Genomic DNA, 55,035 nt, shown 5'->3' on the forward strand with positions numbered 1-55,035 from the left:
CCGGTCGTCGCGTTGCCCGGGAGCTGACAGCGCTGATCGAGCGTCGTGGAAAGCCCGGCGTCATCGTCAGCGACAACGGCACCGAGTTCACCTCGAACGCGATCCTGGAATGGGCAGAGAAGATGCAGGTGAAGTGGCACTATATCGCGCCGGGAAAGCCCATGCAGAACGGCAATTGCGAGGCGTTCAACGGAAGGATGCGTGACGAGTTGCTGAACGAGACCCTGTTCTTCGGCATCGACCATGCACGGGAGGCCGTGGCCCGCTGGACCCACATCTACAACACCGAGCGGCCCCATTCGGCCCTCGGCTATCAGGCACCGACGGTCTTCGCCGCCCAACTCACCGCAATGGGCGAACAGCTTCGCGCAAATGAACCGCTGCGCAGATCGCCCATTGCTCCGTCGGCGCAACCGCGCCAAATTCAACCGCCGACTCTGGTCTCAGCTGGATGAGCATCGGGGGTCACAGCACTGTCGGTACTTCTTCCTGATGCGTTCGCGGTGGTGGGTCTCCATCGCGAAGATCAGGTCAGCGCTGGCAACAAGCTCTTTGGTCAGCGGACGCGGGGAATCCGGGTCCGTGCCCGCCGACAGGACCTCGATGCCGGGGTAATCCCGGAACACGTCCTCGGCGGTCGGGCTTCGCAGCTTGTTGGCGGTGCAGACGAACAGGACTTTCATCCTCACAGATTAGCAGAACCGGTTGAGGTGGGAGTGCCGATAATCAGGGTGCAAGCAAACGGCGCGTCTGGTCATCCAGACGCCGGTCTGTGGCCGGAATGATGCCGGTCTCGATCTCGGCGAAGGGCTTTCTCGACCGGGCGGCGACGAACGGGAAGCCCGGGTGGTCGCGCCGTCCTGAGACGCCCATCATCGAGCCGCTGAGGCGGGTCACGGGGAGCGGCCCGCCCAACTGGTCGAACCAGCTGTTGACGACGAAGAGCTTCACGCGCTCGGCGTTCATGCCGAGCGCGAACAGGACGATATTTGCGGCGGTGAACAGGACCGCGCCCTCGTCAATCTCGTGGATGCGCGCGCCGTGGAATTCCTCGTCGATATAGTCCTGTTCCTCGCGAAAGCGGGTGAAGCCGTCCCGGGTAGTGAACAGGAGCCGGGAGACGAGCACCCTGTCGCGCCGGTCCGGGGTGGTCCAGGCGGGCCTGTACAGCTCGAAGGCCCCGTCGAGCTTGCGCAGGTCCTTGGCGAACGGCTGCGCGAGCCGCGCACCGTGTTCGGCAGCATAGGCGAGCAGGCCCGGCGGGAAGTGCCCGCCGGGGCGATAGAGGTCCGTGGGGAACGCGGACGAGCGCTCCAGGAATTCGTAGACGATCCGCTTCTTGTGAGGCTGGGCGTTGGTCACGCGCGGCAGGCCTTCGTCCTGCCAGCGGACCAGCGTGGACTCCGCGACGATGGTGCGCCGCTCCTTGTGCTTGCGGCCCCGGCGCGCGCGCTCGATGGCGTGGGATCGTTCGTCGCCGTTGATCGCCCCTGCCAGACGCTCCAGTGCGCCCTTCTCGCGGGCGAGCCTGCTCAGCGCTTCAAGAAGCCTGCCGTTGTGCGCGTCGGTTTCCTCCCACGGCATGATGAGCGCTCTGCAAATCTCCGCACCGGGTACGAGATTTGCACGAAATCTGCGGATCAAGAAGTTCCATCTCGTTGCTTTTTCGCGCTGCCGCCGCTCCCGAAATCATCCGCAGGGGCCGCACCGGGCGGTCCGCTGCAGCGGGAGCCGCGCAATGAACAGGGTGCAGAACAATCCAAGGAACGGTGCCCCCCTCGGCAGTCTGCTGCTGGGGGTCTCGTTCTATGCGCTGGCCGCGTACATCCCGGAGCTGACGGGAACGCAGCCGGGCCCTCAGGATCAGGCCTATCTGGACTTCTTCAAGGTCCTGGGTGGCCTTGCGATGCTCGGCGGGGTCGCAGGCTACTACAAGGCATGGCGGCAGGCGCAGAAACGCAAGGAGGCCGAGCAGACTTCCGGAACGTTCGGCGAGTCGCGGTTCGCAACGCTGGAAGACTGCGCGGCAGCGGGACTGCTGGACCCGCAGGGGCTCTATGTCGGGCTCAAGGACGGGCAGCCCCTCTTCTACAATGGCAAGTCCCATCTCCTGACCTGCGCCCCGGCGCGGCAGGGCAAGGGGACCGGGTTCGTGATCCCGAACCTGCTGCACTATCCGGGCTCGGTCGTGGTCACCGATCCGAAGGGCGAGCTGGCCGCCGTCACGGCGGCGCATCGCCGGACGCGCCTCGGACACAAGGTGGTGGTGCTCAATCCCTGGGGCCTGCACGGCCTGCCCCAGGACCGGATCAATCCGCTGGAGAGCGTGATCGCGTTAGCTAACGATCCGCGGCTGCAGAGGGGGCTCTCGGACGAGGTGAAGGCGATTGTCCTCCAGCTCCTGCCCGAGCCGGAGGACACCAAAAACCGGTTCTTCCGGGAGGGCGCGCGAACGATCCTGCGCGCGGTGATGCTGCATCTGGCGCTGCATGCGCCGAAGCGCTGCAGCCTGCCGGAGATGTGGCGGCTGATCGCCGGACCGAAAAGGCTGGAGCGCGCCATCGGTGAGATGCGGCGCTCGGAAGCGCTCGGCGGGGTTCTCGCCGATCTCGGCGACGATCTCGCGGAGCAGATGGATGACAATCCCGAACTGTTCGGAGACTTTCGGACCGGGGCGATACAGGCGCTCGGCATCTACGAGCCGGGCGGATACCTCGCCGATGCGGTCAGCGAGTCGGATGTGTCTTTGGCCGATCTGAAGGGCGGCAGGGTCAGCATCTATCTCGCCTTTCCGCAGGACCGGATCGCAACGCACGGCGCGGTGCTGGGGCTGATCGTCAGCCAGGCGATCAAGGCGGTCGCCCGGTCAGAAGCCAAGGGCAAGGTTCTCTTCCTGCTGGATGAGTTTGCCAACATGGGCAAGCTCGCGGGACTGGCGGAAAGCCTGACGGCCCTGCCCGGTCTCGGCGTGCGGGTCTGGATGTTCGTCCAGGAGCTGGCCGACATAACACGGGTCTACGGACCCAACACTGCGAAGACGGTGCTCTCGCAGGCGGAGGCGATGCAGTTCTTCGGTGTCGGCTCGACCGAGCTGTCGCAGATGCTCTCGAAGGCGCTGGGACAGCGGACCGTCAAGACCCGGAGCTTCAATCTGGGGCGCTTCAGGGACGACGAGATCAGCGAAAGCCTGTCCGAGTCGGGGCAACCGCTGATGCGGCCCGAGGACATCCTGCTGATGGAGAAGCACCAGCAGCTGCTGATGATCGGCGGAATGAGACCGGTTTTGGCGCAGCGGCTTCCGTTCTGGTTCTTCGCGCCCTGGGCGCGGTGGGCCGCGCCTAACCCGGTCGAGGGGGAACACCCGCAGGTCGAACCGGTGGTGAGCTTCGAATACCGCAACAAGGAGGATGGCCATGAGTGAGTTCGAGATCAGGGTGGTCGGCGCGCCGCCGCCGCAGAACCCGGTCGGCCCTGTCCGCCGCGTCGTCCGGAAGATCGGAAAAGCGGCGCAGGCGGTGCTGATGCGCCCGCGCATCGTGATCTGTGCGGGGCTAGCAGGCTTCGTGATGGTCGCGGGGACGCCTCACGTCGGCTGGGACTACGAGTGCCGCCATCCGAAGCGGCACGGGGAGCCGTGCCGGTCCTACTTCTCCTGTGACTACTACGGCGTCCAGGGACGGCGGATTGTCTTCCCAGAGTACGGGGAAACCTGCGGGCTGGTGAAGATGCTGCCGCTCGACTGGCAGGAGATCGCGGGAGGACTTGAGAGATGACCGGATTTCAGCGGCGCGGGACACGAGTTTTGAAGGACGGGCGGACGGCGTTCGTCCGGCTTCAGGTGGACCGGCGGCTCTACGAGTTCGCGAAAGCCTGGGCCGCGTTCCATGCGGAAGCCGATCCAGCCGGGACGGCTGAGGAACACCTCGAAGGTTATCTGGAAGCGACGCTCCGGGAGCACATGGTGAAAACCGGCTGGTCTCCTCCAGCGGAGATCAAAGCCCTGTTTCCAGCAGGGTTACTACCCGGAAACCCCCAGAATTCCTTGGATGACGGGATTCCGTTCTAGGACGAAAAGTTGCAACCGCACAACATGCAGTGGCATAATATAAGTAGTGCCCCGCCATGTTGTCCGTCAGTAAGGAGACGGGCCATGAATGACCAGCCCCCAACCCTCGGTGGCTCTCTTGTCGCCTCGTTCGACACTGCAGCAAAACCGATCATCACCGTCGATGTTCAGAAGTATCAGGCTTATCTCGATGATCCTGAGCTGAGCGACGCGCAGAAAGAAGAGTTCCTGCAGGCGCTCTGGTCCATCGTGGTGGCGTTCGTCGAACTCGGGTTCGGCGTCCACCCGCTGCAAGAAGTCTGTGGGCAAAATGACGATGAGGTCTTTACGAGCGCAAAAGAGGCGTTCGATCAGGTAGAATCGGACCCATCGGATAAACTCGAAAGGTGATGATCCAGCCGCCAGCGCGGCTCGGAGGTAACAATGAATCGATACGAAGAACAGCAAGGGGAAATCAGCAAGGCCGTCATCTACTGCCGCATGTCCAGCACGAAGCAGACGGTGCGCGGCGACGGCCTTGGCTCCCAGGAAACCCGCTGCCGGGAGTTCGCGAAGTACCGGGGCTATGAGGTCGTCGAGGTTTTCCGCGACGACAGCTCGGGGAGCCTGACGACGCGGCCCGGCATGCAGGCGATGCTCGCCTTCCTCAAGGCGCGGCGCAAAGAGCCTCATGCTGTCATCATTGATGACATCAGCCGCCTCGCGCGCGGCCTGATGGCGCATTTCGAGCTGCGGATGAAGATCGGCAATGCAGGCGGCGTGCTAGTCAGCCCGTCAATCGAGTTCGGGGAAAGCTCAGACTCGCAGCTGGTCGAGAACCTGCTGGCCTCCGTCTCGCAGCACCAGCGCCAGAAGAACGGTGAGCAGACGATCAACCGCATGCGGGCGCGGATGCAGAACGGCTACTGGGTCTTTCAGGCCCCGGTCGGCTACCGCTACGAGCGCGCGGGCGGCGGACAGGGCAAGGTCCTGGTCCGGGACGAACCCAACGCCTCGATCCTGCAGGAAGCGCTGGAAGGCTATGCCTCCGGGCGCTTCGCAGCGCAGGTGGAGGTCAAGCGCTTCCTTGAGCGCCAGCCGAGCTTCCCCAAGGATTTGCCGAACGGCGAGATTCGCAACCAGCGCATTTTCGATCTGCTGACGCGGGTGATCTATGCGGGGTACGCCCAACTGGGGCGTCAGCCTGCGCAAGGGGCACCACGAGGCGCTGATCAGCTTCGAGACCTTCGAGAAGATTCAGGCCCGGCTGAAAAGCACCGCCAAGGCTCCGGCGCGCAAGGATATCAGCGCGGACTTTCCGCTGCGCGGCTTCATCCTGTGCAATGATTGCGGCAAGCCGCTGAGCGCCTGCTGGTCGCAGGGCAAAAGCCAGAAGTACCCCTACTACCTCTGCCCGACCAAGGGCTGCGCAAGCTATCGCAAGTCGATTGCGCGCGACAGGCTGGAAGGCGAGTTTGAGGAGCTTCTGCAACACCTGCAGCCGTCCGACAATCTGTTCGGGCTGGTGAAGGCGATGTTCAGGGACGCATGGGATATGCGCCTCGCACAGGCTGCGGCATCAGCCAAGACCCTGCGGGCTGGCATCGTCCAGCTCGACAAGCAGATCGAATCCCTGCTCGACCGCATCGTCGAATCTGGGAATGCGAGCGTGATCTCGGCCTACGAAAGGCGGATCGCGAAGCTGGAGCGGGAGAAGGTTCTTGCCAACGAAAGGCTGGCCTCAAACGGCAAGCCGAGACTGACCCTGGAGGAGTCGCTCGAACACGCCCTCCGGTTCCTCTCAAGCCCTTGGAATCTCTGGAACAACTCTGATCTGGTGGCCCGCAAAACGGTCCTCAGACTGGCATTCCTTGAGCCTCTGGCTTACTGCCGAAATCAGGTACTTCGAACACCTAATTTAGCCTTCCCATTCAAGGCTTTAGGTGAGTTCTGCGGTGGAAAATGTGAGATGGCGCACCCGACAGGATTCGAACCTGTGACCTCTGCCTTCGGAGGGCAGCACTCTATCCAGCTGAGCTACGGGTGCCTGCGGCGTCTATAGCGGCCGGACGGGGGGCGTGCAAGCGGCAAGGAACCGGATCGGGGGCGCGGGGTTGGCCCGGCGGCGCGGTCGGTGGCGGCGGCGCCCGCACCGGCAGGGATGAGGGACATGCAGCTACTGCTCGAACGCGGAGTGACGGGCGTGCTGGCGCTGGCGACGGCGCTGGCGCTGGTGCCGCTGCCGCATGGCGCGCTGCGGGTGCTGGATTTCCCGCGGCTGCAGATCATCGTGCTGGCGGCGCTGACCGGAGTCTGGGCCGCGACGCTCTACGACATTCCGGCGCTGGTGGTGCTGGCGGCGGTCGGTCTGGTGCAGGCGGGGCATGTGGCCCTGTTCACACCGCTCTGGCGGCGGCAGTCGCAGGCGCCGCGGCATCCCGATCCGGCGCGGCAGGTCAGCCTGCTGGCCGCGAACGTGAAGCTGTCGAACCGGGCCTTCGACCGCTGCATCGCGATGGTCCGGCGCGAGGCGCCCGACCTGTTCATGGCGATCGAGATCGACGCGGACTGGCTCGCGGCGCTGGACGATGCGCTGGCGGCGGACTGGCCGCACCGGGTCGCCCACCCGCTCGACAACGGCTATGGCATCGCGCTGTTCTCGCGCCTGCCCTTCGAGGAGGCGGAGGTGCGGGAACGGCTGGTCCGCGACGTGCCCTCGATCCGGGCGGTGCTGCGGCTGGACGGCGCGGGCGAGGACGGGCGGTTCCGCCTGCATGTCGTCCATCCCGAACCGCCGATCCCGCAGCAGGACAGCAAGGGCCGCGATGCCGAACTGGGGCTGGTCGGGCTGGAGGTGGCCGAAGACCCCCTGCCCTCGCTGGTGGCGGGCGATCTGAACGACGTGGCCTGGTCGCATACCACGCGGCGGTTCCAGCGGCTGTCAGGCCTGCAGGACCCGCGGGTCGGGCGCGGCTTCTACAACACCTTCGACGCGCGCTACCGGCTGTTGCGCTGGCCGCTGGACCACCTGTTCCACGATCCGCGCTTTCGCCTGGTCGAGATGCGGCGGCTGGAGGATATCGGCTCCGACCATTTCCCGATGCTGTTCCGCCTGCAGCTGGAACCCCTGCCCCGGGGCGAGGAACCCGCCCCGCCCGAACCCGGCGAACGGGCCGAGGTGCGCGAGATGGCGGCCGAGGAACGGGCGCAGGACCGCGACCCGATCGGCGGGGACTGGGAGAAGGGCGTCACCGGGTCCTGAGCGACCCGGCCGGCCTCAGCCGAAGCGGGACCTCAGCCGAAGAGGTCGTGGCACAGTTCCAGCGCCTCCACCAGCGCGTCCACCTCGGCCCGGGTGTTGTAGAGGCCAAAGCTCGCCCGGCAGGTCGCCGTCACCCCCAGATGCGCCAGCAGCGGCATGGCGCAATGCGTACCGGCCCGCACCGCCACGCCCTTCTGGTCGAGCACGGTCGAGATGTCATGCGCATGGGCCGCGCCGTCCAGCGTGAAGGAGAAGATCGCCCCCTTGCCGGGCGCATGGCCCTGCACGTTCAGCCAGTTCAGGCCCCGGAACCGTTCGATGGCATAGTCGCGCAGGCCCGCCTCATGCGCGGCCACCCGGTCCATGCCGAGGTTCATCAGCCAGTCGAGCGCCACGCCCATGCCGATCTGCTGGACGATGCCGGGGGTGCCCGCCTCGAACTTCATCGGCGGATCGGCATAGCTGACGGTGTCGCGGGTCACCTCGCGGATCATGTCGCCGCCGCCGAGGAAGGGCCGCATCTCGACCATGCGGTCGCGGCGGATGTAGATCGCGCCCGATCCGCTCGGCCCATACAGCTTGTGGCCGGTGATCGCGTAGAAATCGCAGCCGATGGCCTGCAGGTCCACCGGTCCGTGCACCGCCGCCTGCGACCCGTCCACCAGCACCGGCACGCCCCGCGCCCGGGCGGCGGCGCAGATCGCGGCCACGTCCACCCGCGTGCCCAGCACGTTCGACATGTGGGTGACGGCGATCAGCCGCGTGCGCGGGCCGATGGCGTCGATCACCTTCTGCGGATCCAGGCTGCCGTCCGGCTCCACCTCGACCCATTTCAGCACCGCGCCCTGCCGTTCGCGCAGGAAATGCCAGGGCACGATATTGGCGTGATGCTCCATGACCGACAGCACGATCTCGTCGCCGGGCTGGAAGCGCGGGGCCGCCCAGCCATAGGAGATAAGGTTGATGGCCTCGGTCGTGCCGGTGGTGAAGACGATCTCGTCTTCCGAGGGCGCGTTCAGGAAGCGCGCGACCTTGCCGCGCACCGCCTCGTATTTCTCGGTGGCGATGGTGGACAGCGTGTGCAGGCCCCGGTGCACATTGGCATATTCCAGCGAATAAGCCTCGGTCATCGCGTCGATCACCGCACGTGGCTTCTGCGCCGAGGCGCCGTTGTCGAGATAGACGAGCGGCCGCCCGTTCACCTGCCGCGACAGGATCGGGAATTCGGCACGGATCGCGTCGACATCGTAGGACATTGGCTAGACTCCCATGTCGGCCGGCGTCAGCCCCACCGCCCCGGCCAGGATCAACAGCAGGAAGCCGGCGACGAAGAAACCGCCGAGCAGCGCGAGAAAGACCTTCGGCGCGCTCTGGAATCCGTGCAGTTCGGCGGTGAACTGGGTCAGCAGCCAGAAGAACAGCACGATCCCGGCAAAGCCGATCAGGAAGGAGGAGAAGGGGAAGAGCAGCGTCACCAGGATCTGCACCGCCTGCAGGATCACCAGCACGAATTCCGCCCATGTCACCAGCAGCAGCGCATCGGGAAACCCGCCCTGCCCGCCCGCCATCGCGCCGATGCGGGCGATCCCGGCGGCGAGGATCAGGATCGTTGCCCCCTGCACCGCCGCCGCCGCCAGCGGGCTGACCAGCGCGCCGCCGAATTCGCCCTCGGTCGGCACCGCCAGCGCCATCAGCGCGATCTGGGTCATCAGCACCGACAGCGCCACCGTGGCGGCCATGGCCAGCCAGCGCGCCTCCATCGGCAGGTCGAGGGCGATCAGCCGCCGGGCCGTGGGCCGCGGATCGCTGACCGAGTCGCGGGCCAGCGACAACAGCGAGCCCAGGTCGAGACGCATCATTTCCTCTCGAATTCCGCCGCCCAGAGGCCGGCCCCCCAGATCATCAGGAACGCGGCTAGCACCGCCAGCCCGACCACGGTCTGCGCCGGTCCCGGCCCGATGAAGCCCGCGACCAGCCCCTGCAGCAACATCGCCGGGCTGACCGCCAGCAGCGCCCAGAACAGCGCCATCCGCGCGCCGAAGAAGCTGCCCCGCCCGCCGGCGGCCCGCGCCGCCAGATGCGCCACCGCAGCGAGCGCATAGAAGAACAAGGGCGCGAGGAAGACAATGGCCAGCAGCGCGCCCGATAGTCGCGCCTCGAACGGCACCTCGGGCGCGAAGAAGGCCTCGCGCGACAGCCTTGGCCATTGCGCGACGAAGATCACGCCCATGGCCAGCATCAGGTAGCCGAGCGCGCGATCCTCGCGCACCCCCGCCGCCAGATGCCGGCGCATGACGGCGCGCGGGCGCCGCCAGCTGGCCAGGATATCGGTGGTGACGGGCATCAGCCGTGACGCGCCAGCCAGGCTTCCAGCCGGCGGGTGATCTCGCCCGCCAGCTCCTCGTCCTCGATCTCGGCGATGGCGTCGCCGAGGAAGGACAGGGTCAGCAGCACCTGCGCCTCGGCCAGCGGCACCCCGCGCGAGCGCAGGTAGAACAGCGCCGTCTCGTCGATCGCGCCCGAGGTGGACCCGTGCGAGCATTTCACGTCATCGGCATAGATTTCCAGTTCCGGCTTGGACAGGAACTGGCTGTCCTCGTCCAGCAGCAGCGACTGGCTGATCTGATAGCCGTCGGTCTTCTGCGCCACCTGCTTCACGAGGATCTTGCCCTGGAAGACGCCGACCGCGCCGTTCTTCAGCACCTTCTTGAACACCTGACGGCTTTCGCAGCCGGGCGCCGCATGGGTGATGAAGACGGTGTCGTCGTGATGCCCGGGAACCGTCGCCCCGTCCAGCACCGTGGCCCCGGCCAGATGCGCCGACCCGCCCGCGCCCGCCAGCTCGACCACGTATTCGTTGCGCGTCAGCCGGCCGTTCGCGGTCAGGGTGAAGGACTTGAACAGCGCCCCCGCACCGACCCGGGCGAAGACATGGGTGTTCATCCGCCGGTCGGGGTCGCGCCCCTGGGTGCGGATATGGTGGAAGCGGGCGCCATCGGCGACCTCGACCTCCATCACCGTGTTCAGCCGCGCGGCGGCGGGACCGTTTTCCAGCACCGTCAGTTCCGCGCCTTCCTCCAGCCGGATCAGGTGGTGCAGCATCGCATCGGCCTGCCCGTCGCGGTGGATATAGACCAGCGAGACCGGCTTGGCCGCCTTGCCCGTCACCCGGATCAGCAGCCCGTCCTGCGCGACCGCGGTGTTCAGCGCAGCGAAGGGACGCGCCACCGGCACCTGCCCCGCCGCCTCGAGCCGGCCAAAGGCGGGCGCGGCCCAGCCATGCGCCGGGTGGATGTCGGCCGCGGCGACCTCGGCCAGCCGCGCGATCTCGATCCCGGCCATGTCCAGCGGGTCGGATTGCGCCGCGTCGAAGACGCCGTCGACGAAGACCAGCCGCAGCCGGTCGATGCTGCCGAAGATCGGCACGTCGACCGCGGGCCAAGGCTCCACCGCCGCCGGTCCCGCGGCGTTCAGGTCAGCCGGATCGGTGTAGCGCCAGTATTCGTCGCGCCGGTGCGGCAGCCCCATCGCCCGCAGCCGGTCCAGTGCCGCGCCGCGCGCCGCCGCGAAGGCCCCGCCCTGCGGCAGGTCCAGCGCCGCGAGCCGCGCCGCCGTCGCCTCGGCCCGATGGGCGGCGAACCGGTCGGCCTGCGCCCTGCTCTGCGCCATCACGCCACCTCCGACAGGATGCCGGCATAGCCGTTCTTCTCGACCTCCAGCGCCAGTTCCGGGCCGCCGGTCTTGACGATGCGGCCATCGGCCATGATGTGCACCACGTCCGGCTTGATATGGTCCAGCAGCCGCTGGTAGTGCGTGATCACGAGAAAGCCGCGATCCGGCGAGCGCAGCGCGTTCACCCCGTCCGCCACCAGCCGCATCGCATCGACGTCCAGCCCCGAATCCGTCTCGTCGAGGATGCACATCGTCGGTTCCAGCATCGCCATCTGCAGGATCTCGTTGCGCTTCTTCTCGCCACCCGAAAAGCCCACGTTCACCGGACGCTTCAGCATCTCGGCGTCGATGTTCAGGGTCCGGGCCTTTTCGCGCACCAGTTTCAGGAATTCGGCGCTGCCGATCTCTTCCTCGCCGCGCGCCTTGCGCTGCGCGTTCACAGCGGTGCGCAGGAAGGTCATGTTGCCGACGCCGGGGATTTCCACCGGATACTGGAAGGCCAGGAACAGGCCGGCCGCCGCGCGCTCCTCGGGCTCCATCTCCAGCAGTTCGGCACCGTCGAGCGTCGCCGAGCCCTCCGTCACCTCATAGCCGTCGCGGCCCGACAGCACATAGGACAGCGTCGACTTGCCCGACCCGTTCGGCCCCATGATCGCGTGCACCTTGCCGGCTTCGACCGTCAGGTCGACGCCTTTCAGGATCACCTTGTCGTCTTCCTCGAGCTTCACGTGCAGGTTCTGGATTTCCAGCATCTCGTCCTCTTTCGCATCTTCGGCCCGCCGCAGGCATCGCCGCCGCGGGCATCGTCCTCGGGTCCGGTCGCGCGGCCCTGGGGGCCGCCGCCGGTCAACTCGTCATCGCCGCATCGGCGGGCTGGCCCTGCCCCGGCTCCGCCGCATCGGCGCGGAACCGGGCGGGCAGCGCATCGACATAGGCGGCAGGCAGGTCCGGCACCGCCGCCCCGCGCGCCACCAGCGCATCGAGGCAGTGCAGCGTCAGGCTGTGGCTGTCCCAGACCGCGGACGCCAGCAGCGCCAGCATCGCCACCTGCCGGTCCGACCAGTCGCCCATGCCCGCCGGGTCGCGGATATAGACCACGTCGCCGTCCACCGCCTGATCCTGCACCCGCCGCTTGCGCAGCCGCGCCATCTGCGAATTGGGCAGCGCCCGCATCTTCACCGGCAGGAGGCGGTGCAGGGTAAAGCCCTGATCCCGCAGCTCGGCATCGGTGGCCGCCAGCATCGGTTCGCCGTCGTAAAGCCGGTAGTAGCGCTGCTCGACGATCACCGCGACCGCCTGCGCCAGAACCTGCCGCCCGCCGCGGAATACGCCCAGCTCCCCGCCCTGGATGTCGATCTTCAGCAGGTCGATCCGGCCCAGCCCCTCGGCCGCGTCCAGCGCCACCGTCTGCATCGGCACCCGCGCCTTTACCGCCGACCAGCCGGGCACGCCCAGATAGGCCATGCCGGGGCGGTGCGGCTCGAAGACAGAGGTCAAGCCCGACGAGCGGTAGATGCGCAGGTCCACCGGCCCGCCTTCGCCCACGGCATGCGGCAGGTAGGTTTCCAGCGGCCCCTTGCTGCGGTCGAGTTCGGCAAAGGCATCCGGCTGCGGCTCGAACCCCACGACCTCGCAGCCGCCCATGGCCAGCAGCCCGGCATAGGGCGGCTCGTTGATCGGGTTCGCGCCGACATCGGCCACGCGCGGCAGGCCGAGGCCCGCCAGCCGGTCGAGCAGCAGCCGCACCGCGCCCGCCGCCTCCATCAGCCGACGCTCCCCTCGAGGCTGATCGCGACCAGTTGCTGCGCCTCCATGGCGAATTCCATCGGCAGCGCCTGCAGAACCTCGCGGCAGAAGCCGTTGACGACCAGCGCCACCGCCTCTTCCTCGTCCATGCCGCGCTGGCGGCAGTAGAACAGCTGGTCGTCATCGACCTTCGAGGTGGTGGCCTCGTGCTCCACCCGGCTCGAGGTGTTCTTGACCTCGATATAGGGAACGGTATGCGCGCCACATTTGTCGCCGATCAGCAGGCTGTCACATTGCGTGTAGTTGCGGCTGTCGGTGGCCTTCGGGTGCATGCTGACCAGCCCGCGATAGGTGTTCTGCGCCTGACCGGCCGAGATACCCTTCGACACGATCCGGCTGCGGGTGTTCTTGCCCAGATGGACCATCTTGGTGCCGGTATCGGCCTGCTGGAAGTTGTTGGCAATGGCGATGGAATAGAACTCGCCCTGGCTCTCGTCGCCGCGCAGGATGCAGGACGGGTATTTCCAGGTGATGGCCGAGCCGGTTTCCACCTGCGTCCACATCACCTTGGCCCGCGCCTCGCGGCAGTCGGCACGCTTGGTGACGAAGTTGTAGATGCCGCCGCGGCCTTCCTCGTCGCCCGGATACCAGTTCTGGACGGTCGAGTATTTCACCTCGGCATCCTCCAGCACCACGATCTCCACCACCGCCGCGTGCAGCTGGTGGGTATCGCGCTTGGGCGCGGTGCAGCCTTCGAGATAGCTCACATAGCTGCCCTTGTCGGCGATGATCAGCGTGCGCTCGAACTGGCCGGTGTTTTCCGCATTGATGCGGAAATAGGTGGACAGCTCCATCGGGCAGCGCACCCCCGGCGGGATGTAGACGAAGCTGCCGTCCGAGAAGACCGCCGAATTCAGCGTGGCGAAGAAGTTGTCCGACTGCGGCACGACCGAACCGAGGTATTTCTTCACCAGGTCGGGATGTTCGCGGATCGCTTCCGAGATCGAGCAGAAGATCACCCCGGCCTTGGCCAGTTCGGCCTTGAACGTGGTTCCGACCGAGACGCTGTCGAAGACCGCGTCCACCGCCACGCGCCGACCTTCGGTTTCCGCCGCCGCCATGTCGCGCCCGGGCGAGGGCGCCGCGCCCTCCACCCCGGCGAGGATCATCTGCTCCTTCAGCGGGATGCCCAGCTTCTGGTAGGTTTCCAGCAGCTTCGGGTCCACCTCGTCGAGGCTTTTCGGCTTCACCGCCATGCTCTTCGGCTTGGCGTAGTAATATTGGTCCTGATAGTCGATCTCGGGGTAATGCAGCATCGCCCAGCGGGGCTCTTCCATGCCCTGCCAGCGGCGGAACGCCTCCAGCCGCCAGTCGGTCATCCAGCCCGGCTCGCCGTTCTTTTCCGAGATCAGGCGCACGATGTCCTCGGACAGGCCCTTGGGGGCATAGTCCATCTCGATCTCGGTTTCCCAGCCGTACTTGTAGCTGCCCATGTTGCGCACGGTCTCGATCGTTTCGCGATCGACGCCCTCGCGCACCTCCAGTTCAGCTTCTGTCGTGGGTGCCATGATCTTTCCGTCCATCATTTCATTGCCTTCCGGCCAGTTCTTCATGCCCGGCACGCGCCCCGTGCCGCGCCCTTGCCCGGCCCCAGGCTGCCGCAAAGCGTTCCACTTCGGCACGCCCGATGCCCGGACCGATCGAAACCCGGATCGCACTGGCCGCGGCCAGCGGATCGAAGCCCATGGCGGCCAGCGTCCGCGACGGACGCACCTTGCCGCTGGAACAGGCGGACCCGGCCGAAACCGCGAAACCCGCAAGGTCCATCTGCATCACCTGCGTCTCGCCCTTCCAGCCGGGCGCGATCAGGGTCACGGTGTTCGGCAGCCGAGGCGCGGTCCTTGCCGCAAATGTAACATCCGGGGCGCAGGCTTCCAGCGCCTTTTCTAGAATATTTCTAACTTCCGCAACCTCGTCCCACAGGCCGGCGGCAAGATCGCGCTGCGCCGCCTCGGCCGCCGCCGCGAAGCCCGCGATGCCGATCAGGTTTTCCGTTCCGGCGCGGCGGCCCATCTCCTGCCCGCCGCCGCGGATCTGCGCCGCGATCTCCGTCCCCGGCCGCAGCACCAGCGCCCCCACGCCCTTGGGCCCGCCCAGCTTGTGCGCCGAAACGAAACCGGCCGCGATCCCCGACCAGTCGAAGGCGAAGGGGATCTTGCCGAAGCCCTGCGTCAGGTCGCTGACCGCCAGCCCCTCGGGCAGGTCCTGAACCGCGCCTGTCTCGCTGTTGGCCAGTTGCAGCGTGCTGCGGCCCGGGTCCGCCACCGTCACCCGCCCGTCGGCATCCACGGGCAGCACCGGGTCGGTCCAGGCCAGCACCGCCTCGTGCTCGACCTCTGCCGATAGCAGGTCGCGCCCCGCGCAGGCCAGCGCCGCGGCCTCGGTCGCGCCAGAGGTGAAGACGATATCGGCAGCCTCGGCCCCGAGTGCCGTGGCGATCTGCCCGCGCGCGCGTTCGACCAGCGCCTTCGCCGCCCGCCCCTCGGCATGAACCGACGAGGGGTTGCCGACCAGATCGCAGGCCGCGGCCATTGCCGCCCGCGCCTCGGGGCGCAGCGGTGCGGTCGCGTTCCAGTCGAGATAGACCCTGTCGGTCACGACCGTCGTCACTCCTTCGGGCAGGCGCCCCTATTCGTCCACCACGCGGAACAGCGTCGGCACGGCCGGACAGGGCTTCAGCCCGTTGCCCACCACATCCGACAGCCGGGTCTGGTGCAGGAACACATAGACATTGGCCGACAGGCTTTCCCACAGCCGGTTGGTCATCGACTGCGCCCGGCTGCCCGACAGCCCGCCCGAGGCGCCGGCGCCCGAATGCATCGCGCTGACCGTCTCCTCGACCGCCTCCAGCACCTCGGACACGCGGATCTCTTCGGTCGGGCGCGCCAGACGATAGCCGCCGCCCGGGCCGCGCACCGATTCAACCAGCCCCGCCCGCCGCAGCTTGACGAACAACTGTTCCAGATAGGGCAGCGAAATGTCCTGCCGGCGCGAGATTTCGGACAGCGTCGTCAGCATGCCCGGCCGAGCCGTCGCCAGATCGACCAGCGCGACCATCGCATAGCGCCCCTTCGTCGAAAGCTTCATCACCACCTCCCTCGACCGGCCCGCCTGCCGGCCTCACCCGCATCACCGGCCCGCCACGGGCGTCCGGTCCGTCCTGTCCATACCCCGCCGGCCCGCGCGAGCCAAAGACATTGACGCCGCATGGAAGGCCGCTTAACTCCTGACCGACCGCGGCCTGGCTCTGCCGGACCGTATCTTAGAATTCTTCTAGAGTATCCGAGTCATTCGGTCAAGTATTGACCGGATACGAGGACCAGGCGAGGCCCGATGCCCGAAGTGATATTCCCCGGCCCCGAGGGCCGTCTGGAAGGCCGCTATCATCCCCAGAAGGACCGTGACGCCCCCATCGCCATCGTGCTGCATCCGCATCCGCAGTTCGGCGGCACGATGAACAACCGCGTCGTCTATAACCTGCACTACGCCTTCCACAAGCTGGGCTTCACCGTGCTGCGCTTCAACTTCCGCGGCGTCGGGCGCAGCCAGGGCGAATACGACCAGGGCATCGGCGAACTGTCCGATGCGGCCTCGGCGCTGGACTACCTGCAGGCGATGAACCCCAATTCCAAGCATTGCTGGGTCGCGGGCTTCTCTTTCGGCGCCTGGATCGGGATGCAGCTGCTGATGCGGCGGCCGGAAATCACCGGCTTCATCTCGGTCGCGCCGCCCGCGAACATGTATGACTTCTCGTTCCTCGCCCCCTGCCCCTCCTCCGGGCTGATCATCAACGGCACCGCCGACCGGGTCGCGCCGCCGAAGGACACGGCGTCGCTGGTGGGCAAGCTGCGCGAGCAGAAGGGCATCACCATCACCCATTCGCAGGTCGAGGGCGCGGACCACTTCTTCAAGGACGAGGAAGCGCATATGAAGCCGATGATCGACACGGTCACCGACTATGTCCGCCGCCGTCTGGGCGAAGGCACGAGGTAGCGGATGGCGCTGATCGACGATCTGGCGGACAAGCTGGCGCAGGATGTGCTCGCGGCGCAGCCGGAACTCGACGACGACCGCTTCTACGAAAAGGTCGCCCGCTCGATCGGCGCGCTGTCGCCCACGATGCAGGAGGCATTCATGACCTCGATCCGGCTGCGCCTGGCCGAACTGCGCGGCCGCGCCTTCCTCGAGGCGAGCCTCAAGGCCCGGCGCGAGGGCGGATCGGGTCCCGAGGCCCCGAAGGAACGCCAGGAGCTGGGGGGGCATTGACCCGGCCCGCCCCGACCCCGGGGGCAGGTGCCTCCGATGTCTTTGCCGGCGCCGACGCCGCCCCGGGCGACCGCCTCGCCGCCCAGATGGCCTTCCTGATCGAGGCCGACCGGCTGAAGACGGTGCTGCGCGCCTCGACGCTGGCCGACGGATCGCGGCGCGAGAATTCGGGCGAACATTCCTGGCATCTGGCGCTGTATGCGATGGTTCTTGCCGATCAGGCCGCGCCCGGCGTCGATATCGGCCGGGTGATCCGGATGCTGATCCTGCACGATCTGGTCGAGATCGATGTGGGCGACGTGCCGATCCATTCCGGCGACGGCACCGCCCATGCCAGCGCCGCGGTGCAGGCGGCCGAGGCGGCGGCGGCGGCCCGGATCTTCGGACTTTTGCCCCCGGACCAGGGGGCCGAACTGCTGGCGCTGTGGCAGGAATTCGAGGCGGCCGAGACCCCCGACGCCATTTTCGCCAAGGCGCTCGACCGGGTGCAGCCGGTGATGCAGAACCTCGCCTCGGGCGGCGGCACCTGGGTAACCTATGGCGTCACCTCCGAACAGCTCGACAGCCGGGTGGGCACCCGGGTGGCGCGCGGCGCGCCCGCCCTGTGGGACTGGGTCCGCGCCCGGACCCGGGCCTTTTTCGACGACCGGCCGGAGCGGTGACCGCGCATTCCGGCGAAATCGGTATGCAATAGCACACCGCCTTTCCCGATGCCGGGAAATCCGTTAAGGACCGTCCAAACCCCGAGTCACGCAACCGGAGAGGCACATGACCAAGATCAAGGTGGACAACCCCGTCGTCGAGATGGACGGCGACGAGATGACCCGGATCATCTGGGACTTCATCAAGAAGAAGCTGATCCTGCCCTATCTGGACATCGACCTGCTCTACTACGATCTCGGCATCGAGGAGCGTGACCGCACCGAGGACCAGATCACCATCGACGCCGCCCTGAAGACCAGGGAAGTCGGCGTCGCGGTCAAATGCGCCACCATCACCCCCGACGAGGCGCGGGTCGAGGAATTCGGCCTGAAGTCGATGTGGAAGTCGCCGAACGGCACCATCCGCAACATCCTGGGCGGCGTGATCTTCCGCCAGCCGATCATCTGCAAGAACGTGCCGCGCCTGGTGCCGGGCTGGACCAAGCCGATCGTCGTCGGCCGCCATGCCTTCGGCGACCAGTATCGCGCCACCGACTTCCGCTTCCCCGGCAAGGGCAAGCTGACGCTGAAATTCGTGGGCGACGACGGCGAGGTGATCGAGCGCGAGGTGTTCCAGTCGCCGGGCTCCGGCGTGGTCATGGGCATGTACAACCTCGACGAGTCGATCATCGACTTCGCCCGCGCGTCGATGAACTATTCGCTGAACCTCGGCTGGCCGCTGTACCTGTCGACCAAGAACACCATCCTCAAGGCCTATGACGGCCGGTTCAAGGACCTGTTCCAGAAGGTCTATGACGAGGAGTTCGCCGACAAGTTCAAGGCCGCCGGCATCACCTACGAACACCGGCTGATCGACGACATGGTGGCCTCGGCGCTGAAATGGTCGGGCGGCTATGTCTGGGCCTGCAAGAACTATGACGGCGACGTGCAGTCGGACACGGTGGCGCAGGGCTTCGGCTCGCTGGGTCTGATGACCTCGGTGCTGATGACGCCCGACGGAAAGACGGTCGAGGCCGAGGCGGCGCATGGCACCGTGACCCGCCACTATCGCCAGCATCAGGCCGGCAAGGAGACCTCGACCAACTCCATCGCTTCGATCTACGCCTGGACGGGCGGGCTGAAGCACCGCGCGACGCTCGACGGCAACGACCAGCTGATGCGCTTTGCGCAGACGCTGGAGCAGGTGACGGTGCAGGCCGTGGAAGACGGGTTCATGACCAAGGATCTGGCGCTGCTGGTCGGGCCGGACCAGAAATGGCTGACCACGATGGGTTACCTGGAAAAGGTCGACGACTACCTGAACAAGGCGCTGGCGGGCTGATCGCCCCCGGCGGAAATTGGGGCGGGGCCGGCAGCGATGCCGGCCCCGCCGCGTTTCGGGCCGCTTCAGTTGCTGGACGAGAAGCTGCCCTGCACCGCCTGCCCCGCGACCGTCAGCCCGCCGCCCGAGATCGTGGCGCAGCGCGCGCCGGTGGTGCGGATGCGCAGGCTTTCGATGGACATGTCGGCGGCCAGCCGGGCGGAATGGACATAGCCCACCAGCGCCCGCTGCCGGTCGATCACCGGCAGCCCGTCGAGCACCGAGGTATTGCCCTCGGCCGCGCAGAAATACGGCCCCCGCACCGGGGCGGGCAGCGTCGCCCGCTGCGCCGCGGGCGTGATGGCCGCCGCCGGCGGCACGGCGCCCGATACGGCACCGGGCAGGCCTGCTGCCGTCGGGGCGGTCGCGGGGCAGCCCGCGCCCACGCAGGCGGTGGTGGCGCCGTTCGGGCCGAGCACGGTCGCCCCGGCCCCCAGCCCGCCGAGGCCGGCACTGGCCGATGCGGCGGAGCCGGCACCCACGCTGGCCGAGGCGCCCGCCTTCTGGCCGAGCCCGACATCGACATCGGCGATGCTGCCCTTCCCGCCCACCGTCGCGTCGGCATCGACCGGGCCGAGGCCCACATCGACATCGGCGACCGAGTCGCCCCCGACCGAGACATCGACATCCAGGCCGCCGCCCTTGCCATCGCCGAGGCTCAGGGCGGCGGCGGGCAACGGCAGGGCCAGAAGGGCGGCGATCGACAGCAGGGCGAGCGGGCGCGATACCGGCCCGCGGGACTGGCGCAGGGAATGCGTCATGATTTCCTCCGTCACGTTGCGCCGGCGGCAGATGCGTCCTCGCGCAGCCCGCCGGGGCGTCACGTCCCTCGACGGGAATGGTGCGCCCGGAATCCGGCCCGCATTCTGCAGGATCAGCCGCGCCGGAGCGACGATCCGGCGTTCCGCGACGCAGTGTTGCGCAGGGGGGCGGGATCGAGGTCATAGACCATCTGCACGAAGCCGTTGCGCCAGCGCCGGACCCGGACGAGTCGCGCGCCGATCTCGCCCGGACCATGGCCGAACAGCGCGACCCCCTGCCCCAGCAACACCGGAACCTGGGTCAGCACCAGCCGGTCGACCAGCCGCTCGGCCAGGAACCGGCGCAGCGTCCCCTCGCCGTCGAGGCAGACCCGGTCGATGCCCCAGCCGGTCAGGTCCGCGAGTACTGCCTGCGGCGGGTCGTCGGTGATCCTCACCTGCCCCACCAGATCCGGCGGGACGGTTCCGGCGCCCGGCTGCGGCGTCATCACCACGACGGGCACCGGATAGGGCCAGCGCGGAAGCCGCCGCGCGCGGGCATAGGTGGCCGCCCCCATCACCACCGCGCCCATGGTCCGCATGAAGGCGGCGAGCCCGAAATCCTCGCCCTCCGGCACCGTCTGGCCAAGCAGCCAGCCGGTATCGCCATCGGGGCGGGCGATGAAACCGTCGAGGCTGTGGGCGGCGAAAGCCTCGACGCGCGGCAGGGAACGGGGGGGCATGGCGGGCTCCGCTTTGGTCAGGACGACAGGTGCGGGGCGCCGGCACAACCGCCGCCCCGCCGGATCGGGCCCCCGCCCGGGCTACCGACCCGCCCTCAGAACTGCGACCTCAGCCTTGGCAGCTGCTGCCCCGGCGGGGGCGCCGCTTTTGGCGGCAGCCCGACGTCGCGGCGCAGATGGTCGCTCAGCCGGTCGGCTGCGGTCGGCGCGGGGCGCCGGCGCAGGGGGCCGGTCAGCAGCCGCCCTGCCGCAACCGCCAGCACGCGCCACGCGCCATGTGCGGCGATGGTCGCGTCGATGGAGGGAATCCGAGTCTTTGCATGTTCCATTCTGTACATCCGGCGCGTGTCTGACACGCGGTCCGGCCTCTGTTTCGGGATTGGAAAATGGACTCGTCACCGGGCGGGACGGCACGGGCCAGGGGCGCCGCACGGGTCACGTCGGGTCAGAAGGTCCGGTTCTGCGGTAAGGCGGGGCGCAGGCCCCGCGGGCGCCTCAGGCCCGACGTCGCCAGTCTGCGTCGACGGACGCGAGGGGCGACAGACGGCGGTCGGCGAGTCCGGCCATGGCGGCGGTATACGAATGGGTCATATGGCCGCCTCCTCTCTCATGGGTTGACCGGGTGCGGCGATCTTCCCCAGTTCGCCGAGTCGGTCCAGCGCGAAAGCGGCGTTCTGTCGCAGTTGGGCGGAAAGCTGCGACAGAACGGCAACAGGTGCCGCTGGCGGCAGGGGCGCCGCCCACGCTGCAGCGCAGAAACCCGCTGGACGGAATCGGGGGCGGATGCGATAATACGTCATGGCTGCTGACCTTAATCCCCCGCTGCCCGGTGCCGCCCCTGCCACCCCGCGCTATACGCTGGTCGAGGATCTGCAGGGGCTGTTCATCAGCACGGTGCAATGCGCGCTGGCCATCCACCTGCTGCGGACCGCGGGCCTGTCCACGGGCGGCACCGCGGGGCTGGCGCTGCTGATCGGCTATGCCACGGGCTGGAGCTTCGGCTGGGTCTTCTTCCTGGTCAACCTGCCCTTCTATGCCATCGCCTGGATGCGCAAGGGCCGCGGTTTCGCGGTGAAGAGTTTCGTCTCCGTCGCGGCGGTGTCGGCGCTGGCCGATGCGATGCCGCCCTGGGTCACGATTGCGGCGATCCATCCGGCAGCGGCGGCGGTGCTGTTCGGCGTGGTGGCGGGCGCGGGCCTGCTGGGCCTGTTCCGCCACGCCTCGTCGCTGGGCGGCGTGTCGATCGTCGCGGTGATCGTGCAGGACCGCTGGGGCATCCGCGCGGGCTGGGTGCAGCTGGGTTATGACGCCTGCCTGTTCCTCGTCTCCTTCGCGGTTCTGGCGCCGGCACAGGTGGGCTGGTCGCTGCTTGGCGCGGTCATGCTGAACCTCGTGATCGCGATGAACCACCGCCGCGACTGGTATGTCGCGGCCTGATCCTGTCGCTTCCAGACTGTCCGGCCCCGCAAAAGCCGCTATACCGGGGCCCAGACTCCAGCCGGTGCGACCGATGTCCAAGACCTATGTCTACCTGTTCCTCGCCGTCCTCTTCGAAACCTTCGGCACCTCCTGCCTGCAGGCCAGCCAGCAGCTGACCCGGTTCTGGCCCTCCGTCGGGATCTTCGTGGGATTCGGCGCGGCCTTCTGGTTCTTCATGCAGGTGCTGAAGGTGGTGCCGCTCGGCGTGACCTATGCGCTGTGGTCGGGCATCGGGATCGTCCTGATCTCGCTGTCGGGCTACTTCGTCTTCGGGCAGAAGCTGGACGCCTGGGCCGTCCTCGGCATCGGCCTGATCATCGCCGGGATCGTGGTCATCAACCTGCTGTCGCAGACCTCGGTGCACTAGCGCCGCCGCGGCGCCGCAATCCTGCTGGCCTTTCCCGGCGGTTTCGCTTAGACGCGGCACCGCAGCATCCCGGGAACGCCTCATGGACCTTCGCAACATCGCGATCATCGCCCACGTCGACCACGGCAAGACCACGCTCGTCGACGAGCTTCTGAAACAGTCGGGCGCCTTCCGCGAAAACCAGGCCGTGGCAGAGCGCGCGATGGACTCGAACGATATCGAGCGCGAACGGGGCATCACCATCCTGGCCAAGGCGACCTCGGTCGAATGGAACGGCACCCGGATCAACATCGTCGACACCCCCGGCCACGCCGATTTCGGCGGCGAGGTGGAACGCATCCTCAGCATGGTGGACGGCGTCTGCCTGCTGGTCGATGCCGCCGAAGGCCCGATGCCGCAGACGAAATTCGTGACCTCCAAGGCGCTGGCGCTCGGGCTGAAGCCCATCGTGGTGCTGAACAAGGTCGACAAGCCCGATGCCGAACCGGAACGCGCGCTGAACGAGGTCTTCGACCTCTTCGCCAATCTCGGCGCCTCGGACGACCAGCTCGACTTTCCGCATGTCTATGCCTCGGGCCGCAACGGCTGGGCCGATGACAGCCTCGAGGGCCCGCGCAAGGACCTGTCGGCGCTGTTCGAGCTGATCCTGCGCCATGTCGAGCCGCCGAAGCAGGTGGCCCGGCAGGACGAACCCTTCCGCATGCTGGCGACCACGCTGGGGGCGGACCCGTTCATCGGCCGCATCCTGACCGGCCGCGTCGAATCCGGCACGCTGAAGGTCGGCGAGACGCTGAAGGCGCTCAGCCGCAGCGGCGAGCGGATCGAGCAGTTCCGCGTGTCGAAGATCCTCGCCTTCCGGGGACTCGCGCAGTCGCCCATCGACGAGGCGGTGGCGGGCGACATCGTTTCGCTGGCCGGCATGACCAAGGCCACGGTGGCCGATACGCTGTGCGCGCTGGATGTGGAAACCGCCCTGCCCGCCCAGCCCATCGACCCGCCGACGATCAGCGTGACCTTCGGCATCAACGACAGCCCGCTGGCGGGCCGCGACGGTAGCAAGGTGCAGTCGCGGGTCATCCGCGAACGGCTGATGAAAGAGGCGGAATCGAACGTCGCCATCAAGATTGAGGACACGCCGGGCGGCGAGGCGTTCATCGTCTCGGGCCGGGGCGAATTGCAGATGGGCGTGCTGATCGAGAACATGCGCCGCGAGGGGTTCGAGCTGTCGATCAGCCGCCCGCGCGTGATCATGCGCGAGGAAGGCGGCCAGCGGCAGGAGCCGATCGAGGAAGTCATCATCGACGTGGATGACGAATTCACCGGCGCGGTGATCGACAAGCTGACCGGCGAGCGGAAGGGCGACCTGGTCGAGATGAAGCCCGCCGGCGCCGGCAAGACCCGGATCGTCGCGCATGTGCCCTCGCGCGGGCTGATCGGCTATCACGGCCAGTTCATGACCGACACCCGCGGCACCGGCGTGCTGAACCGGATCTTCCACGACTGGGCGCCCTACAAGGGCCCGATCCAGGGCCGCCGGCAGGGCGTGCTGATCTCGATGGAGAACGGCGTCAGCGTCGCCTACGCGCTGTGGAACCTCGAGGAACGGGGCAAGCTGTTCATCGGCGCGCAGGAACAGGTCTACGAGGGGATGATCATCGGCGAACATTCCCGCGACAACGATCTGGAAGTGAACCCGCTGAAGGGCAAGAAGCTGACCAACGTCCGCGCCAGCGGCACGGACGAGGCGGTGCGCCTGACCACCCCGGTGCGGATGAGCCTCGAAGAGGCCATTGCCTATGTGGACGATGACGAACTGGTGGAGGTCACGCCCAAGATCGTGCGCCTGCGCAAGCGCCATCTGGACCCGCACGAACGCAAGCGGCAGGCCAAGGCGGGCTGATCCGGCCCGCCTGCCCCCGCTTCTGCCCCGCCCCTGCTACAACCGTGTCGCCGGTGCGACGGATCGCACCGTCACGCCAGAATCGTGCATCGCGCCTGCAACAAGACTTGCACCGGGCGACTGCAGGCCCCAGATTTCGTGTCAGGATTGTGACGCCGGCTGGGGAGGCACGGCAATGACGGGAACCGGGACGGCAAGCGGATCGGATCAATTTTCGGGCTGGTGGATCGCGCCGATGGCCCTGCTGGGCCTGGGGGTCTGGCTCAACCTCGCCCAGCTGGCGCATGGGGTGATCTGACAGGCCGCGGCGGGTGACGGGTGGCAGGGGTTGCGCCGGTCCCGTCAGGCCGCCTGCGACAGCGCCACCGGCCGGAAGGGCCGCACCTCGACCGCCGCACCGTCGAAGATGCAGAAGCTGCCGGGCGGAACCGCCTCCCACGCCTCGCCATCCTCCAGCGGCTCCGACACCACCGCCCGCCCCTGCCGGCTGTCCGACCAGCGATGATAGAGCGTCGGCGCCCCCTCGTCCGTGGCATAGCGCACCGCATACAGCCGCCGGCCGTCGGAATAGGCCGCCGTCAGCCGCACATGCGGCGCGGCGCCCGCGGCGCGGCTCAGCGCCTCGAACCGGGCGGTGGCGCGTTCCATCGCCCCCTGCGGATCCTCCTCCAGCCCCTCGCCGAGCGCGGTCAGGAACAGCGCCTCGCTGTCGGTCGCGCCGCGCCGGTGGGCATAGAGCGCGTCTGGGATCAGCATCTCGGCCGCGCGGCGGAAGCCGTCATAGCCGCCGATCTGGCCATTGTGCATGAAGCACCAGCGCCCGACCACGAAGGGGTGGCAGTTGTTGCGGCTGGTCGCAGTGCCGGTCGAGGCGCGGACATGGGCCAGGAACAGCCGCGAGCGCACCTGCGCCACCAGGCTTTTCAGGTTCGGGTCCGACCAGGCCGGCATCACGTCGCGATACAGCCCCGGCTCCGGCCGCTCGCCGTACCAGGCGAGGCCGAATCCGTCGGCATTGACGCTGGTCAGGCACTGGCTGGCGCAATGGCTTTGCCGGATCAGCGAATGGCCGGGCCGGCTGACGATGTCTTCCAGAAAGATTGCCTCGCCCGTATAGGCCGCCCAACGGCACATTCCGTCTTCTCCTGCCCCCAGGGCCTGTCCGGTGCCGCGCATCCGGCGCGGCCAGCCCGTCATTCTGCTGTCATCCTAGCGTCACGCGCCCGGACGGAAAAGCAACATGCGGGGGGAACATCGCCGGCAGGCGCAAGATCGGCGCCGATTTGGGCGACGGGCGCGCCCCGCGCCCGCCGCGAAGGCACAGGTTCTGAAGGCACACGCCCCTGCCTCCGCGTCCGAAGGCAGGGACACACTCGTTACGCACAGTGGCTAGGCCGGACCCGCGCGAGATCGGCCAAGGCTGGAAACGACACCCGGTCCTGGAACGGCCGGCGTCGGGTTCGGGAGGATGCAGCGCGGGCGTGAAGGCTGGCGCGGCAGGAACAAACCGGCGCGACAACGGCGCCACAATAAAATCGGCAATGGAAAATGCGTCGAACAGTTCGGAAATTATTCCGCGCCGCAGAGGTGTTTCAACCGATTCGTAACGGTTGAGGCCGCGGACCGGGCTCCGCGGCCTGCGGCGCAATGTCCCCCGCAGGGGCCGTCCGGTGCAGCCCGCCTGCCGGCACGGCATCGTAAAGCGCCTTGTCTTGCGCCAGTTGCGCCGCCAGCCGCGCCGCCAGTTCGGACGGAAGCTCCGTCGAGGCGGGCGGCGAGACGTTCATGTGCGGCAGGGTCACCGCACAATCGAGCCGGTCCTCGAGGAAATGCAGGAAGGCGTCGATCTCCTCATAGCGGAACAGGTGATCGACCAGGACCTCGCCCGCCTCATCGGCCAGATAGGCGGATTGCGACCCGAGCCCCGCCAGCCCGCCCGCCGGGTCGTCGAGCCAGCCTTCGACGAAGGCGGCGAAATCCTCGCGCGTGCCGTCCCCGATCGGCAGATGCTCGCGCAGGCGATAGCGATACCAGCTGCCCAGCCAGTCGCCAGGCTCGCGGATCAGGGCCACCGTCTCGAAGGCGGCGCCCTCGTTCGAGGCCGACAGGAACGGCGCCAGCAGCGTGCCGAACCGGGCGGCCGTGGTATGCTTCAGCGCGGGCGGCCGCGACACCGCCACATCCGCCAGCGATTCCAGCGCCATCTCGATCGACACCGAGCCGGTCTTGGTATTGGCGAGGAACACGAGATGTCGTTTCCAGAAGATCAGCATCGGTCAGGGCGTCCCGTCATTGGCTGCGGGCGGCCCGTTTCGCAGCTGCAGCATGGGCGCCCGATGCTTGATCCCCGAAAAATCCCGCTCCGGCAAGCGCGGCGGGGGCCGCAAGGTGGTTTTTCGGCCCCGCTGCGATCCTGCGCCCTGAAAAACGCCGCGTCAGCCCGATGGCCGTAAACCTGCCATTAACCCCGACGACGCGAAGCTCGGCGGCAGAACGATGAATAGCGGTTGAAATGTTCCCGTTTTGATCGCATAAGTGCAAGAACAAGTGCGGAACATCTGGCCCGTCCTTGCGGGGATTGCCCCCCGCGACCGGGTATGGAACAAGGATCGGACCGATGGCAGTGGCGAACCTCTTTGACATGACCGACAAGCGCAACGCGGACAAGCAGAAGGCGCTCGACAGTGCGCTGGCCCAGATCGAACGGCAGTTCGGCAAGGGCTCGATCATGAAGCTCGGGACCAACAACCCGGTGATGGAGATCGAGTCGACCTCGACCGGGTCGCTGGGGCTCGACATCGCGCTCGGCATCGGCGGGTTGCCCAAGGGCCGGATCGTGGAAATTTACGGCCCGGAAAGCTCGGGCAAGACCACGCTGACCCTGCATGTCGTGGCCGAGGAGCAGAAGAAGGGCGGCGTCTGCGCCTTCGTCGATGCCGAACACGCGCTCGACCCGCAATATGCCCGGAAACTGGGCGTGAATCTGGACGAGCTGCTGATCAGCCAGCCCGATACCGGCGAACAGGCGCTGGAAATCGTCGATACGCTGGTCCGCTCCGGCGCGGTCAGCCTGATCGTGGTGGACTCGGTCGCGGCGCTGACCCCGAAGGCAGAGCTTGAGGGCGACATGGGCGATGCCACGGTCGGCGCCCAGGCAAGGCTGATGAGCCAGGCGATGCGCAAGCTCACCGCCTCGATCGGCCGGTCGAACTGCATGGTGATCTTCATCAACCAGATCCGCATGAAGATCGGGGTGATGTTCGGCTCTCCCGAAACCACCACCGGCGGCAACGCGCTGAAATTCTACGCCTCGGTCCGGCTCGACATCCGCCGGATCGGCTCGATCAAGGACCGGGACGAGGTCGTGGGCAACTCCACCCGCGTCAAGGTGGTCAAGAACAAGGTCGCCCCGCCCTTCAAGCAGGTGGAATTCGACATCATGTATGGCGAGGGCATCTCGAAGACCGGCGAGATCGTCGATCTGGGCGTGAAGGCCGGCGTCGTGGAAAAATCGGGCGCCTGGTATTCCTATGGCGACGAGCGCATCGGCCAGGGCCGCGAGAATGCCAAGCAGTTCCTGAAGGACCATCCCGACGTCGCGCAGGCGATCGAGGACAAGGTCCGCGCCGGCCACGGGCTGGATCTGGCCGCGCCGATGACCGAGGATGGCGACGACCTGACCGAATAGGCCGCGCAAGCGGGGAGACCGAGGGAGGGACGGGGTGCTGCCCCCCGTCCGCCTGTGGCAGTCTCCCCCGGGAGAGTTGCGTCAGCTGCGGGGGCCGCGCCGGCAAGACCCCGAGGGCCGGGCGGCTGCCGGACTCACGGGACAAGGCCGCCTCGCCAGACAGGCCGCCTCGCCAGGGACCGGGCCGCCTAGGTGAAGGGCCGCCTCGCCGGGCAAGCCAGCCTCGCTGGACAGGCCGCCTCGCTGGACAGGGCGGCGGGCCGGCGATACACCGTTGCGACCGCTCACTCCCGCCCGGAAAGCCCGCGATGCCCAGCCTGAACGACATCCGCTCGACCTATCTCGATTTCTTCCGCCGGAACGGACACCGGGTGGTCGACTCGTCGCCGCTGGTGCCGCGCAACGACCCGACGCTGATGTTCACCAATTCCGGCATGGTGCAGTTCAAGAACCTGTTCACCGGGGTCGAGACACGCGACTATACCCGGGCCACCACCGCGCAGAAATGCGTTCGCGCGGGCGGCAAGCACAACGATCTCGACAATGTGGGCTATACCGCGCGGCACCACACCTTCTTCGAGATGCTGGGCAACTTCTCCTTCGGCGACTATTTCAAGGAAACCGCCATCCCGCTGGCCTGGGAACTGCTGACGAAGGATTTCGGGCTGAACCCCGACCGGCTGCTGGTCACCGTCTATCACACCGATGACGAGGCGGCGACCCTGTGGAAAAAGGTGGCGGGCCTGCCGGACGAGCGGATCATCCGCATCGCCACCGACGACAATTTCTGGCGGATGGGCCCGACCGGCCCCTGCGGCCCCTGCACCGAGATCTTCTACGACCACGGCCCCTCGATCTGGGGCGGCCCGCCTGGCAGCGCCGAGGAGGATGGCGACCGCTTCATCGAGATCTGGAACAACGTCTTCATGCAGAACGAGCAGCTGCCCGACGGCAGCCTGCGCGTGCTCGAGATGCAGTCGATCGACACCGGCATGGGGCTGGAACGGATCGGCGCGCTCTTGCAGGGCAAGCACGACAATTACGACACCGACCTGATGCGCAGCCTGATCGAGGCCTCGGCCCATGCGACCAGCCGCGACCCCGACGGGCCGGGCAAGGTGCATCACCGGGTGATCGCCGACCATCTGCGCTCGACCAGCTTCCTGATCGCCGACGGGGTCATGCCCTCGAACGAGGGCCGCGGCTATGTGCTGCGCCGGATCATGCGCCGCGCCATGCGCCATGCCCATATGCTGGGCGCGCAGGACCCGGTAATGTACCGGCTGGTGCCGGCGCTGGTGCGGCAGATGGGTGCCGCCTATCCGGAACTGACCCGCGCGCAGGCGCTGATCGAGGAAACGCTGAAGCTGGAGGAGACGCGGTTCAAGCAGACGCTGGACCGGGGCCTGCGGCTGCTGGACGAGGAGCTGGCGCATCTTGGCGAGGGTCAGCCGCTGCCGGGCGCGGCGGCCTTCAAGCTGTATGACACCTACGGTTTCCCGCTGGACCTGACGCAGGACGCGCTGCGCGAGAAGGGCCGCACCGTCGATACCGCGGGCTTCGACGCGGCGATGGCCGAACAGAAGGCCAAGGCGCGGGCCAGCTGGGCCGGGTCGGGCGAGACCGCCGATGCCGCGATCTGGTTCGATCTGGCCGAGGCGCATGGCGCGACCGAATTCCTGGGCTATGACACCGAAACTGCCGAGGGCGAGATCCTTGCGCTGGTGGGCGACGGGGCGGCGCTGCCCCGCGCGGGCGAAGGCCGTCAGGTGCAGATCGTCGTCAACCAGACGCCCTTCTATGCCGAAAGCGGCGGTCAGGTCGGCGATGCCGGCTGGCTGCGCAGCGAGACGGGGATGGCCGCGATCACCGACACCCGCAAGGCCGGCGGGCTGTTCCTGCATGTCGCGACCGTGACCGAGGGCGAGATCGTCGCGGGCCAGCCGGTGAAGCTGGAGGTGGACCACCACCGCCGCGCCGCGATCCGCGCCAACCATTCCGCGACCCATCTGGTGAACGAGGCGCTGCGCCGCGCGCTCGGGGCGCATGTGGCGCAGAAGGGCTCGTTGAACGCGCCGGACCGGCTGCGCTTCGACTTCAGCCATTCCAAGGCGCTGACGCCGGCGGAACTGGGCCAGGTCGAGGCCGAGGTGAACGGCTATATCCGCCAGAACGGCGCGGTCGAAACGCGGATCATGACGCCCGACGACGCGCGGGCCCTGGGGGCGCAGGCACTCTTCGGCGAGAAATACGGCGACGAGGTGCGCGTCGTCTCGATGGGCCGCGAGGCCGGATCGGGCAAGGGCACCGGCGGCGAGACCTATTCGATCGAGCTGTGCGGCGGCACCCATGTCGCCCGGCTGGGCGAGATCGGGGCCTTCGTCCTGCTGGGCGACAGTGCCTCCTCGGCGGGCGTGCGGCGGATCGAGGCGCTGACCGGACAGGCGGCGCTGGACCACCTGAACGCCCAGCAGGCCCGTCTGGCCGAAATCGCGAGCCTGCTGAAGGTCCCGGCGGCCGAGGTCGTGGAGCGGGTGCGCGCGCTGGCCGAGGAACGCCGCGCGCTGTCGAACGAGGTGGCGCAGCTGCGCCGCGAACTGGCCATGGGCGGCGGCGGCGCGGCGGGCGGCCCCGAGGCGCGCGAGATCGGCGGGGTCCGGTTCCTGGCCCAGACCGTCGCGGGCGTGTCGGGCAAGGACCTGCCGGCGCTGGTGGACGAGATGAAGGCCCGGGTCGGATCCGGCGCGGTGCTGCTGGTCGCCGATACCGGCGGCAAGGCGGCGGTCGCGGCCGGGGTCACCGCCGACCTGACGGGGCGGCTGTCGGCCGTCGATCTGGTCAAGGCGGCGGCCGAGGCGCTCGGCGGCAAGGGCGGGGGCGGCCGGCCCGACATGGCGCAGGCGGGCGGCGCCGATGCGAGCCGCGCGCCCGAGGCCATCGCCGCGGCCGAGGCCGTGCTGGCAGCTTTGTAAGGAGACGACCGATGACCGCACTCTGGATCGCGCATGTGACTGTCACCGATGCCGAGGCCTATGGCCGCTATGCCGAACTGGCAGGCCCCGCCATCGCGGGGTTCGGCGGTGTCTTCCTCGCCCGCGGCGGGCGGCACGTGCAGCTGGAAGGCAATGACCGCGCCCGCAACGTGGTGGTGCGCTTCCCCTCGGTCGAGGCGGCGGAGGCCTGCTACCGCTCGCCCGACTATCAGGCGGCGCTGGCCCATGCCCGCAACGCCTCGGTCCGCGACCTCGTCATCGTCGAGGAGATCGGCTGAGGCCCGCCGGGGCGGCCCGGGGGCACTGGCCCCCGCCGCCCGGGCGGTTGACTCACCCGAGAACAGTCTCCGGCGGTTGCGTCGGCGCCGCAGTCGCGCCGGCCTGACCGGCACCGGTTGCGCAGCCACGTTCTCCGGTCGACCCGCAGCCGCCCTGTCGCCTCAGCCGATCGTCTGCTGCACCGTCGCGGTCAGTTCCGCCAGCGAGAACGGCTTTTGCAGGAAGACGGCGTCCGGCACCCGGGCCTGACTGCTTTGCACCGCGTCCTCGGCATAGCCCGACATGAACACCACCCGCACCCCCGGCCGCGCGGCCAGCGCCTCGCGCACCCAGCCGGGGCCGTCGATGCCGGGCATCACCACGTCGGAGATGAACAGGTCCACCGACAGGGCGGGGTCCGCCAGCAGCTTCAGCGCCGCCTCGCCGCTGTCGGCCTCGACGACGGCATAGCCGCACAGCTGCAGCGCCCGGCTGGCGAAGGCGCGCACCGGCGCCTCGTCCTCGACCAGCAGCACGGTGCCGGTGCCGCCGGCCTGCGGGGCGCGGCGGGCGGGTGCTGCGGCGCGGCCGGCCAGCGCGGCGGCGTCGAGTGCCGGAAACCACAGGGTGAAGGTCGTCCCCGCGCCCTCGACACTGTCGACGAAGATGAAGCCCCCCGTCTGCTTGACGATGCCATAGGCGGTGGACAGGCCCAGCCCGGTGCCCTCGCCCGCGCGCTTGGTGGTGAAGAACGGCTCGAAGATCTTCTGCAGGCGGTCGGCGGGGATGCCCACGCCCTCGTCCGACACCGTCACCACGACATGGTCGCCGGGGGGAACCACGGCGCGGTCGCGGCGGAAGGGTTCGGGCAGGTGGCGGTTGACGGTGGCGATGCGGATCGCGCCACCGGCGGGCATGGCGTCGCGCGCATTGACGGCGAGATTGATGAAGACCTGTTCCAGCTGCCGCCGGTCCGCCCGGATCGGCCGCAGGTCGGGGTCGTGGCTCAGCGTCAGCGCGACCTTCTCGCCCAGAAGGCGGTTCAGCAGATGCGTCAGGTCCGACATCGTGTCGCGGAGGTCCAGCACCTCGGGCTGCAGGGTCTGCTTGCGCGAGAAGGCCAGCAGCTGGCGCACGAGGCTGGCCGCGCGATTGGCGTTCTGCTGGACCTGCACGAGGTCCGGATAATCCGGATCGTCGGTGCCGTGACGCAGCAGCATCAGGTCGCAATGGCCCGAGATCGCGGTCAGCAGGTTGTTGAAATCATGCGCGACCCCGCCCGCGAGCTGGCCGATCGCCTGCATCTTCTGGCTCTGCACGAACTGCGCCTCGAGCGTCTTCAGCGCAGTGGCATCGTGCAGCATCGCCAGGAGGCCCGGCCCGTGGTCGTCCTGCAGCCGCGCCAGCGTCACCTGCAGGAACTGCTCGCGGTCCGGGCTGCGCAGGCGCAGCACCTCGGGCCGGCGGTCGGCGCGACCGGCCATCGCGTCGGCCAGCCAGTCGGGCACCGGCCGGCCCAGACCCTCCAGCAGGTCCGACAGCGGCGTGCCGCGTTCGACTGTCCCCAGCAGGCCGCGCGCGGCCCGGTTTGCCGCCAGCACCTCGCCCGTCGCCGCGACCCGCAGCAGCGCCACCGGAATTCCCTCGAAGGCGGCGGGATCGGCGGTGCTGCGCGGGGGCAGGCGCTGCGCGGGCAGCAGGTAGATCTCGCGCCGGCCGCCCGCGCCCTCGATTTCCAGCGGCAGAACCCGCACCCGCCCGGTGACCGTGAGGATGTCGCGTTCGTCCCCCGGGGCCAGCGGCAGGTCGGCGAAGAGCGCGTCGAGCGTCTTCATCCGCTCGCCAGCCAGGCGGCGCAACGCCTCGTTCATGAACAGGATGGTGCCGGAGCGGGTGGCGACCAGCATCGGCAGGCTCGCCCCCTCGCCCCGTGCGGCGCCGCGGTCGCCCAGATCCTCGATCCGCCACAGGAAGCCGCCCTCGCCCAGCCGGTGCACCGACAGCCGCACATGGCCGTGGCGCGTCGCCAGATCCTCGCGCGCGGCCCCCTGGGCCAGCGCCCGGTTCTGCAGCCGCGGCAGGGCGGCGGCGGGGCCGGCCAGCAGGTCCGACAGCGCGCGCGCCAGCGACTGCCCGCCGCAGGGGCCGAACCGGTCCAGCGCGGCGCGGTTCTGATAGCCGACCTCGCCCTCGGCATCGGTGGTCAGCACGGGGGCGTGGTCATGCGCCACGAAGGCCGCGATCTGGCTGCGCAGCCGCCGTTCGGTCGCCTGATGGGCCTGCGCCAGCAGCCGCAGCACCACCGCCACCGCGACGAGGGTCAGGCCCGCCGTCACCAGCGGCAGGGTCATCCGCGCCGGCAGCACGAGGGCCGCCAGCGCCAGAAGCCCGCCGCAGGCGATCAGCCACATCCCGCCGGGCGACAGCGCCAGCGCGGTGCGGGTCAGCGGATGCGGCGTCAGCGCCCGGTCTGGCAAGCGCTCCTCCTCGGCTCGGGTCCGGATTCGGGTCCGGGCCATTGCGCGCGGAAACCGTTAACCGGCATTTAACGGCAATCGTCGCAGCCGAAGGCCGCAAATTTCGGGCGATATTGCGGCGTCACGCCGCGGGCGCGCGCAGCACCGAGCCGTGGAACCCGTCCCCCCCGTCCAGCGGGGTAAAGTCGCGCTGCGCCACGAGCTGCCAGCCGGGCTGGCGGTCAGCTTGGCGGTCGAGGAAAGCCGCCACCTGCGCCCCGTTCTCGGCCGACAGCATCGAACAGGTGGCATAGGCGAGGTGCCCCCCCGGCCGCACCAGCGGCGCCGCACTGTCGAGGATCCGCGCCTGCAGCGCCAGCAGCTCTGCCAGCCGGTGCCGGTCGAGCAGCCATTTGCCTTCGGGCGCGCGGCGCCAGCTGCCCGAACCCGAGCACGGCACGTCCAGCAGCACCAGATCGAACGGGCCCCGCGCCGGCAGGTCGGCGCCGGCGAGGATCGTCACGCGCTGGCCCGCCCGCGCGGCCCGCGCCGGCAGGTCGGCCATCCGCTGCGGCGCCGCGTCATGGGCGCAAAGGTCCAGCCGCGCCCGCGCCGCCATCGCCAGGGTCTTGCCGCCGCCCCCGGCGCAGTAGTCGAGCACGCGCTGGCCGTCGGCGAGGGGCAGCATCTCGACCACGGCCTGGCTGGCGGCGTCCTGCAGCTCGACCAGGCCTTCGGCATAGGCCGCGGTCCGGCGCAGCCGCGCGGCCCCCTCCGTCACCCGCAGCGCGCTGCCGGCCAGCGGATGCGGCTCCGACGCCACGCCCTCGGCGGCCAGCCGCGCCTGCGCCGCGTCGCGGCCGATGCGGGCGAGGTTCACCCGCAGGAACACCGGCGCCCGGTGCCGCAGAAGCTCCATCACCGGGGCGAACCCGGCGCCGAGGCTCTGGCGCAGGGGTGCCGCCAGCCAGTCGGGGCAGTCGAGCGCCTCGGTGTCCGTCATCTCGTCCGGGCGCAGTTCGTCCGGGGTCAGCGGCGGCGGCGCATGGCCCTCGCCGGTGAAGACGGTGGCGGGATCGGTCCCGGCGGCCCGCAGCGCGCCGATCATCAGCGCCCGGCCGGTAGGCCGCCCGGCCCGGCCGCCGAGCGCGGCAAAGCTGCGTCGGCAGCGCAGGGCGTCGAAGACATGATCGCGGATCGCCGCCCGGTCCCCCGACCCGGCGAAGCGGTGGCCCCGCGCCCAGCCGGTCAGCGCCTGTTCGGCCGGGGTGCCGGACAGGTGGCGGTCGAGGATCTCGATGGCGGCGGCGATGCGGGCGGCGGGGGTCATGGCGCCCCTCTACCCCCGCGCGCCCCCCGGGGTCGAGCGGAATCGGGCGCGCCTTACAGCAGCGGCCGGGGCTGCGTGCCCTCGACCTCGACCGCGGCAAGTTCTGCCAGCATCTCGCGCGCGGGCAGCGCCAGCCGGCGTCCCTGCCAGATCGCCAGCCGTTCGGCACGCATCCGGGCCAGCGTCTTGTTCGTATGGACCAGCGACAACCCCATGGCGTCGGCAAGGTCCTGCTGGCGCCACGGCATCGGAACCCAGCCATCGACGGAGAGGTCGAGTTGCGTCAACCGGTCGTGCAGCCGCACCAGCGCCCAGGCGATGCGCTGCACCGCATCCCGCTGGCCCAGCGTCGCCACCGTTTCGCCCAGAAAGTTCTCCTCGACCGCCGACAGCCATGTCAGCGAATAGGCGCGCTGCGGCTGGCTGGAAAACAGGTCCCACAGCCCCGCGCGGTCGAACACGCACAGCGTGACCTCGGTCGAGGCCTCGACGGAATGCTGCATCTCGCGCATAACCATCGCCTGCAGGCCCACCAGATCGCCCGGCAGCACGAAGGAAATCACCTGCCGCCGCCCGTCCTCCAGCGTCTTCGCCCGCAGCCCCTGCCCGCGCAGCACGGTGTAGAACTGCGGGCTTTGCGCGCCCTGCATCAGGATGGTCCGGCCCGGCTCGATCGTCAGTTCGCCGATCTTGAACCGCTCCATGAAGGCCAGTTCCTGCGGCGTGAAATCCTCGAAGGCGGGGTTCTGCCGCAGGGGGCAGGCGTGGCACGGGGTTGTCATGTGACGTTGCCGGTATCGAAGTTGATATGTCGCAGTTAAATGCACCGGGGGTTGTGCGGTTCCATAATGGGACGCGGAAGGACGGTCCCGCAGATCCTTCGCTGAGCGCAGGAGTATGAGTGTGACTGAACGACCCGGCGACGCCGGATACCTGATCGTCCTGAAACATCTGGTCGTGGCGGCCGATCTGGCCGAGATCATCCGCGACTTCGACGCCGCCGCGCGCGTCGAAACCGCCCGCACCGTCGCCGAGGGACTCGCGCGGCTGGACGGGCTGTCGGGGCTGGCGGTCGCCCTTCTCGGCGACGACCGCGACGCGCCGGCTTGGCCGCAGCTGGTCGCGGCGATCGAGGCGCGCGGCGCGCGGATCGTGCTGATCCCGCGGGACGAGCATGAACGGCCCGAGCCGGGACACGACTTCCTGATCCTCGACCGGCCCTTCACGACGGAAATGGTTCTGGCGCTGCTCGACGGCGCCCGCGGCTGAGGCCGCGGGAGGGGCGTCGGCGCGGGCGGAACGGTCGGGCGGGCCGGGCGTTGTCGCCCCGATGGCCGCGCGCCCCGCGCCCCCGGATGGAGACCCCGATGAGCCTGCGCCAATCGCTGCGAGACGATCCCCGCACGACGCTGTTCGACCAGATCGACGCCACCTCGACCTCGATGCTGGGCATCGAGGGCAGCACCCGCCCGCCGCAGCCGATGACGCATCACCTGACCCGCGAGACGGCGGAACTGTGGTTCCTGACCTCGCGCCAGACCGACCTCGTGCGCGACGTGGGCCTTGGCGCGCGCGGCGTGGTGGTCTTCGTGAACGACGACCATTCCCTGCACGCCGCGCTGACCGGCGCCATCGTGCAAAGCGCCGATGCCGGCCATATCGACGCGATCTGGTCGCCCGCCGCCGCCGCATGGTTCCCCGGCGGGCGCGACGATCTCGACCTGATCGCGCTGCGCCTGACCCTGCAGGACGCGCAGGTCTGGGTCTCGTCCCGCAGCAGCCTGCGCACGGGGATGGAGCTTCTGCGCTCGGCGCTGGACAGCGCCCACGAACCGGACCTGTCGACGCATATGCTGCTGGAATTCAACGGATAGGGGGTGGGGGCGCCGCTAACGCAGGCGTGACCGGCGCCGGGGCGGGTTCGGCTTGACCTGCGTCGCCGGGAACATAAGAAGAACACATGACCCGTCGCACCCTGACCGAGAAACTGGCGATCCTCGCCGATGCCGCGAAATACGACGCCTCCTGCGCCTCGTCCGGCGGGCAGCGGCGCGACAGCCGCGACGGCAAGGGGCTGGGATCCTCCGGCGGCACCGGCATCTGCCACGCCTATGCGCCGGACGGGCGCTGCATCAGCCTGCTGAAGATCCTGCTGACCAATGTCTGCATCTACGACTGCGCCTATTGCATCAACCGCGTGTCCTCGGGCGTGGAACGTGCGCGCTTCACGGTGGACGAGGTGGTGCGGCTGACGGTCGAATTCTACCGCCGCAACTATATCGAGGGGCTGTTCCTGTCTTCGGGCATCGTCCGGTCGCCGGACGACACCATGTCGGAAATGGTCCGCATCGCCCGCACCCTGCGCGAGCGCGAGAATTTCCGCGGCTATATCCATCTGAAAACCATTCCCGATGCCGCGCCCGAACTGATCGAGGAGGCGGGGCTCTTGGCCGACCGGCTGTCGATCAATGTCGAGTTGCCGACCGACAGCGGCCTCGCCCGGCTTGCCCCCGAGAAAAGCCCCCGCACCATCCGCAAGGCGATGGCCGACGTCCGCCTGCGCCGGGAGGAAAGCCGCGAGCCCAGCCATACCGGCCGCCGCCCCGCCCGTTTCGCCCCTGCCGGGCAAAGCACGCAGATGATCGTCGGCGCCGATGCGGCCAGCGACGCGACCATCCTCGGCCAGTCGGCCACGCTCTATTCCGGCTACGGGCTGAGCCGGGTCTACTATTCCGCCTTCTCGCCGATCCCCGATGCCTCGCGGCTGCTGCCGCCGGAACGGCCGCCGCTGCTGCGCGAACACCGGCTGTACCAGGCGGACTGGCTGATGCGGTTCTACGGGTTCGACGCGGCCGAGATCGCGCCCGAAGGGGGCATGCTGGACCTCGCGCTCGACCCCAAGACGGCCTGGGCGCTGGCGCATCGCGCGGCCTTTCCCGTCGATCCGAACCGCGCCCCGCGCGAGGTGCTGCTGCGCGTCCCCGGCTTCGGCACCCGCACGGTCGATCGCATCCTCGCCGCCCGCCGCCACCGCAGCCTGCGGTTCGAGGATCTGGCGGCGATGGGGGCGGTGATGCGCCGCGCCCGCGCCTTCGTCACCCTGCCGGGCTGGAGCCCGCGCGGATTGCTGGAGGGCGAGGCGCTGAAGGCCCGGCTGATGCCCGCGCCGCAGCAGCTGAGCCTGTTCTGAGATGCGCGAGATCGTCCTGCCCCGGGTCGGGTCGGTGGCGGAATGGCGGCGTCAGGTGCGCGGGTTGCTGGCGGCGGGCGTGCCCCCCGACCGGGTGATCTGGCGGATGGGGCAGGCCGCGCCGGACCTTTTCGCCGAGGCCGCGCCCCCGGACCTTGCAACCCCTGACGCCGGAAGCGCGCCCCCCGCGCCGCTGCGGCTGGGGCGCGAGGCGGTGGCGGTGCTCGAATCCGCCATGCACCATTCCGACCCGGACCGCTTCGCGCTCGGGCACGCGCTGGTGGCGCGGCTTGCGGCGGGGAGGCTGGTCTGGGGCGACCGCAGCGACCCGCCGATGCGCCGGCTTCTGGCGATGGACAAGGCGGTGCGCCGCGACGTGCACAAGATGCATGCCTTCGTCCGCTTTCGCGAACTGCCCGCCGATGGCCCCCGCCGCCGCTTCGCCGCCTGGTTCGAGCCGTCGCAGAACAGCCTCGAACCCGCCGCCCCCTTCTTCGCCCGCCGCTTCGGCGACATGGACTGGGTGATCGCCACGCCCGGCCTGACGGCGCGCTGCGTCGGGGGCACGCTCGACATCGGCGAGACGCAGGCGCCACCGCCGCGCGGGATCGCCGCCGATCCGGGCGGGCGCGCCCCCCTGCCCGACCGGCCGCCCGCACCGGATGCCGCCGAAGACCTGTGGCGCACCTATTATGCCAGCATCTTCAACCCTGCCCGGCCGATGCCCAGGGCGATGCAGGCCGAGATGCCGAAGAAATACTGGAAGAACCTGCCCGAAGCCGCGCTGATCCCCGGCCTGTTGCGGCAGGCCGAGGACCGGTCCCGCGCGATGCGCAAGGCGCAGCCCCGCGACCCCAGCCCGCGGATCGAGGCCGCCATGCGCAACCGCCGCCTGCCCGAGCGCGACCTGCCCCCGGACGGCGCGGCGCCCGACCTCGACACGCTGGCCCGGCAGATCCGCACCTGCACCCGCTGCGCGCTGCATTGCCACGCCACCCAGGCCGTCTGCGGCGAGGGCCCGCATGACGCCGAGATGTTGATCGTCGGCGAGCAGCCGGGCGATCAGGAAGACCTGCAGGGCCGGCCCTTCGTCGGCCCGGCGGGGCAGTTGTTCGACCGGATCGCCGGCGAGGCGGGGCTGGACCGGCGCCGGGTCTGGGTCACGAATGCGGTCAAGCATTTCAAGTTCACCCCGCGCGGCAAGCGGCGCATCCACCAGCGCCCCGACGCGGGCGAGGTGCAGGCCTGCAACTGGTGGCTGATGCAGGAGGTCCGCCTGATCCGGCCCCGGCTGATCGTGGCGATGGGGGCCACGGCGGCGCAGGCGCTGACCGGCGACGGGCGCGGCATCCTGAAGCGGCGCGGCGGACTGGAACGGCCAGACGGAGGGGCGCCGGTGCTGGTGACGCTGCACCCCTCGGCGCTGCTGCGTCAGCCCGACCCGGCGGCGGCCGCGGCGCAGGAGGCGGGCTTTCGCGACGATCTGGCCCGCGCCGCCGGATTTGTGGCCGCCGGCTGAACGCCACTCGCCTTGCGGGCGATCCGCGGGCCGTGCCGCACAGGCGGTCGTGCAGCGGTGCGGGAACTTCGTCTACCGGCAAGACTTTCTTCTGAAGCTGGGGGACGCTATGCCGGTGGTCCGGCTGTCATGAAACTGTTGCCCATGCTCATCCTGCCCATCGTCCTTCAGTCCGCCCTGCTCGCGCTCGAATCCGGCGCGGTCATCGAACATCGCATGGCGATGATGGTGCGCGGCGGGTCCGGCCTGCCGGTCGAGGCGGCGCGGATGGTGGGCGAGAAGATCGCCATCGCCGCGCATGTCTGGCAGAAGGGCGCGATGGCCATGTCGATGGGCGTGCTGCCCGAGGTGGTGATGCTCGACACGCTCGACACCTACCGCCGCGCGGTCGAGGCGAATACCCGGCGCCTGCGCGGCTGATCGCCGGCCCGCCCGCTCAGCGCCGCTGCAGCGCGCGGCGCAGCGCCGCTTCCAGATCCTCCGACCCGAAGGGCTTTTCCAGCACATCCGCGCGCGGGTCGGCCGCAATCTCTTCGGCGCTGTAGCCGGTGGCCAGAACGACGGGCACCCCCTGTTCCAGCAGTTCGCGCGCAAGGTCCAGCGCGGATTCCCCCCGCGCCAGCGACACGTCCAGCAGCGCGAGGTCGGGCATCCCGTCGCGAAGCGCCTGCTGCGCCGCCGACAGCGTCGCCGTGGTCGTCACCGCGCGGAACCCGAGTTCGCGCAGCACCTCGACCGTTTCCAGCGCGATCACCGGTTCATCCTCGAGATAGAGAAGGCGGGTTTCCGGCGGGTTCCAGGTCATGGCGGTGTCTCAACGGGAATGGGCGACCGTCGGCCGGGAATGGCCGGGGCGGACGGGGCGGACGGGATCTGCGCGGCACCGGGGCATTCGCCCCCGGATGGCAACGGCCGACGCGCGGAAGACAGGCCCGTTTGTCCCATCCTGCGCCCCCGGCCCCGCGCTGGCAAGGCATCCGCGCCCGCCCTGCCCCGGCGGGCGGAAACCCGCCACAGGGCGCAGGTCGCCGCCGGCTCAGGCCGTCGTGTCCGGCGGCACCGCCGCGGCGGCGGGCGGCGGCAGCATCCCCGGGCCGCTCATGATCAGGTGCCGGTGCGGATAGGGAATCTCGATCCCGCGTTCGTCCATCACCTGCTTGACCAGTTCGGTATAGGTGCGGCCGACCCCCCATTGCTGGCCCGGCAGCGTCTTGATCCGCGCCCGCAGCATCACCGCGCTGTCGCCGAGCGCGATCACGCCCTGCATCTCCAGCGGGTCGGTGATGACGGCGTCCATTTCCGGGATGGCGCGCAGGCGGCGGAACGCCTCCAGCAGCGCGGCCTTCGCATCCTCGACATTCTCCTTGTAGGCCACCCCGATCTCGGCCACGTGGAAGGAGAAGTCGCGCGTCATGTTGCTGACGGTCTGCACCGCCGAGAAGGGCACCACATGCGCCGTGCCGTCGAGCGCCCGCAGGTGGACCGAGCGGATGGTGATCTTCTCCACCCCGCCGCTGATCCCCGCGACCATCACCACGTCGCCTTCGTTGATGGCGTTCTCCAGCTGGATGAAGATGCCGGTGATGATGTCCTGCACCGCCGTCTGCGCGCCGAAGCCGATGGCCAGGCCGATGACCCCGGCCCCGGCCAGGAGCGGCGCGATGTCGAGCCCGATCTGGCTGAGTGCGATCATCGTGGCGAGGATCGCCAGGGCCACGGTAAAGGCATTGCGGAACAGCGCCAGCAGCGTCCGCGACCGGGCCGAGACATTGCGCCCCGGCAGCGTGTCGCGCAGCCGGTGGTCGATCCACGAGGCGACGATGGCCCAGACCGTCGCCGCCCCGAAGACCACCAGCAGCGCCGAGGCGACCCGCCACAGCGCCGCCTGCACCTCGGGCCGGTCCAGCCAGTCGCCGATGGGCAGAAGGCTCCACCCCGCCAGCATCAGCAGCACCGCCGTCAGGAACAGCGCCACCGCCATCACCCAGGCGAGGGCGGACACGATGCGGTCCGCGCGCGGCCGCAGCCGCGGCACCAGCAGGATCAGCGGCTCGGGCATCGGCGCCCGCAGCCGCGGCGCCACCCGCAGCAGGCCGAGGCCTGCCAGCATCACCACCAGCGCCCCCAGCGTGTAGAACGTGCCGGTCAGCACGATTTCCTGCACCAGATAGGGGCGGCTGACGGCGATGAACCAGGCGTACAGGACGAAGGCCACCGCGATGGCCGGCCAGCTCTTGCGCCAGATCACCTGTGCGCCGGCGGTGATGGCGGCGCCGGTGCCGCCGCCCGGCAGCACCCGGTCGCCCCGCGCCATGTCCAGCGCCCGGCTGATCCGCCGGATCGCCAGCAGCGCCAGCAGCGCGGCCAGCGTCGCCGTCAGTGTCCGCAGCGACCGGGCGGCGACGAAGCCCGCCCAGATCTGCGACAGCGGCACGACGAACATGTAGCCCTGCGTCAGCGTGCCCGCGACCGCGCGCAGGTTGCGATAGATGATCGTCTGCGCCCCCGGCGCCGCCGGGTTGACCGCGGGTTCGGCATCGGCATCGGGGCTGGCCACCGCCGCCAGCACCGCCCGGATCAGCCCGAACGCCGCGAAGGCGTTCAGGTACAGCGATTGCGCCACCGGCAGGCTGTCGACCAGCTGGCCCGTCTCGGCGACGCGGGCGACCACCAGCCGCGCGATGATCGTCCCCGCCAGCCAGGACAGCAGCACCGCGATCACCCGCATGAGGAAGACGATCCCCGCCCCCCGCGCCTGCGGCACCAGCCCCGCGCCGATCGGCGGGCGCAGCCGCCAGCCCGCCCGCGCCACCAGCTTCGACATCCCCGTATGCAGGAACACCGTCACGAGGATCGTCAGCGCCAGCGCCAGCACGCCCGACAGCGGCAACACGCTGTCCGTAGCCGGATCGACCAGATCGACCATCACCGACCCGAGCCGCCCCAGCTCGCTGCCGGCCCGTTCCAGCACGCCCAGCGTCTCGGTCGCGGCGGTCACCGTCGCCGCCGCCAGCCGCTGCGCCACATTGCCGGGGTCGCTCGCCGCCTCCGTCGCGGCCGGCGCGCCCGCCGCCTTCAGCGCGGCGATCAGCGCGGCGCGGGCGGCCTCGTCCTCCAGCACCGCCAGCAGGGTCTGCATCGCCTCGTCCTGCGCGGCGGCAGAGGGGGCCGTGGCCGCGCCGCCGCGGGTGAGCGCCGTCTGCGCCTGCGCCGCCGCCCCCGGCAGCAGCGTCAGCAGCGCGACCGCGACCAGCGCGACGGCAAGGACGATCCGGCGCGGCACAGGCAGGCGGACCAGCGGGCAAGGGCACATCCGGGGCGATCCTTCAGGGCGGCGGAGGGGGCTGCGGCAGGCCCCGGTCCGGCAGGTGGCGTCGTGTCGCGCGGATCATGCGAAGCCGCGCCGGCGGTTGCAAGCCGGCCGCCCCGCCCGCGGCGGCGACCGGCAAGGTTTGCCCACCCTTCCGCGACGGAACCGCCCGGCCCGCTTGGCGTTTCACCTCCAGATGCCCCGGCATCCCGCCGGGACCCCAGTCAGGAGAAACCGCCATGCTCGGTTGGGCCGTGACTTTCCTCATCATCGCGCTGATCGCCGCCGCGCTCGGCTTCGGCGGCATTGCCGGCGCGTCTGTCGGGATCGCGAAGATCCTGTTCTTCGTCTTCATCGTGCTGTTCGTCGTGGCGATGATCGCCCGCGCCGTACGGGGCCGCCCGCCCGTCTGACGGGGGCCGATCCGACGATTATCCGGCGCCCTGCTCTCCGACGCCTTGCGCCGCCGGACCCCGATGTAGCGTAACGAGTGGCATGGACGGCCCGGCCCCCGCCGGGCCGTCCGGCGTTTCCGGGCGGTCCGAGACCGCCCTCAGGCCAGCGGCCCCGTCTGCCACAGCTGAATGCGCAGCCCGCCATGGGCAATGGCCGGACCCGGGGGCAGAAACGGCAGGTCGGTCGCGCGGGCCAGCCCCGTATCCGAGGTGACGAGCGCCACGCGCCAGCCCCGGAACCGCTGCAGCGCCGACTGGCCGAAGGCACCGTACAGTCCGAACAGCAGCCGGCGGTCGCCGATCCGGGCGCCATAGGGCGGGTTGACGACCAGCAGGCCCGGCGGCTCGCAGGGGGGCTGCATCTCGGCCACCGTCGCGCGCTCGAAGCGGGTGAAGACAGCGACGCCCGCGCGTTCGGCATTGGCCCGGCTCATCGCCACGGCGCCGGTATCGCGGTCGCTGCCGTAGAAGCGCAGGCCCGGATCGCGCGGGACCGCCTGCCCCGCCTTCAGCGCCGCCCAGGTCCCGGCATCGAAGCTCGCCAGCCGCTCGAAAGCGAAGCCCCGCGACCGCCCGGGCAGCAGCCCCGCCGCGATCTCGGCCGCCTCGATCGGGAAGGTGCCGGACCCGCACATCGGGTCATAGACCGGCCCCGTCCCGTCGAAGCCCGCCCCGCGCAGGATCATCGCCGCCAGCGTCTCGCGCATCGGGGCCTTGTTCACCTGCTGCTTGTGGCCGCGCCGGTGCAGCGGCTCGCCCGAGGAGTCGAGGCTGAGCGTCACCAGATCGTCCTCGATCCGGACCTTCAGCGCGACGGCGTCGCCGCTCCCCTCGTCCTCGTCGCCCGCAGCCTGCCCGCGCGGCAGGATCGGCACGCCCAACTCCTCGCGCAGGGCCGTCTCGATCCGCTGTGCCGCCGCCCCGGCATGGTAGATGCGCGAGGCGCGGCAGGTCACCTCCACCCGCACCGGCACGTCGGGGCGCAGCACCCCGGCCCAGGGAAAGCGCCGGGCGCGCTTGTCGAGCTGGGCGAGGTGCAGGGCGCGGAAACTGCCGATCCGGGCCAGCACCCGCACCGCCCCGCGCAGGACGAGGTTCGCGCGCCAGACCTCGGGCCAGCCGCCCCGGACGGTGACGCCGCCCGCGACCGCCGTCGCCTCGGCAAAGCCTGCCGCCCGCGCCTCGTCGCACAGCCACGGCTCCACCCCCGGCGGGGCGACAAGGAAGATCTCGAACGGCGCGCTCTGGTCCATCGCGACCGCATAGCCGCAAACCTTCGGGGCGGCGACCGGATTCGTCACCCGGAAACGCGACAGGGCCCCGCCGCGGCGAGGCCCTGCCCGATGGTCCGGCCTGTGGCGGCCGGGGGCCGGCGGATCAGGCGAGCAGCCCTTCCTCGCCCGTCAGCCCGCCCAGCAGACCGCCGAGCAGACCCTCGTCCCCCGTGAGCCCGCCGAGCAGACCTTCATCCCCGAGAAGGTCGCCGCCCAGCAGACCGCCCACGAGGCCCTCGTCACCCAGCAGGCCGCCGAGGAGATCGCCGCCAAGGAGGTCACCCCCCAGCAGACCGCCGACCAGGCCCTCGTCACCCAGCACGCCATCGAGAAGGCCGCCACCCAGCAGGTCGCCGCCCAGCAGACCGTCCGTCAGCCCGCCCGTCGTGTCGAGAAGCCCGGTCACCAGTTCCCCGACCACGCCCTCGTCGCCCAGCAGGTCGCCCGCGAGGCTACCCACCGGCCCGTCCTGCGCCAGCAGGCCGCCTGCCAGCCCCTCGTCGCCCAGAAGGCCGCCGAGCAGGCCGTCATCGCCCAGCAGACCGCCCAGCACACCGTCCGCCGTGCCGTCGCCGTCATCGCCGATCAGCCCCTGCCCCGTCAGCGCGCCGACAAGACCCTCGGACCCCGTCACCTCGCCCAGCAGGCCGGCGTCGCCGACCAGATCGCCAACCAGACCGTCCGATCCGGTCACCGCACCCAGCAGGCCGTCATTGCCGGTGATCGCGCCCAGCAGGCCGTCATCCGACAGCACCGGGTCGAGGATGCCGTCGGTCGCGTCGGCCGTGCCCTCGCCCAGCAGGGGCACGCCGAGCAGCCCGCCCAGAAGTCCGCCCAGAAGTCCGCCCAGCAGACCGTCCTCGGTCAGCAGCCCGCCGACCAGCCCGTCCGACCCGGTCACCGCCCCCAGCAGGCCGTCATTCCCGGTGATGTCGCCCAGCAGGCCGTCATCGCCGATCACCGGGTCCAGCAGGCCCACGGTATCATCGGCCGGATCGGTGGGGTCGGTGGGGTCCGTCGGATCGGTCGGGTCCGTGGGGTCCGTCGGGTCGGTGGGATCGGTCGGGTCGGTCGGATCGGTGGGGTCCGTGGGATCGGTCGGATCCACCGGGTTGGAGTCGCTGTCGCCGCCGTTGTCGCCCGCGGCCGCGATCAGCGCCAGCCCGCCCAGGCCCGCACCGGCATAGATCAGCCCGTCCTGCGACATGCCCATCATCCCGGCGCCGATGCCCTGGGTGCTGACCGCCGTCAGTTCCTCGAGCCCGTCGACCGCCGCCACGGACCCGTCCGCCAGCAGCAACTCGCTGAAGCCGCCGGTCCCGTCCTCGGCATAGAAGCCGTCCACGACGATCCGGTCGCCATTGACCAGCTTCACCACCAGATCGTCGCCGCTGCGAAGGTAGCCCGCGATATCCGCCGGAAGGGCGTCGATCCGCACCTGAGCCGCGCCATTCGCCGCAATCGTCGAGATAGCCATGTCCGTCCCTTTCCGCATGGAGGGGCATGTCACCAACGGACTTGCAACCCATACATTTATTAACATGTTGCTCTTTAGTATGTATTCACCATACGCAGGCCCGTCATGTCAAGGCGCTCCGGCGCGGCGGCGGTGACCGCAGGGGACTGGCCAGTCTGGAAATCGCTCCGCTCCGGCAATTCCGCCGCCGCGGCCCGGCCCCTAGCATCCGGCGTGACAGCCGGCCCTGCCCCGGTCCACCCTGCCGCCGACGAATCGAGGAGTGCCCCCATGCCTGACTTCCCCGCCGTCCCGGGCGCCTCTGCCGGCACGGGACCCGCGACCGCATCGGGGCCTGCAACCGCCTCCGCACCGGGCGCCGGGCCGGAGCTGCCGCCGGCGCTGCAGCTGCTGGCGACGGCGGTGGCCACCGATCGCCGCCCCACGCTGATCGCCACCGCCGAACGGCGGGTGCTGCTGGCCAACCGTGTGGCGCAACGGCTGGGGCCCGACAGGCTGCTGGCCGACCTCGGCTGGGCCGAGCTGTGCGCGGTGGCGCGGCGGGCGGGCTCGGCCGCGGTTTCGGCCGAGGTGGCGGGACGCGCCGTCGAGGGCGATGTGGTCTTCCTCGGCGCCGGCGGGACCGAGGCCTTCCTGCTGCGGCTGGCGGAAAGCGACCATGCCGCCGCCGGCCTGCGCAACCGGGCCCGCGCCGCGCTGCTGCTGCGCGTGGCCCATGACCTGCGCACCCCGATCCAGTCGCTGGTGGCCGCGGCCGACGCGGTTCTCGCGGCGCAGCCTGACGACCCGGCGACCGGGACGGAGGCCAGCCTGCTGCGCGCGCAGCTGCGCTCCTCGGCCAGCACGGCGCTGGACCAGATCGCCAAGATCCTCGACATCATCCGGCAGGAAGAGCCGAACGCGCCCCCGCCGCCCGACGAGGATTTCGTGCTGGATGACGAGGTGCGCGCCATCGTCACCATGACCGAACCGCTGGCCCGCGCGCAGGGGGGCGACATCCGGCTGGTCGCGGACCCGGCCGCGCCGGTGCGGCTGCACGGGCCGGTGCGCTTCGTCCGCGCCGTGGCGCAGAACATGATCGACAACGCCATCAAGCATGGCGGCGGGCAGATCGACGTGACCGTCACGGCGGGCGAGCCCGGCGACGCGGGCGTGCCGGTGACCATCGAGGTGCGCGACGGGGGCAGCGGCATGCCGGCGGCGGAACGCGACCGGCTGCTCGACACGCTGGCCGGACGGGTGCCGGCGCGTCCCGGATCGGGCGCGGGGCTCGGCATCCTGGCCCATGCGCTGCGCCAGATGCAGGGGCGGCTCGACATCGACGAGGCCGCGCCGGGGACGGGCACGGTCCTGCGCGCGCGCTTCGACCTGCCCGCCGCGCGGGGGCCGGAGGGCGAGGTCGCCGCGGCCGGCGGAATGGCCAGCCTCGCCGGCCTGCGCATCCTGGTGGTCGAGGACAGCGCCGTAAGCCGCGACTGGCTGCAGCACAGCCTGCGCGCGGCCGGCGCGACGGTCGCGGCCGCCGCCAACGGCCATGACGCGCTGGCCCGGATCGCGCTGCCCGGCCCCGGCTTCGACATCGTGCTGCTGGACGTGACCATGCCCCGGATGAGCGGGATCGAGCTGACCCGCCGCCTGCGCAGCCACCTGCCCGCCGCCACCGCGCCGCGGATCGTGGGGCTGACCGCGCATGTCGATCCGCAGGTGCGGGGCTATTGCCTTGCCGCCGGCATGGACCTGGTGCTGGAAAAGCCGATCCGCCCGGCCGACCTGTCGCAGGCGCTGGCCCGGGTCGCGCCGCAGGCACAGGCCCCCGCCCCCACCGCGGCCGCCGGGGAACCGCAGCCGCAGCCCGGCGGCCCCCTGCCCGGCATCGCCGATCTCGATCCCGGCGTGGTGGGCGAGCTGGTGGCGGAGCTGGGCGACCGCGGCGCCCGGCAATTCATGGGCCGCGCGCTCGACGAGGCGCGGGCGGCGCTGCGCGAGCTGCAGGAACAGGGCTTCACGCCCGACACCCGCCGCACCATCCATTCCGCCGTGGGGTCGAGCGGCCTGACCGGGCTGGCGGCGGTCGAGGCGGCGCTGCGCCATGTCCAGGACGAGGGCCGCACCGGCGCGGACCTTGCCGCCGCCCTCTTCCGGCTGCGCGATGTCGTCGAACGGATGAGCGCGCGGCTGGCCGGGACCGGACCCCTGACCGAATGACCGCCACCGCCGCGGCAACCGATGCCGCGGGATGGCACCCGGACAGAACATACCCCCCTTGTCACCGCCAAACTATTCTTTAGTATAGGGCGCATTCTTAAGTCGCACCCGGGCCGCATGTTTCGGGGCGAAGGTATCGCCGCATTGCCGCCACGGAGAGCCCGGGCGGACCGCGCGCAGGAAAAGGCTGGGCCATGAGCGACGACACGACCGGCATTCTGAACGTCCTGATCGCGGACGATCACGCGATGATCCTCGAGATGTTCGAGATGTATCTGGCGAACGTGCCCGACATCGCGCTGACCACGACCACCGATCTGGACGGCGCCCTGAAGAAGATCGAGGAGAACGGCTTCTACGATCTGGTGCTGGTCGATCTGGACATGCCGGGCATGAACGGGCTGACCGGGCTGACCCGGGCGATCCAGGCCAATGGCGGCAAGCCGGTGGCGATCCTGACCGGCGGGCCCTCGCCGCGGATGGTGGACGACATCATGGCGCATGGCGCCTCGGGCGTGGTGGTCAAGACCACCTCGCTGCGCAGCCTCGCCAATGCGATCCGCTTCATGGCCTCGGGCGAACGCTATGTGCCGCTGGAACTGCTGCACGAGAAGAACCGCGCCCATGCCTCGATCGCGGTGCCGCTGTCGGACCGCGAGATGATGGTGCTGGCCCGGCTGGTCGAGGGCATGCCCAACCGCGAGATCGGGGCGGCGCTGAACCTGGCCGAGCCGACGATCAAGATGCATGTGAAGTCGATCTGCAAGAAGCTGGGCGTCAGCAACCGCACCCAGGCGGTGATCGCCTCGCGCGACCTGAAGCTCATCTGAGCCCGGCCATCGGCCGCCGCCGCCGCGCGGCCCGTCCCCGGCGCTCCACCAAAAAAACACCCGGGTCGACGGACCCGGGTGATGCCCATCACGGGCCACAGGCGCCACGCGCCCCCTGAACGCGGTTGCAGCGTCTCCTGCCGTCAGCTGCGGCTGTTCAGGAAGTAGGCGTGGTTCTGAAAGGCGGTCCGGATCCCGGTCTGCAGCTTCGACTGCGTCAGCGGCAGCTTCAGCGTCACGTCGCAGGCCATCATCCGTTCGCAGGTGAGGTCGTCGCCCCGCACCTCGCTGGAGATCAGCACCATCGGCAACTCCGGCGCGGCGCGGCGGACCCGCAGGCAGAAGTCCACCGTGTCGGTGACATCGCCCATATAGTCGGCGTCGACGACGAGAAAGTCGATGCGGGAGGCATTCGCCGCGATCCACTCGGTCGACAGCCCCTCTTCCTCCACGATGGCCAAGCGGGCCTGTTCGCGCTGGACAAGGAAGGACAGTTCGGCGGCCGGGCGCCCGGCCTCGCCGCACATCACGACCATTCCCTTCGGCAGAAGCGCCGCGTCGAGATAGTCGTCGGCCTGCCGGTAGAGGTCCAGCACCGGCAGCACCGGCTCGACCGCGCGGCCACGACGCATGCTGCTCGCCTCGAAGGCGATCGCGTTGCCGGTGGTCTTGGCCTGCAGGAAGCGGAACATGGAACTACTCCGGACGGCTGAAGTCATGAAACTTGTGATTGAAGATACATACCTAGGTATCGTCAGTCAATCCAAAGGATTCGATCTCAGGCGAGGATCGCCCAGCCGATCGCGCCCCAGATCATGGCGCCCGAGGCGACCATCGGCACCAGCCAGCGCCCCACGGCGGGCTTGTGCCGCAGCGCCTCGTTCAGCCGGGCGGACTGCGCCAGATAGCCGGACGACCGCGCACGTTCCTCAACATGATCAAACATTTGCATCTCCATCCCTGCGGCCCTGCCGCGCATCCCCCACGTCTGAAGCCTGCTCCCATCGGTTGAATGCGTCAATCCAAAGTTTTGGCAAAACCATACTTTGGTTTGGCTAACATCTCTAACTTATGGCAATTGCACCGGATTTGGGAATGTCGCCGGAAACCCGCTGGAAAGCGGACCGACCTCAGGTTTTCCAGCCGCGCAACAGTCATCCGGCCGGGCCAGAGAATCAGCCTGAGGGGAACACAATACTTCGGGATGGACGTTGCAGACGTTAGATATTCGTCGTTGTACTTGTGGTGGTTCACCTGACAGGAGCGTCCATGCCCCCGCCCCCCGTCCTTGTCTTCGTCGGCGCGGTATATCCCGGCCAGTTCGGCCTGCTCTGCGACCATTTGCGGCGGACCGGGCAGGCCGAGACCTATTTCCTGACTACGCCCGGCCATCGCGACCGCAACCGCGACCGGGGGCCGCATATCCTGGCGTTCCAGCCGGACGGCAACATCATGGGGGTGCCCGCCTACTATTATTCCGGCAAGGCCGAACGGTCGGCCCGGATCGGGCGCGGCGTGCTCGACGCCGTGACGGCGCTGGAACGCCAGCGCCCCATCGACGCGATCATCGCCCATTCCCTCTGGGGCGCGCCGCAGTTCCTGTATGACGAAACCGATGCCGCCATCGTCAGCTATGTCGAATTCCCCTCCTACCGGGCGCATGGCTGGGACCCGGCCTATCCGCCCGACCGGTCGCAACGGCTGGCCGACCGCAACATGGAGATGCTGCATTTCCATCAGGTGCTGAAAAGCGACCTGACCATCTGCCCCAGTGCCCATGCCAGGTCGATGTTCCCGGCCGAGCTGCAGGGGCGGATCGCGGTGCAGTTCGAGGGTTTCGACATCACCCCGCCCCCGGCCCTGCCCCGCCCGGCGGAGGGGCCGCCGACCATCGGATTTGCCGCCCGCGACCTGTCCAGTGCCAAGGGCTTCGACATCTTCGTGCGGCTGGTGGACCGGCTGCTGGCCGAGGGCGTCACCGCGCGCTTCGTGGCGCTCGGCGATGCCGCCGCCGCCACCTACGGCTATGAGGCGCAATGGGTCGAACGCCATCACGGCGGCAAGGTCGCCACGTTCCGCGACCATCTTCTGCTGCAGCATCCCCGCGCCGCCGCGGCCGTCGAATTTCCGGGCAAGCTGCCCTATGACCAGTTCGCCGAGCGCGTGGCAGGGATCGACCTCTTCCTCTATCCGCTGCGCTTCGGCGTGGCGAACTGGGGGCTGATGGAGATCCTCGCCCGCGGCGGCTGCGTGCTGGCGCCCGACCGGGGCTATGCGGCGGAACTGATCCGCAGCGACGAGAACGGCTTGCTGCTGCCCGATGACGACGACGCCTGGATTGCGGCGATCCGCGCACTGCTGGCGGACCCGGCGCGGCGGGCCCGCTATGGCGCGGCGGCGCGCGATACGGGCCGCAGCTATCACATCGACCGGGTCGCGCCGCGCTACATGCGGCTGTTCCGGCAGGCGATGGCGGCGCGCGACCGCCGGCTCGGCCGGTCGCCCGTCGCGGCGCAGTGATCAGACGCTGTGATCAGACGCGGCGATCGGAAGCGGCGATCAGAACCGGGTGGTGAGGCTCAGGCCGAAGTTCTGTTCCTTGTCGCCCCTCTCGCTGTTCACGGGCTTGGCCACGAACAGCGACACCGGCGCGGGCCCGATATCGAAGGTCAGCGTCAGGCCCACCGAACTGCGCCAGTGCTGGCCGTCGTCGATGGCGCCGCCCAGATCGTCGTCGAGGCCCCAGACCGAGCCCATGTCGACGAAGGCGCCCGCGCGCATCGGGCTGCCGAAGACATCGCCCAGCGGGCGCTGCACCTCGATACTGGCCACGGCATAGCGGTTGCCGCCGAGGAAATCGCCGTCGTCGCGGGGACCGAGGCCCCGGGGCGCGAAACCGCGGAACGCCGCCCCGCCCGGATAGAAGCGGTCGACGGCGCGGGTGTCCTCGTCCCCGGTAGAGGCGACGACCCCGGCATCGAACCCCAGCAGCAGGTCGAACCGGCCGGGCAGCGCCACCCGGCTGTCGGTCGACAGCCGGGTTTCGGCCACCGCATTGTCGGAGCCGAGCCCCCAGAGATACTGGTCGAGGCTGACGGAAAAGCCGCCCCGATCCGCCGTCGGATCGTTCGCCGCACCCTCTGCGGGCGTGCTGCCATAGCGCAGGCCGAAGCGCAGGTAGGGCGCGTCCACCGTGCCCTCCTCGGCCTGCAGCAGCGGGCTCGCATCGTCATCGACGCCATGCATCCGGTCGCGGCGATAGCCCAGCCCGAATTCCAGGCGCAGCGCCTCTCCGGGGGTCCAGGCGAGGTAGGGGCCGAACAGCGTGCGCTCCTGCGCAAAGCCCTGATCGTCATAGTCCGACCGCCGCAACCCCATGTCGAGCCCGAAGTCGAGGTCCGGGCCGAAGGCATCGGCGCGGTAGAGGCTGGTCTCGATCGACTGCGCCTCGGCCGAGAAGTCGAGCGTCACCGCCCCGAAGGTGCCGGGGAACAGGTCGTAGCGTTCGAAATAGAGCGAGGCTGTGGGCCCGTCCTCGGAGTCGTAAAGCAGCCCCGCCTCGATCCGGCCGGGGCGCGTCGGGATCTCGGTCACATCGACCAGCAGGGTGCTGCCCTCGCCGCGGATCGCCACGGCGGAAAACACGCCCGTCGCCATCAGGCAGTCCTCGAGATAGGTCAGGTCGCGCTCCGTCAGGTCGATGCCCGGCTCCAGTCCGCAGGCGAGGCGGATGTCGGCCTCGGGCACGAACCGTTCGCCCCGCACCTCGACCGCGTCATAGACCCGCGCGGCGGCGAGCGGCGGCAGCGCGACGGTGGCCAGACCTGCGACACAGGCGGCCACACCCGCCGCCAGCGGCCCGCGCGGCCGGCTGCCCATAGGCCGCGGAGCGGCCGCGGGATCGGATGCTTCGGGACGGGCCGGGGATCGTGCCATCGCTCTTTTCGCCTCGGGGTTGAAGATCGGTGGGGCCAGAATCACGCCCCCGTGACTCGTAACGATTCCGCGCCCCCCCATCACCCCCTTTTCTGCGCCGGGAATTCAGCGATTGGCCCGGCGGGCGGACCGTTCCGTCCCGGGCAATGATCCCCGCCTCCCGCGGCACATCGTTTCCACAACGGCGCCGCCGGTCCGGCTTCTGCACTTTCCGGTTGCAGCCAAGGCTTTACCGCCCGTCGCGGCAGGCGCTAACTTTAGCGGGGGTGGCCCATACGGCGGGGTGGACCTTCTGCACGGAGGGCAGGATGCGCAAGCTGCTGAACGAGGAACGCGGCGCGATCTCGATCCTGATGGTCATCCTGTTTCCGACCATGCTGCTGGTGGGCGGGCTGGCCACCGACATCACCCTGATGAATGCGCAGAAACGCTATGTGCAGTCGCAGGCCGATCTCGCGGCGCAGAGCGCGGCCTTTCACCTGCCCGATCTCGTCACCGCCCGCGACGTGGCCGCCGAGGTGGTGCTGTCGAACCCCTCCTATGGCGATGTGGCGCTGGCGCGGACGGATGTGCTGTTCGGCCGCTACGACTATGACGGCGGGTTCGTCGCCTCGCCCGATCAGGACGACCCGGCGGGCGTGACGGCGGTGCGCGTGTCCGTTCCCTCGCCCTTCGATCCGCTGCTGCTGGCCCCGCTGCTGGCGGGCGAGGATCTGACGATCCGGCGCAGCGCGGTGGGGCTGCAGCGGCAGACCGTGGTCTTCACCCTGCGCAACCGGCTGCTGGGGCTGGATACGCGGGAATCGATCCTCGACGCCGTCTTCGGCGACATGCTGGGCGTCACGGTGAACGTGCTCGATTACGAGGGTCTGGCCCATGCCCGGGTCTTGGCCGACGACCTGCTGGGGCTGGCGACGCTGGGGCTGGCGGCCGAGGTGCTGACCTTCGACGACGTGCTCGACCTGCCGGTGGCCATCCCCTCGCTGCTCGGCGGGCTGGTGGAACTGGGCGCGCTGCCCGCCGCGGCGGTGACGCCGGCGGTGACCGGCGGCACGGTGACGCTGGACGAGATTCTCGCGCTGTCGCCGGGCCTCGCGCGGCTGACGGTGGGCGACGTGCTGCCCGACGTGTCGGTGAACGTCTTCGACCTGCTGTCGGCGATGGCGGGGCTGGCCTCTGACCCGACGGACCGGGTGGATGTCGATCTGGGGGTCAGCGTACCGCCGCTGGCGGATGTGGAGCTGTCGCTGGGTATCGTCCGGCCGCCGGTCACCGCCATCGCGGTCATCGGCGAGACCCCCCCGGCCGAGGCCGAGGTGACGCAGCTCGACGTGGCGGTGTCGGCCGATATCACACCGCTGATCGGGCTGGACCTGACGCTGGCGGGGGCCGCGGCGCGGGCGCAGGCGCTGACGCTGAACTGCGCGGCCGAGGACGCATCGGACACGCTCGCCACCTTCCGGGTGGAAACCGCGCCCGCCGAGATCGGCCTGTCGGTGCGGCTGCTGAGCCTGATCCGCGGCGACGACATGGACCAGACGGGCGACCCGATCCCGGTGGCGGGCGTGGTCCAGCAGGTGGCGGTGACGCTGGGCCAGGTCGGCCAGGCGATCCCCGCCGACAACCCGATCCTGCTGTCCTCGGTCACCTCGTCGCTCGGCACGCTGCTGGCGGACCTGCGCGAGGATGTCGAGGCGGAACGGCCGAATTGCGGCCCGCTGGGGCTGGGCTGTCTGGTGGGCAGCCTGCTCGGCTCGATCCTCGGCATCGTCAACGGCGTGGTCGGGTCGGTGACGGCGCTGCTGACCGGGC

At 69.6% G+C, this 55,035-nt stretch carries 54 protein-coding genes, 1 tRNA gene and 1 pseudogene (1 of these 56 only partly in view); 29 read left to right on the top strand and 27 right to left on the bottom strand.

What is annotated here, in order from left to right; translation table 11 throughout:
* The coding region (locus EEY80_RS16980; protein WP_235829890.1) for an integrase core domain-containing protein at nt 1–455 on the top strand (455 nt) is incomplete at its 5' end.
* Here the strand turns inward: EEY80_RS16980 and EEY80_RS16985 are convergent.
* Entirely contained in the window at nt 444–683 is a 240-nt protein-coding gene (locus tag EEY80_RS16985) for an arsenate reductase/protein-tyrosine-phosphatase family protein (protein WP_126978571.1), read from the bottom strand. The genes EEY80_RS16980 and EEY80_RS16985 overlap by 12 nt on opposite strands.
* A gap of 43 nt (nt 684–726) precedes the next feature.
* Nucleotides 727–1,584, bottom strand: a complete 858-nt coding sequence (locus EEY80_RS16990) for a hypothetical protein (protein ID WP_164738293.1) — start codon at nt 1,582–1,584, stop codon at nt 727–729.
* Between the two features lie 154 nt (nt 1,585–1,738).
* Between EEY80_RS16990 and EEY80_RS16995 the strand changes: the two genes are divergently transcribed.
* The 6 genes and pseudogenes from EEY80_RS16995 to EEY80_RS20525 all read left to right on the top strand — a co-directional run.
* Nucleotides 1,739–3,421 carry a type IV secretory system conjugative DNA transfer family protein gene (locus tag EEY80_RS16995; RefSeq protein WP_164738294.1) on the top strand — a complete coding sequence of 561 codons (1,683 nt, stop codon included), beginning with the start codon at nt 1,739–1,741 and terminating at the stop codon, nt 3,419–3,421.
* On the top strand, nt 3,414–3,773 hold the full coding sequence (locus EEY80_RS17000) for a hypothetical protein (RefSeq protein WP_126978577.1): 360 nt from the start codon (nt 3,414–3,416) through the stop codon (nt 3,771–3,773). The genes EEY80_RS16995 and EEY80_RS17000 overlap by 8 nt, the downstream gene beginning before the upstream one ends.
* The gene (locus EEY80_RS17005) at nt 3,770–4,066 is read left to right on the top strand and encodes a hypothetical protein (protein ID WP_126978579.1); all 297 of its coding nucleotides are present in this window, start codon (nt 3,770–3,772) and stop codon (nt 4,064–4,066) included. The genes EEY80_RS17000 and EEY80_RS17005 overlap by 4 nt, the downstream gene beginning before the upstream one ends.
* Before the next feature lie 84 nt (nt 4,067–4,150).
* Nucleotides 4,151–4,456 (top strand): hypothetical protein, encoded by a 306-nt coding sequence (locus EEY80_RS20180; protein WP_164738292.1) that lies wholly within the window; start codon nt 4,151–4,153, stop codon nt 4,454–4,456.
* A gap of 33 nt (nt 4,457–4,489) precedes the next feature.
* Nucleotides 4,490–5,392 (top strand): recombinase family protein, encoded by a 903-nt coding sequence (locus EEY80_RS17010; RefSeq protein WP_235829891.1) that lies wholly within the window; start codon nt 4,490–4,492, stop codon nt 5,390–5,392.
* Between the two features lie 13 nt (nt 5,393–5,405).
* Nucleotides 5,406–5,474 (top strand): annotated as a pseudogene (locus EEY80_RS20525) (hypothetical protein); the annotation flags it as partial.
* Nucleotides 5,475–6,015: 541 nt separating this feature from the next.
* Here the strand turns inward: EEY80_RS20525 and EEY80_RS17015 are convergent.
* Nucleotides 6,016–6,092: transfer RNA gene (locus tag EEY80_RS17015), tRNA-Arg, on the bottom strand.
* 123 nt (nt 6,093–6,215) lie between these two features.
* On the opposite strand from EEY80_RS17015, the gene EEY80_RS17020 reads away from it, so the two are divergent.
* Complete coding sequence (locus tag EEY80_RS17020) at nt 6,216–7,307, top strand: endonuclease/exonuclease/phosphatase family protein (RefSeq protein WP_126978581.1); 1,092 nt, start codon at nt 6,216–6,218, stop codon at nt 7,305–7,307.
* A gap of 32 nt (nt 7,308–7,339) precedes the next feature.
* On the opposite strand, the gene EEY80_RS17025 is transcribed toward EEY80_RS17020, so the two are convergent.
* The 9 genes from EEY80_RS17025 to iscR all read right to left on the bottom strand — a co-directional run bounded on the left by EEY80_RS17025 (nt 7,340) and on the right by iscR (nt 15,872).
* Nucleotides 7,340–8,563 (bottom strand): cysteine desulfurase, encoded by a 1,224-nt coding sequence (locus EEY80_RS17025; RefSeq protein WP_126978583.1) that lies wholly within the window; start codon nt 8,561–8,563, stop codon nt 7,340–7,342.
* A 3-nt stretch (nt 8,564–8,566) separates the two neighbouring features.
* Nucleotides 8,567–9,166 (bottom strand): Yip1 family protein, encoded by a 600-nt coding sequence (locus EEY80_RS17030; RefSeq protein WP_126978584.1) that lies wholly within the window; start codon nt 9,164–9,166, stop codon nt 8,567–8,569.
* Nucleotides 9,163–9,651: a YIP1 family protein gene (locus EEY80_RS17035; RefSeq protein WP_126978586.1), complete on the bottom strand. Its 489-nt coding sequence runs from the start codon at nt 9,649–9,651 to the stop codon at nt 9,163–9,165. Before EEY80_RS17035 ends, EEY80_RS17030 begins: the two co-directional genes overlap by 4 nt.
* Entirely contained in the window at nt 9,651–10,976 is a 1,326-nt protein-coding gene (locus EEY80_RS17040; protein WP_126978588.1) for a SufB/SufD family protein, read from the bottom strand. Before EEY80_RS17040 ends, EEY80_RS17035 begins: the two co-directional genes overlap by 1 nt.
* Complete coding sequence (gene sufC, locus EEY80_RS17045; protein WP_126978589.1) at nt 10,976–11,731, bottom strand: Fe-S cluster assembly ATPase SufC; 756 nt, start codon at nt 11,729–11,731, stop codon at nt 10,976–10,978. Before sufC ends, EEY80_RS17040 begins: the two co-directional genes overlap by 1 nt.
* Nucleotides 11,732–11,825: 94 nt before the next feature.
* Nucleotides 11,826–12,743: an FkbM family methyltransferase gene (locus EEY80_RS17050; RefSeq protein WP_126978591.1), complete on the bottom strand. Its 918-nt coding sequence runs from the start codon at nt 12,741–12,743 to the stop codon at nt 11,826–11,828.
* A complete protein-coding gene (gene sufB / locus EEY80_RS17055; protein WP_126978593.1) occupies nt 12,743–14,293 on the bottom strand; it encodes a Fe-S cluster assembly protein SufB in 1,551 nt (516 codons plus the stop codon). The genes EEY80_RS17050 and sufB overlap by 1 nt, the downstream gene beginning before the upstream one ends.
* 19 nt (nt 14,294–14,312) lie before the next feature.
* On the bottom strand, nt 14,313–15,383 hold the full coding sequence (locus tag EEY80_RS17060) for a cysteine desulfurase family protein (protein WP_126978595.1): 1,071 nt from the start codon (nt 15,381–15,383) through the stop codon (nt 14,313–14,315).
* A gap of 30 nt (nt 15,384–15,413) precedes the next feature.
* Nucleotides 15,414–15,872: a Fe-S cluster assembly transcriptional regulator IscR gene (iscR, locus tag EEY80_RS17065; RefSeq protein WP_126978596.1), complete on the bottom strand. Its 459-nt coding sequence runs from the start codon at nt 15,870–15,872 to the stop codon at nt 15,414–15,416.
* 246 nt (nt 15,873–16,118) lie between these two features.
* Here iscR and EEY80_RS17070 point away from each other — a divergent pair, with 246 nt between their 5' ends.
* The 4 genes from EEY80_RS17070 to EEY80_RS17085 all read left to right on the top strand — a co-directional run bounded on the left by EEY80_RS17070 (nt 16,119) and on the right by EEY80_RS17085 (nt 19,034).
* Nucleotides 16,119–16,778, top strand: coding sequence for an alpha/beta hydrolase (locus tag EEY80_RS17070; protein ID WP_126978598.1), 660 nt, complete (start codon nt 16,119–16,121; stop codon nt 16,776–16,778).
* A 3-nt stretch (nt 16,779–16,781) separates the two neighbouring features.
* Complete coding sequence (locus tag EEY80_RS17075) at nt 16,782–17,051, top strand: hypothetical protein (protein ID WP_126978600.1); 270 nt, start codon at nt 16,782–16,784, stop codon at nt 17,049–17,051.
* A gap of 86 nt (nt 17,052–17,137) precedes the next feature.
* Nucleotides 17,138–17,713, top strand: coding sequence for an HD domain-containing protein (locus EEY80_RS17080; protein ID WP_126978683.1), 576 nt, complete (start codon nt 17,138–17,140; stop codon nt 17,711–17,713).
* A 106-nt stretch (nt 17,714–17,819) separates the two neighbouring features.
* Nucleotides 17,820–19,034, top strand: coding sequence for an NADP-dependent isocitrate dehydrogenase (locus tag EEY80_RS17085; RefSeq protein WP_126978602.1), 1,215 nt, complete (start codon nt 17,820–17,822; stop codon nt 19,032–19,034).
* A gap of 65 nt (nt 19,035–19,099) precedes the next feature.
* Here EEY80_RS17085 and EEY80_RS17090 read toward each other — a convergent pair whose 3' ends face one another.
* The 3 genes from EEY80_RS17090 to EEY80_RS17100 all read right to left on the bottom strand — a co-directional run bounded on the left by EEY80_RS17090 (nt 19,100) and on the right by EEY80_RS17100 (nt 20,885).
* A complete protein-coding gene (locus EEY80_RS17090; RefSeq protein WP_126978604.1) occupies nt 19,100–19,834 on the bottom strand; it encodes a hypothetical protein in 735 nt (244 codons plus the stop codon).
* Between the two features lie 113 nt (nt 19,835–19,947).
* Complete coding sequence (locus tag EEY80_RS17095) at nt 19,948–20,556, bottom strand: dihydrofolate reductase family protein (protein ID WP_126978606.1); 609 nt, start codon at nt 20,554–20,556, stop codon at nt 19,948–19,950.
* A gap of 95 nt (nt 20,557–20,651) precedes the next feature.
* Nucleotides 20,652–20,885, bottom strand: coding sequence for a hypothetical protein (locus tag EEY80_RS17100; RefSeq protein WP_126978608.1), 234 nt, complete (start codon nt 20,883–20,885; stop codon nt 20,652–20,654).
* Nucleotides 20,886–21,354: 469 nt separating this feature from the next.
* Here EEY80_RS17100 and EEY80_RS17105 point away from each other — a divergent pair, with 469 nt between their 5' ends.
* The 4 genes from EEY80_RS17105 (at nt 21,355) to EEY80_RS20620 (ending at nt 24,600) form a co-directional block, all read left to right on the top strand.
* Nucleotides 21,355–21,993 (top strand): YitT family protein, encoded by a 639-nt coding sequence (locus tag EEY80_RS17105; RefSeq protein ID WP_126978610.1) that lies wholly within the window; start codon nt 21,355–21,357, stop codon nt 21,991–21,993.
* A gap of 73 nt (nt 21,994–22,066) precedes the next feature.
* On the top strand, nt 22,067–22,402 hold the full coding sequence (locus EEY80_RS17110; protein ID WP_126978612.1) for a DMT family transporter: 336 nt from the start codon (nt 22,067–22,069) through the stop codon (nt 22,400–22,402).
* 82 nt (nt 22,403–22,484) lie between these two features.
* Complete coding sequence (gene typA, locus EEY80_RS17115) at nt 22,485–24,302, top strand: translational GTPase TypA (RefSeq protein ID WP_126978614.1); 1,818 nt, start codon at nt 22,485–22,487, stop codon at nt 24,300–24,302.
* 175 nt (nt 24,303–24,477) lie between these two features.
* Nucleotides 24,478–24,600, top strand: coding sequence for a hypothetical protein (locus EEY80_RS20620; protein ID WP_268885663.1), 123 nt, complete (start codon nt 24,478–24,480; stop codon nt 24,598–24,600).
* A 44-nt stretch (nt 24,601–24,644) separates the two neighbouring features.
* Here EEY80_RS20620 and EEY80_RS17120 read toward each other — a convergent pair whose 3' ends face one another.
* On the bottom strand, nt 24,645–25,436 hold the full coding sequence (locus tag EEY80_RS17120) for a class II glutamine amidotransferase (RefSeq protein ID WP_126978685.1): 792 nt from the start codon (nt 25,434–25,436) through the stop codon (nt 24,645–24,647).
* A 458-nt stretch (nt 25,437–25,894) separates the two neighbouring features.
* Nucleotides 25,895–26,575: a hypothetical protein gene (locus EEY80_RS17125; RefSeq protein WP_126978616.1), complete on the bottom strand. Its 681-nt coding sequence runs from the start codon at nt 26,573–26,575 to the stop codon at nt 25,895–25,897.
* 344 nt (nt 26,576–26,919) lie between these two features.
* Here EEY80_RS17125 and recA point away from each other — a divergent pair, with 344 nt between their 5' ends.
* The 3 genes from recA to EEY80_RS17140 all read left to right on the top strand — a co-directional run bounded on the left by recA (nt 26,920) and on the right by EEY80_RS17140 (nt 31,261).
* Nucleotides 26,920–27,990, top strand: coding sequence for a recombinase RecA (gene recA / locus EEY80_RS17130; RefSeq protein WP_126978618.1), 1,071 nt, complete (start codon nt 26,920–26,922; stop codon nt 27,988–27,990).
* A gap of 308 nt (nt 27,991–28,298) precedes the next feature.
* Nucleotides 28,299–30,962, top strand: coding sequence for an alanine--tRNA ligase (gene alaS / locus EEY80_RS17135; RefSeq protein WP_126978620.1), 2,664 nt, complete (start codon nt 28,299–28,301; stop codon nt 30,960–30,962).
* A gap of 11 nt (nt 30,963–30,973) precedes the next feature.
* A complete protein-coding gene (locus tag EEY80_RS17140) occupies nt 30,974–31,261 on the top strand; it encodes a DUF1330 domain-containing protein (protein WP_126978622.1) in 288 nt (95 codons plus the stop codon).
* Nucleotides 31,262–31,423: 162 nt separating this feature from the next.
* On the opposite strand, the gene EEY80_RS17145 is transcribed toward EEY80_RS17140, so the two are convergent.
* The 3 genes from EEY80_RS17145 to EEY80_RS17155 form a co-directional block, all read right to left on the bottom strand.
* Nucleotides 31,424–33,652 (bottom strand): hybrid sensor histidine kinase/response regulator, encoded by a 2,229-nt coding sequence (locus EEY80_RS17145; protein WP_126978687.1) that lies wholly within the window; start codon nt 33,650–33,652, stop codon nt 31,424–31,426.
* A 187-nt stretch (nt 33,653–33,839) separates the two neighbouring features.
* Nucleotides 33,840–35,027 carry an RsmB/NOP family class I SAM-dependent RNA methyltransferase gene (locus EEY80_RS17150; protein ID WP_126978624.1) on the bottom strand — a complete coding sequence of 396 codons (1,188 nt, stop codon included), beginning with the start codon at nt 35,025–35,027 and terminating at the stop codon, nt 33,840–33,842.
* 53 nt (nt 35,028–35,080) lie between these two features.
* Entirely contained in the window at nt 35,081–35,809 is a 729-nt protein-coding gene (locus EEY80_RS17155; protein ID WP_126978626.1) for a Crp/Fnr family transcriptional regulator, read from the bottom strand.
* Nucleotides 35,810–35,930: 121 nt separating this feature from the next.
* Between EEY80_RS17155 and EEY80_RS17160 the strand changes: the two genes are divergently transcribed.
* The 5 genes from EEY80_RS17160 (at nt 35,931) to EEY80_RS17180 (ending at nt 40,156) form a co-directional block, all read left to right on the top strand.
* On the top strand, nt 35,931–36,296 hold the full coding sequence (locus tag EEY80_RS17160) for a hypothetical protein (protein ID WP_126978628.1): 366 nt from the start codon (nt 35,931–35,933) through the stop codon (nt 36,294–36,296).
* 98 nt (nt 36,297–36,394) lie between these two features.
* Complete coding sequence (locus tag EEY80_RS17165) at nt 36,395–36,901, top strand: pyridoxamine 5'-phosphate oxidase family protein (protein ID WP_164738295.1); 507 nt, start codon at nt 36,395–36,397, stop codon at nt 36,899–36,901.
* A gap of 86 nt (nt 36,902–36,987) precedes the next feature.
* Complete coding sequence (locus EEY80_RS17170; RefSeq protein ID WP_126978632.1) at nt 36,988–38,217, top strand: putative DNA modification/repair radical SAM protein; 1,230 nt, start codon at nt 36,988–36,990, stop codon at nt 38,215–38,217.
* Nucleotide 38,218: 1 nt separating this feature from the next.
* Nucleotides 38,219–39,736 carry a UdgX family uracil-DNA binding protein gene (locus EEY80_RS17175; RefSeq protein ID WP_126978634.1) on the top strand — a complete coding sequence of 506 codons (1,518 nt, stop codon included), beginning with the start codon at nt 38,219–38,221 and terminating at the stop codon, nt 39,734–39,736.
* Between the two features lie 129 nt (nt 39,737–39,865).
* Complete coding sequence (locus EEY80_RS17180; RefSeq protein WP_126978636.1) at nt 39,866–40,156, top strand: hypothetical protein; 291 nt, start codon at nt 39,866–39,868, stop codon at nt 40,154–40,156.
* Between the two features lie 16 nt (nt 40,157–40,172).
* Here the strand turns inward: EEY80_RS17180 and EEY80_RS17185 are convergent, their stop codons facing one another.
* Both EEY80_RS17185 and EEY80_RS17190 read right to left on the bottom strand, forming a co-directional pair.
* Complete coding sequence (locus tag EEY80_RS17185; protein ID WP_126978638.1) at nt 40,173–40,541, bottom strand: response regulator; 369 nt, start codon at nt 40,539–40,541, stop codon at nt 40,173–40,175.
* A 231-nt stretch (nt 40,542–40,772) separates the two neighbouring features.
* A complete protein-coding gene (locus EEY80_RS17190; RefSeq protein WP_126978640.1) occupies nt 40,773–43,049 on the bottom strand; it encodes a mechanosensitive ion channel domain-containing protein in 2,277 nt (758 codons plus the stop codon).
* A 236-nt stretch (nt 43,050–43,285) separates the two neighbouring features.
* Between EEY80_RS17190 and EEY80_RS17195 the strand changes: the two genes are divergently transcribed.
* Entirely contained in the window at nt 43,286–43,459 is a 174-nt protein-coding gene (locus EEY80_RS17195) for a DUF1328 family protein (protein ID WP_126978643.1), read from the top strand.
* A gap of 140 nt (nt 43,460–43,599) precedes the next feature.
* Here EEY80_RS17195 and EEY80_RS17200 read toward each other — a convergent pair whose 3' ends face one another.
* On the bottom strand, nt 43,600–44,754 hold the full coding sequence (locus EEY80_RS17200) for a THUMP domain-containing class I SAM-dependent RNA methyltransferase (protein WP_126978645.1): 1,155 nt from the start codon (nt 44,752–44,754) through the stop codon (nt 43,600–43,602).
* A gap of 124 nt (nt 44,755–44,878) precedes the next feature.
* On the bottom strand, nt 44,879–46,252 hold the full coding sequence (locus EEY80_RS17205) for a BapA prefix-like domain-containing protein (protein ID WP_205749148.1): 1,374 nt from the start codon (nt 46,250–46,252) through the stop codon (nt 44,879–44,881).
* Nucleotides 46,253–46,522: 270 nt separating this feature from the next.
* Between EEY80_RS17205 and EEY80_RS17210 the strand changes: the two genes are divergently transcribed.
* Entirely contained in the window at nt 46,523–48,457 is a 1,935-nt protein-coding gene (locus EEY80_RS17210) for a hybrid sensor histidine kinase/response regulator (protein WP_164738296.1), read from the top strand.
* A 194-nt stretch (nt 48,458–48,651) separates the two neighbouring features.
* Nucleotides 48,652–49,287 (top strand): response regulator transcription factor, encoded by a 636-nt coding sequence (locus EEY80_RS17215; RefSeq protein WP_126978649.1) that lies wholly within the window; start codon nt 48,652–48,654, stop codon nt 49,285–49,287.
* A gap of 143 nt (nt 49,288–49,430) precedes the next feature.
* On the opposite strand, the gene EEY80_RS17220 is transcribed toward EEY80_RS17215, so the two are convergent.
* Together EEY80_RS17220 and EEY80_RS20185 are read right to left on the bottom strand one after the other, a co-directional pair.
* Nucleotides 49,431–49,979, bottom strand: a complete 549-nt coding sequence (locus tag EEY80_RS17220) for a hypothetical protein (protein WP_126978651.1) — start codon at nt 49,977–49,979, stop codon at nt 49,431–49,433.
* Between the two features lie 86 nt (nt 49,980–50,065).
* Nucleotides 50,066–50,233: a hypothetical protein gene (locus tag EEY80_RS20185; RefSeq protein ID WP_164738297.1), complete on the bottom strand. Its 168-nt coding sequence runs from the start codon at nt 50,231–50,233 to the stop codon at nt 50,066–50,068.
* Between the two features lie 323 nt (nt 50,234–50,556).
* Between EEY80_RS20185 and EEY80_RS17225 the strand changes: the two genes are divergently transcribed.
* Nucleotides 50,557–51,807 (top strand): glycosyltransferase, encoded by a 1,251-nt coding sequence (locus EEY80_RS17225; protein ID WP_126978653.1) that lies wholly within the window; start codon nt 50,557–50,559, stop codon nt 51,805–51,807.
* 39 nt (nt 51,808–51,846) lie between these two features.
* Here EEY80_RS17225 and EEY80_RS17230 read toward each other — a convergent pair whose 3' ends face one another.
* Nucleotides 51,847–53,223 carry a BamA/TamA family outer membrane protein gene (locus tag EEY80_RS17230; protein ID WP_164738298.1) on the bottom strand — a complete coding sequence of 459 codons (1,377 nt, stop codon included), beginning with the start codon at nt 53,221–53,223 and terminating at the stop codon, nt 51,847–51,849.
* A 308-nt stretch (nt 53,224–53,531) separates the two neighbouring features.
* Here EEY80_RS17230 and EEY80_RS17235 point away from each other — a divergent pair, with 308 nt between their 5' ends.
* A protein-coding gene (locus tag EEY80_RS17235) for a pilus assembly protein TadG-related protein (RefSeq protein ID WP_164738299.1) crosses the window boundary here: on the top strand, nt 53,532–55,035 show its 5' portion. It continues 110 nt past the right edge of the window; only the first 1,504 of its 1,614 coding nucleotides appear in the window; its start codon is at nt 53,532–53,534; its stop codon lies beyond the right edge, outside the window.

This window comes from Frigidibacter oleivorans (assembly GCF_003993775.1).
In the GTDB taxonomy this organism is placed as follows: domain Bacteria; phylum Pseudomonadota; class Alphaproteobacteria; order Rhodobacterales; family Rhodobacteraceae; genus Frigidibacter; species Frigidibacter oleivorans.

Bases quoted from the DNA above. Each gene is read 5' to 3' on its own strand.
- EEY80_RS16985 (WP_126978571.1), bottom strand. From the start codon at position 683: ATGAAAGTCCTGTTCGTCTGCACCGCCAACAAGCTGCGAAGCCCGACC.
- EEY80_RS16990 (WP_164738293.1), bottom strand. From the start codon at position 1,584: ATGCCGTGGGAGGAAACCGACGCGCACAACGGCAGGCTTCTTGAAGCG.
- EEY80_RS16995 (WP_164738294.1), top strand. From the start codon at position 1,739: ATGAACAGGGTGCAGAACAATCCAAGGAACGGTGCCCCCCTCGGCAGT.
- EEY80_RS17000 (WP_126978577.1), top strand. From the start codon at position 3,414: ATGAGTGAGTTCGAGATCAGGGTGGTCGGCGCGCCGCCGCCGCAGAAC.
- EEY80_RS17005 (WP_126978579.1), top strand. From the start codon at position 3,770: ATGACCGGATTTCAGCGGCGCGGGACACGAGTTTTGAAGGACGGGCGG.
- EEY80_RS20180 (WP_164738292.1), top strand. From the start codon at position 4,151: ATGAATGACCAGCCCCCAACCCTCGGTGGCTCTCTTGTCGCCTCGTTC.
- EEY80_RS17010 (WP_235829891.1), top strand. From the start codon at position 4,490: ATGAATCGATACGAAGAACAGCAAGGGGAAATCAGCAAGGCCGTCATC.
- EEY80_RS17020 (WP_126978581.1), top strand. From the start codon at position 6,216: ATGCAGCTACTGCTCGAACGCGGAGTGACGGGCGTGCTGGCGCTGGCG.
- EEY80_RS17025 (WP_126978583.1), bottom strand. From the start codon at position 8,563: ATGTCCTACGATGTCGACGCGATCCGTGCCGAATTCCCGATCCTGTCG.
- EEY80_RS17030 (WP_126978584.1), bottom strand. From the start codon at position 9,166: ATGATGCGTCTCGACCTGGGCTCGCTGTTGTCGCTGGCCCGCGACTCG.
- EEY80_RS17035 (WP_126978586.1), bottom strand. From the start codon at position 9,651: ATGCCCGTCACCACCGATATCCTGGCCAGCTGGCGGCGCCCGCGCGCC.
- EEY80_RS17040 (WP_126978588.1), bottom strand. From the start codon at position 10,976: ATGGCGCAGAGCAGGGCGCAGGCCGACCGGTTCGCCGCCCATCGGGCC.
- sufC (WP_126978589.1), bottom strand. From the start codon at position 11,731: ATGCTGGAAATCCAGAACCTGCACGTGAAGCTCGAGGAAGACGACAAG.
- EEY80_RS17050 (WP_126978591.1), bottom strand. From the start codon at position 12,743: ATGGAGGCGGCGGGCGCGGTGCGGCTGCTGCTCGACCGGCTGGCGGGC.
- sufB (WP_126978593.1), bottom strand. From the start codon at position 14,293: ATGGCACCCACGACAGAAGCTGAACTGGAGGTGCGCGAGGGCGTCGAT.
- iscR (WP_126978596.1), bottom strand. From the start codon at position 15,872: ATGAAGCTTTCGACGAAGGGGCGCTATGCGATGGTCGCGCTGGTCGAT.
- EEY80_RS17070 (WP_126978598.1), top strand. From the start codon at position 16,119: ATGCCCGAAGTGATATTCCCCGGCCCCGAGGGCCGTCTGGAAGGCCGC.
- EEY80_RS17075 (WP_126978600.1), top strand. From the start codon at position 16,782: ATGGCGCTGATCGACGATCTGGCGGACAAGCTGGCGCAGGATGTGCTC.
- EEY80_RS17080 (WP_126978683.1), top strand. From the start codon at position 17,138: ATGGCCTTCCTGATCGAGGCCGACCGGCTGAAGACGGTGCTGCGCGCC.
- EEY80_RS17085 (WP_126978602.1), top strand. From the start codon at position 17,820: ATGACCAAGATCAAGGTGGACAACCCCGTCGTCGAGATGGACGGCGAC.
- EEY80_RS17090 (WP_126978604.1), bottom strand. From the start codon at position 19,834: ATGACGCATTCCCTGCGCCAGTCCCGCGGGCCGGTATCGCGCCCGCTC.
- EEY80_RS17095 (WP_126978606.1), bottom strand. From the start codon at position 20,556: ATGCCCCCCCGTTCCCTGCCGCGCGTCGAGGCTTTCGCCGCCCACAGC.
- EEY80_RS17100 (WP_126978608.1), bottom strand. From the start codon at position 20,885: ATGGAACATGCAAAGACTCGGATTCCCTCCATCGACGCGACCATCGCC.
- EEY80_RS17105 (WP_126978610.1), top strand. From the start codon at position 21,355: ATGGCTGCTGACCTTAATCCCCCGCTGCCCGGTGCCGCCCCTGCCACC.
- EEY80_RS17110 (WP_126978612.1), top strand. From the start codon at position 22,067: ATGTCCAAGACCTATGTCTACCTGTTCCTCGCCGTCCTCTTCGAAACC.
- typA (WP_126978614.1), top strand. From the start codon at position 22,485: ATGGACCTTCGCAACATCGCGATCATCGCCCACGTCGACCACGGCAAG.
- EEY80_RS20620 (WP_268885663.1), top strand. From the start codon at position 24,478: ATGACGGGAACCGGGACGGCAAGCGGATCGGATCAATTTTCGGGCTGG.
- EEY80_RS17120 (WP_126978685.1), bottom strand. From the start codon at position 25,436: ATGTGCCGTTGGGCGGCCTATACGGGCGAGGCAATCTTTCTGGAAGAC.
- EEY80_RS17125 (WP_126978616.1), bottom strand. From the start codon at position 26,575: ATGCTGATCTTCTGGAAACGACATCTCGTGTTCCTCGCCAATACCAAG.
- recA (WP_126978618.1), top strand. From the start codon at position 26,920: ATGGCAGTGGCGAACCTCTTTGACATGACCGACAAGCGCAACGCGGAC.
- alaS (WP_126978620.1), top strand. From the start codon at position 28,299: ATGCCCAGCCTGAACGACATCCGCTCGACCTATCTCGATTTCTTCCGC.
- EEY80_RS17140 (WP_126978622.1), top strand. From the start codon at position 30,974: ATGACCGCACTCTGGATCGCGCATGTGACTGTCACCGATGCCGAGGCC.
- EEY80_RS17145 (WP_126978687.1), bottom strand. From the start codon at position 33,652: ATGTGGCTGATCGCCTGCGGCGGGCTTCTGGCGCTGGCGGCCCTCGTG.
- EEY80_RS17150 (WP_126978624.1), bottom strand. From the start codon at position 35,027: ATGACCCCCGCCGCCCGCATCGCCGCCGCCATCGAGATCCTCGACCGC.
- EEY80_RS17155 (WP_126978626.1), bottom strand. From the start codon at position 35,809: ATGACAACCCCGTGCCACGCCTGCCCCCTGCGGCAGAACCCCGCCTTC.
- EEY80_RS17165 (WP_164738295.1), top strand. From the start codon at position 36,395: ATGAGCCTGCGCCAATCGCTGCGAGACGATCCCCGCACGACGCTGTTC.
- EEY80_RS17170 (WP_126978632.1), top strand. From the start codon at position 36,988: ATGACCCGTCGCACCCTGACCGAGAAACTGGCGATCCTCGCCGATGCC.
- EEY80_RS17175 (WP_126978634.1), top strand. From the start codon at position 38,219: ATGCGCGAGATCGTCCTGCCCCGGGTCGGGTCGGTGGCGGAATGGCGG.
- EEY80_RS17180 (WP_126978636.1), top strand. From the start codon at position 39,866: ATGAAACTGTTGCCCATGCTCATCCTGCCCATCGTCCTTCAGTCCGCC.
- EEY80_RS17185 (WP_126978638.1), bottom strand. From the start codon at position 40,541: ATGACCTGGAACCCGCCGGAAACCCGCCTTCTCTATCTCGAGGATGAA.
- EEY80_RS17190 (WP_126978640.1), bottom strand. From the start codon at position 43,049: ATGTGCCCTTGCCCGCTGGTCCGCCTGCCTGTGCCGCGCCGGATCGTC.
- EEY80_RS17195 (WP_126978643.1), top strand. From the start codon at position 43,286: ATGCTCGGTTGGGCCGTGACTTTCCTCATCATCGCGCTGATCGCCGCC.
- EEY80_RS17200 (WP_126978645.1), bottom strand. From the start codon at position 44,754: ATGGACCAGAGCGCGCCGTTCGAGATCTTCCTTGTCGCCCCGCCGGGG.
- EEY80_RS17205 (WP_205749148.1), bottom strand. From the start codon at position 46,252: ATGGCTATCTCGACGATTGCGGCGAATGGCGCGGCTCAGGTGCGGATC.
- EEY80_RS17210 (WP_164738296.1), top strand. From the start codon at position 46,523: ATGCCTGACTTCCCCGCCGTCCCGGGCGCCTCTGCCGGCACGGGACCC.
- EEY80_RS17215 (WP_126978649.1), top strand. From the start codon at position 48,652: ATGAGCGACGACACGACCGGCATTCTGAACGTCCTGATCGCGGACGAT.
- EEY80_RS17220 (WP_126978651.1), bottom strand. From the start codon at position 49,979: ATGTTCCGCTTCCTGCAGGCCAAGACCACCGGCAACGCGATCGCCTTC.
- EEY80_RS20185 (WP_164738297.1), bottom strand. From the start codon at position 50,233: ATGTTTGATCATGTTGAGGAACGTGCGCGGTCGTCCGGCTATCTGGCG.
- EEY80_RS17225 (WP_126978653.1), top strand. From the start codon at position 50,557: ATGCCCCCGCCCCCCGTCCTTGTCTTCGTCGGCGCGGTATATCCCGGC.
- EEY80_RS17230 (WP_164738298.1), bottom strand. From the start codon at position 53,223: ATGGCACGATCCCCGGCCCGTCCCGAAGCATCCGATCCCGCGGCCGCT.